This is a genomic window from Cytobacillus sp. Bva_UNVM-123, assembly GCF_046351715.2.
Lineage (GTDB): Bacteria > Bacillota > Bacilli > Bacillales > Cytobacillaceae > Cytobacillus.
Window position 1 is genome coordinate 4,144,320 of sequence record NZ_CM177772.1, and the last position, 57,671, is coordinate 4,201,990.

Annotated in this window: 59 protein-coding genes, 1 pseudogene and 2 other annotated features; of the genes and pseudogenes, 30 read left to right on the forward strand and 30 right to left on the reverse strand. The window is 36.9% G+C overall.

Features of this window, described 5'->3' with window-relative positions; genetic code table 11:
* Positions 1-82: 82 nt before the first annotated feature.
* Positions 83-640 (reverse strand): DUF5366 family protein, encoded by a 558-nt coding sequence (locus KDN24_RS21290; protein WP_409974229.1) that lies wholly within the window; start codon positions 638-640, stop codon positions 83-85.
* Positions 641-837: 197 nt separating this feature from the next.
* On the opposite strand from KDN24_RS21290, the gene KDN24_RS21295 reads away from it, so the two are divergent.
* From KDN24_RS21295 to mnhG, 9 genes are all read left to right on the forward strand, one after another.
* A complete protein-coding gene (locus KDN24_RS21295) occupies positions 838-1,419 on the forward strand; it encodes a hypothetical protein (protein ID WP_409974228.1) in 582 nt (193 codons plus the stop codon).
* Between the two features lie 307 nt (positions 1,420-1,726).
* Positions 1,727-2,743, forward strand: a complete 1,017-nt coding sequence (locus KDN24_RS21300; protein ID WP_409974227.1) for a DUF1646 family protein — start codon at positions 1,727-1,729, stop codon at positions 2,741-2,743.
* A 137-nt stretch (positions 2,744-2,880) separates the two neighbouring features.
* On the forward strand, positions 2,881-5,280 hold the full coding sequence (locus KDN24_RS21305; RefSeq protein ID WP_409974226.1) for a Na+/H+ antiporter subunit A: 2,400 nt from the start codon (positions 2,881-2,883) through the stop codon (positions 5,278-5,280).
* Positions 5,267-5,689 (forward strand): Na(+)/H(+) antiporter subunit B, encoded by a 423-nt coding sequence (locus KDN24_RS21310; RefSeq protein ID WP_409974225.1) that lies wholly within the window; start codon positions 5,267-5,269, stop codon positions 5,687-5,689. Before KDN24_RS21305 ends, KDN24_RS21310 begins: the two co-directional genes overlap by 14 nt.
* Positions 5,689-6,030, forward strand: a complete 342-nt coding sequence (locus tag KDN24_RS21315; protein WP_409974224.1) for a Na(+)/H(+) antiporter subunit C — start codon at positions 5,689-5,691, stop codon at positions 6,028-6,030. Before KDN24_RS21310 ends, KDN24_RS21315 begins: the two co-directional genes overlap by 1 nt.
* Positions 6,023-7,504: a Na+/H+ antiporter subunit D gene (locus KDN24_RS21320; RefSeq protein WP_409974223.1), complete on the forward strand. Its 1,482-nt coding sequence runs from the start codon at positions 6,023-6,025 to the stop codon at positions 7,502-7,504. Before KDN24_RS21315 ends, KDN24_RS21320 begins: the two co-directional genes overlap by 8 nt.
* 4 nt (positions 7,505-7,508) lie before the next feature.
* Positions 7,509-7,985: a Na+/H+ antiporter subunit E gene (locus KDN24_RS21325; RefSeq protein ID WP_409974222.1), complete on the forward strand. Its 477-nt coding sequence runs from the start codon at positions 7,509-7,511 to the stop codon at positions 7,983-7,985.
* An 8-nt stretch (positions 7,986-7,993) separates the two neighbouring features.
* Positions 7,994-8,269: a Na(+)/H(+) antiporter subunit F1 gene (locus KDN24_RS21330; RefSeq protein ID WP_409974348.1), complete on the forward strand. Its 276-nt coding sequence runs from the start codon at positions 7,994-7,996 to the stop codon at positions 8,267-8,269.
* On the forward strand, positions 8,253-8,606 hold the full coding sequence (mnhG, locus tag KDN24_RS21335) for a monovalent cation/H(+) antiporter subunit G (RefSeq protein WP_409974221.1): 354 nt from the start codon (positions 8,253-8,255) through the stop codon (positions 8,604-8,606). Before KDN24_RS21330 ends, mnhG begins: the two co-directional genes overlap by 17 nt.
* A gap of 75 nt (positions 8,607-8,681) precedes the next feature.
* On the opposite strand, the gene KDN24_RS21340 is transcribed toward mnhG, so the two are convergent.
* Positions 8,682-9,068 carry a hotdog fold thioesterase gene (locus KDN24_RS21340; RefSeq protein WP_409974220.1) on the reverse strand — a complete coding sequence of 129 codons (387 nt, stop codon included), beginning with the start codon at positions 9,066-9,068 and terminating at the stop codon, positions 8,682-8,684.
* 212 nt (positions 9,069-9,280) lie between these two features.
* On the opposite strand from KDN24_RS21340, the gene KDN24_RS21345 reads away from it, so the two are divergent.
* Entirely contained in the window at positions 9,281-9,679 is a 399-nt protein-coding gene (locus KDN24_RS21345) for a YuzC family spore coat inner layer protein (protein WP_409974219.1), read from the forward strand.
* Between the two features lie 7 nt (positions 9,680-9,686).
* On the opposite strand, the gene KDN24_RS21350 is transcribed toward KDN24_RS21345, so the two are convergent.
* From KDN24_RS21350 to KDN24_RS21370, 5 genes and pseudogenes are all read right to left on the reverse strand, one after another.
* Positions 9,687-10,142, reverse strand: coding sequence for a GNAT family N-acetyltransferase (locus KDN24_RS21350; RefSeq protein ID WP_409974218.1), 456 nt, complete (start codon positions 10,140-10,142; stop codon positions 9,687-9,689).
* 43 nt (positions 10,143-10,185) lie between these two features.
* Positions 10,186-10,605, reverse strand: a complete 420-nt coding sequence (locus KDN24_RS21355; RefSeq protein WP_409974217.1) for an NUDIX hydrolase — start codon at positions 10,603-10,605, stop codon at positions 10,186-10,188.
* Between the two features lie 159 nt (positions 10,606-10,764).
* Positions 10,765-12,234, reverse strand: a complete 1,470-nt coding sequence (lysS, locus tag KDN24_RS21360) for a lysine--tRNA ligase (protein ID WP_409974216.1) — start codon at positions 12,232-12,234, stop codon at positions 10,765-10,767.
* A 97-nt stretch (positions 12,235-12,331) separates the two neighbouring features.
* Positions 12,332-12,601: a binding site (T-box leader), on the reverse strand.
* Positions 12,602-12,749: 148 nt separating this feature from the next.
* A complete protein-coding gene (locus KDN24_RS21365) occupies positions 12,750-13,391 on the reverse strand; it encodes a pyridoxamine 5'-phosphate oxidase family protein (RefSeq protein WP_409974215.1) in 642 nt (213 codons plus the stop codon).
* A gap of 72 nt (positions 13,392-13,463) precedes the next feature.
* A pseudogene (locus KDN24_RS21370) lies at positions 13,464-13,565 on the reverse strand (NUDIX hydrolase); the annotation flags it as partial.
* A 209-nt stretch (positions 13,566-13,774) separates the two neighbouring features.
* Between KDN24_RS21370 and KDN24_RS21375 the strand changes: the two are divergent.
* The 6 genes from KDN24_RS21375 to KDN24_RS21400 all read left to right on the forward strand — a co-directional run bounded on the left by KDN24_RS21375 (position 13,775) and on the right by KDN24_RS21400 (position 20,970).
* Positions 13,775-14,215, forward strand: coding sequence for a GNAT family N-acetyltransferase (locus tag KDN24_RS21375; protein WP_409974214.1), 441 nt, complete (start codon positions 13,775-13,777; stop codon positions 14,213-14,215).
* A 231-nt stretch (positions 14,216-14,446) separates the two neighbouring features.
* The gene (locus tag KDN24_RS21380; protein ID WP_409974213.1) at positions 14,447-16,672 is read left to right on the forward strand and encodes a YcdB/YcdC domain-containing protein; all 2,226 of its coding nucleotides are present in this window, start codon (positions 14,447-14,449) and stop codon (positions 16,670-16,672) included.
* A gap of 287 nt (positions 16,673-16,959) precedes the next feature.
* Positions 16,960-17,181, forward strand: coding sequence for a hypothetical protein (locus KDN24_RS21385; protein WP_409974212.1), 222 nt, complete (start codon positions 16,960-16,962; stop codon positions 17,179-17,181).
* A gap of 480 nt (positions 17,182-17,661) precedes the next feature.
* Positions 17,662-19,155: an amidase family protein gene (locus tag KDN24_RS21390; RefSeq protein ID WP_409974347.1), complete on the forward strand. Its 1,494-nt coding sequence runs from the start codon at positions 17,662-17,664 to the stop codon at positions 19,153-19,155.
* Positions 19,152-19,949, forward strand: coding sequence for an NUDIX domain-containing protein (locus KDN24_RS21395; RefSeq protein WP_409974211.1), 798 nt, complete (start codon positions 19,152-19,154; stop codon positions 19,947-19,949). Before KDN24_RS21390 ends, KDN24_RS21395 begins: the two co-directional genes overlap by 4 nt.
* The gene (locus KDN24_RS21400; protein ID WP_409974210.1) at positions 19,936-20,970 is read left to right on the forward strand and encodes a DUF2332 domain-containing protein; all 1,035 of its coding nucleotides are present in this window, start codon (positions 19,936-19,938) and stop codon (positions 20,968-20,970) included. Before KDN24_RS21395 ends, KDN24_RS21400 begins: the two co-directional genes overlap by 14 nt.
* A 68-nt stretch (positions 20,971-21,038) precedes the next feature.
* Here the strand turns inward: KDN24_RS21400 and KDN24_RS21405 are convergent, their stop codons facing one another.
* Positions 21,039-21,272: a hypothetical protein gene (locus KDN24_RS21405; RefSeq protein WP_409974209.1), complete on the reverse strand. Its 234-nt coding sequence runs from the start codon at positions 21,270-21,272 to the stop codon at positions 21,039-21,041.
* A 179-nt stretch (positions 21,273-21,451) separates the two neighbouring features.
* Here KDN24_RS21405 and KDN24_RS21410 point away from each other — a divergent pair, with 179 nt between their 5' ends.
* Positions 21,452-22,282: an undecaprenyl-diphosphate phosphatase gene (locus KDN24_RS21410; RefSeq protein WP_409974208.1), complete on the forward strand. Its 831-nt coding sequence runs from the start codon at positions 21,452-21,454 to the stop codon at positions 22,280-22,282.
* A gap of 13 nt (positions 22,283-22,295) precedes the next feature.
* The gene (locus tag KDN24_RS21415) at positions 22,296-23,492 is read left to right on the forward strand and encodes an MFS transporter (RefSeq protein WP_491348154.1); all 1,197 of its coding nucleotides are present in this window, start codon (positions 22,296-22,298) and stop codon (positions 23,490-23,492) included.
* Positions 23,493-23,528: 36 nt separating this feature from the next.
* Here the strand turns inward: KDN24_RS21415 and clpP are convergent, their stop codons facing one another.
* The 4 genes from clpP to ald form a co-directional block, all read right to left on the reverse strand.
* Positions 23,529-24,113 carry an ATP-dependent Clp endopeptidase proteolytic subunit ClpP gene (gene clpP / locus KDN24_RS21420; RefSeq protein WP_409974346.1) on the reverse strand — a complete coding sequence of 195 codons (585 nt, stop codon included), beginning with the start codon at positions 24,111-24,113 and terminating at the stop codon, positions 23,529-23,531.
* A 34-nt stretch (positions 24,114-24,147) separates the two neighbouring features.
* Entirely contained in the window at positions 24,148-24,852 is a 705-nt protein-coding gene (locus KDN24_RS21425) for a sigma-70 family RNA polymerase sigma factor (RefSeq protein ID WP_409974206.1), read from the reverse strand.
* 72 nt (positions 24,853-24,924) lie between these two features.
* Positions 24,925-26,355 carry a proline--tRNA ligase gene (gene proS / locus KDN24_RS21430; RefSeq protein ID WP_409974205.1) on the reverse strand — a complete coding sequence of 477 codons (1,431 nt, stop codon included), beginning with the start codon at positions 26,353-26,355 and terminating at the stop codon, positions 24,925-24,927.
* A gap of 73 nt (positions 26,356-26,428) precedes the next feature.
* Positions 26,429-26,635, reverse strand: a binding site (T-box leader).
* A 167-nt stretch (positions 26,636-26,802) separates the two neighbouring features.
* On the reverse strand, positions 26,803-27,912 hold the full coding sequence (ald, locus tag KDN24_RS21435) for an alanine dehydrogenase (RefSeq protein WP_409974204.1): 1,110 nt from the start codon (positions 27,910-27,912) through the stop codon (positions 26,803-26,805).
* Between the two features lie 258 nt (positions 27,913-28,170).
* Here ald and KDN24_RS21440 point away from each other — a divergent pair, with 258 nt between their 5' ends.
* Positions 28,171-28,695 carry a MerR family transcriptional regulator gene (locus tag KDN24_RS21440; protein WP_491348155.1) on the forward strand — a complete coding sequence of 175 codons (525 nt, stop codon included), beginning with the start codon at positions 28,171-28,173 and terminating at the stop codon, positions 28,693-28,695.
* A gap of 653 nt (positions 28,696-29,348) precedes the next feature.
* On the opposite strand, the gene KDN24_RS21445 is transcribed toward KDN24_RS21440, so the two are convergent.
* Positions 29,349-30,509, reverse strand: coding sequence for a TIGR04053 family radical SAM/SPASM domain-containing protein (locus KDN24_RS21445; protein ID WP_409974202.1), 1,161 nt, complete (start codon positions 30,507-30,509; stop codon positions 29,349-29,351).
* 137 nt (positions 30,510-30,646) lie between these two features.
* Positions 30,647-32,377 (reverse strand): ABC transporter ATP-binding protein, encoded by a 1,731-nt coding sequence (locus KDN24_RS21450; RefSeq protein ID WP_409974201.1) that lies wholly within the window; start codon positions 32,375-32,377, stop codon positions 30,647-30,649.
* Between the two features lie 132 nt (positions 32,378-32,509).
* On the opposite strand from KDN24_RS21450, the gene KDN24_RS21455 reads away from it, so the two are divergent.
* From KDN24_RS21455 to KDN24_RS21465, 3 genes are read left to right on the forward strand one after another with little or no spacing between them, the layout of a single operon-like run.
* Complete coding sequence (locus KDN24_RS21455; protein WP_409974200.1) at positions 32,510-33,958, forward strand: ABC transporter permease; 1,449 nt, start codon at positions 32,510-32,512, stop codon at positions 33,956-33,958.
* A gap of 4 nt (positions 33,959-33,962) precedes the next feature.
* Positions 33,963-35,138: an ABC transporter permease gene (locus tag KDN24_RS21460; protein ID WP_409974199.1), complete on the forward strand. Its 1,176-nt coding sequence runs from the start codon at positions 33,963-33,965 to the stop codon at positions 35,136-35,138.
* A 23-nt stretch (positions 35,139-35,161) separates the two neighbouring features.
* On the forward strand, positions 35,162-36,973 hold the full coding sequence (locus KDN24_RS21465; protein ID WP_409974198.1) for an ABC transporter substrate-binding protein: 1,812 nt from the start codon (positions 35,162-35,164) through the stop codon (positions 36,971-36,973).
* Positions 36,974-37,060: 87 nt separating this feature from the next.
* On the opposite strand, the gene KDN24_RS21470 is transcribed toward KDN24_RS21465, so the two are convergent.
* Positions 37,061-38,560, reverse strand: coding sequence for a leucyl aminopeptidase (locus tag KDN24_RS21470; RefSeq protein WP_409974197.1), 1,500 nt, complete (start codon positions 38,558-38,560; stop codon positions 37,061-37,063).
* A gap of 257 nt (positions 38,561-38,817) precedes the next feature.
* Between KDN24_RS21470 and KDN24_RS21475 the strand changes: the two genes are divergently transcribed.
* Both KDN24_RS21475 and KDN24_RS21480 read left to right on the forward strand, forming a co-directional pair.
* Positions 38,818-39,297 carry a divergent PAP2 family protein gene (locus tag KDN24_RS21475; RefSeq protein WP_409974196.1) on the forward strand — a complete coding sequence of 160 codons (480 nt, stop codon included), beginning with the start codon at positions 38,818-38,820 and terminating at the stop codon, positions 39,295-39,297.
* Positions 39,298-39,331: 34 nt separating this feature from the next.
* Complete coding sequence (locus tag KDN24_RS21480; protein WP_409974195.1) at positions 39,332-40,120, forward strand: cobalamin-binding protein; 789 nt, start codon at positions 39,332-39,334, stop codon at positions 40,118-40,120.
* Between the two features lie 62 nt (positions 40,121-40,182).
* On the opposite strand, the gene spsC is transcribed toward KDN24_RS21480, so the two are convergent.
* The 4 genes from spsC to KDN24_RS21500 form a co-directional block, all read right to left on the reverse strand.
* Complete coding sequence (gene spsC / locus KDN24_RS21485; RefSeq protein ID WP_409974345.1) at positions 40,183-40,899, reverse strand: stationary phase survival protein SpsC; 717 nt, start codon at positions 40,897-40,899, stop codon at positions 40,183-40,185.
* A gap of 133 nt (positions 40,900-41,032) precedes the next feature.
* Positions 41,033-41,158, reverse strand: a complete 126-nt coding sequence (locus tag KDN24_RS21490; RefSeq protein WP_409974194.1) for a hypothetical protein — start codon at positions 41,156-41,158, stop codon at positions 41,033-41,035.
* 232 nt (positions 41,159-41,390) lie between these two features.
* Positions 41,391-41,714 carry a YuiB family protein gene (locus KDN24_RS21495; protein WP_409974193.1) on the reverse strand — a complete coding sequence of 108 codons (324 nt, stop codon included), beginning with the start codon at positions 41,712-41,714 and terminating at the stop codon, positions 41,391-41,393.
* A 117-nt stretch (positions 41,715-41,831) separates the two neighbouring features.
* A complete protein-coding gene (locus KDN24_RS21500) occupies positions 41,832-43,049 on the reverse strand; it encodes an NAD(P)/FAD-dependent oxidoreductase (RefSeq protein ID WP_409974192.1) in 1,218 nt (405 codons plus the stop codon).
* Positions 43,050-43,409: 360 nt separating this feature from the next.
* Here KDN24_RS21500 and KDN24_RS21505 point away from each other — a divergent pair, with 360 nt between their 5' ends.
* On the forward strand, positions 43,410-44,405 hold the full coding sequence (locus tag KDN24_RS21505; protein WP_409974191.1) for an NAD(P)/FAD-dependent oxidoreductase: 996 nt from the start codon (positions 43,410-43,412) through the stop codon (positions 44,403-44,405).
* Positions 44,406-44,505: 100 nt separating this feature from the next.
* On the opposite strand, the gene KDN24_RS21510 is transcribed toward KDN24_RS21505, so the two are convergent.
* Entirely contained in the window at positions 44,506-44,868 is a 363-nt protein-coding gene (locus tag KDN24_RS21510) for a HesB/IscA family protein (RefSeq protein ID WP_409974190.1), read from the reverse strand.
* 285 nt (positions 44,869-45,153) lie between these two features.
* Between KDN24_RS21510 and KDN24_RS21515 the strand changes: the two genes are divergently transcribed.
* Positions 45,154-45,852 carry a DUF2225 domain-containing protein gene (locus KDN24_RS21515; RefSeq protein ID WP_409974189.1) on the forward strand — a complete coding sequence of 233 codons (699 nt, stop codon included), beginning with the start codon at positions 45,154-45,156 and terminating at the stop codon, positions 45,850-45,852.
* 67 nt (positions 45,853-45,919) lie between these two features.
* Here KDN24_RS21515 and KDN24_RS21520 read toward each other — a convergent pair whose 3' ends face one another.
* Positions 45,920-46,159, reverse strand: coding sequence for a YuzB family protein (locus KDN24_RS21520; protein WP_409974188.1), 240 nt, complete (start codon positions 46,157-46,159; stop codon positions 45,920-45,922).
* A 419-nt stretch (positions 46,160-46,578) separates the two neighbouring features.
* Here KDN24_RS21520 and KDN24_RS21525 point away from each other — a divergent pair, with 419 nt between their 5' ends.
* Positions 46,579-47,646: an NAD(P)/FAD-dependent oxidoreductase gene (locus KDN24_RS21525; RefSeq protein ID WP_409974187.1), complete on the forward strand. Its 1,068-nt coding sequence runs from the start codon at positions 46,579-46,581 to the stop codon at positions 47,644-47,646.
* A gap of 76 nt (positions 47,647-47,722) precedes the next feature.
* On the opposite strand, the gene KDN24_RS21530 is transcribed toward KDN24_RS21525, so the two are convergent.
* On the reverse strand, positions 47,723-48,046 hold the full coding sequence (locus KDN24_RS21530; RefSeq protein ID WP_409974186.1) for a YuzD family protein: 324 nt from the start codon (positions 48,044-48,046) through the stop codon (positions 47,723-47,725).
* A 174-nt stretch (positions 48,047-48,220) separates the two neighbouring features.
* On the opposite strand from KDN24_RS21530, the gene KDN24_RS21535 reads away from it, so the two are divergent.
* Positions 48,221-48,454 carry a NifU family protein gene (locus tag KDN24_RS21535; RefSeq protein WP_525931254.1) on the forward strand — a complete coding sequence of 78 codons (234 nt, stop codon included), beginning with the start codon at positions 48,221-48,223 and terminating at the stop codon, positions 48,452-48,454.
* Between the two features lie 43 nt (positions 48,455-48,497).
* Here the strand turns inward: KDN24_RS21535 and thrB are convergent, their stop codons facing one another.
* The 4 genes from thrB to yutH form a co-directional block, all read right to left on the reverse strand.
* Complete coding sequence (gene thrB / locus KDN24_RS21540) at positions 48,498-49,427, reverse strand: homoserine kinase (RefSeq protein WP_409974185.1); 930 nt, start codon at positions 49,425-49,427, stop codon at positions 48,498-48,500.
* Entirely contained in the window at positions 49,424-50,485 is a 1,062-nt protein-coding gene (gene thrC, locus KDN24_RS21545) for a threonine synthase (RefSeq protein WP_409974184.1), read from the reverse strand. Before thrC ends, thrB begins: the two co-directional genes overlap by 4 nt.
* Positions 50,482-51,780: a homoserine dehydrogenase gene (locus KDN24_RS21550; protein ID WP_409974183.1), complete on the reverse strand. Its 1,299-nt coding sequence runs from the start codon at positions 51,778-51,780 to the stop codon at positions 50,482-50,484. The genes thrC and KDN24_RS21550 overlap by 4 nt, the downstream gene beginning before the upstream one ends.
* Before the next feature lie 89 nt (positions 51,781-51,869).
* Positions 51,870-52,877 (reverse strand): spore coat putative kinase YutH, encoded by a 1,008-nt coding sequence (gene yutH, locus KDN24_RS21555; protein ID WP_409974182.1) that lies wholly within the window; start codon positions 52,875-52,877, stop codon positions 51,870-51,872.
* 202 nt (positions 52,878-53,079) lie between these two features.
* Between yutH and KDN24_RS21560 the strand changes: the two genes are divergently transcribed.
* Positions 53,080-53,577: a phosphatidylglycerophosphatase A family protein gene (locus KDN24_RS21560; RefSeq protein ID WP_409974181.1), complete on the forward strand. Its 498-nt coding sequence runs from the start codon at positions 53,080-53,082 to the stop codon at positions 53,575-53,577.
* Between the two features lie 194 nt (positions 53,578-53,771).
* On the opposite strand, the gene KDN24_RS21565 is transcribed toward KDN24_RS21560, so the two are convergent.
* The 4 genes from KDN24_RS21565 to KDN24_RS21580 all read right to left on the reverse strand — a co-directional run bounded on the left by KDN24_RS21565 (position 53,772) and on the right by KDN24_RS21580 (position 57,059).
* The gene (locus KDN24_RS21565) at positions 53,772-54,536 is read right to left on the reverse strand and encodes a TIGR01457 family HAD-type hydrolase (protein WP_409974180.1); all 765 of its coding nucleotides are present in this window, start codon (positions 54,534-54,536) and stop codon (positions 53,772-53,774) included.
* A 47-nt stretch (positions 54,537-54,583) separates the two neighbouring features.
* Complete coding sequence (locus KDN24_RS21570) at positions 54,584-55,210, reverse strand: helix-turn-helix transcriptional regulator (protein ID WP_409974179.1); 627 nt, start codon at positions 55,208-55,210, stop codon at positions 54,584-54,586.
* Between the two features lie 89 nt (positions 55,211-55,299).
* Positions 55,300-55,737: a DUF86 domain-containing protein gene (locus tag KDN24_RS21575; protein ID WP_409974178.1), complete on the reverse strand. Its 438-nt coding sequence runs from the start codon at positions 55,735-55,737 to the stop codon at positions 55,300-55,302.
* A 14-nt stretch (positions 55,738-55,751) separates the two neighbouring features.
* Positions 55,752-57,059, reverse strand: coding sequence for an EAL domain-containing protein (locus tag KDN24_RS21580; protein WP_409974177.1), 1,308 nt, complete (start codon positions 57,057-57,059; stop codon positions 55,752-55,754).
* 194 nt (positions 57,060-57,253) lie between these two features.
* Here KDN24_RS21580 and KDN24_RS21585 point away from each other — a divergent pair, with 194 nt between their 5' ends.
* Positions 57,254-57,520, forward strand: coding sequence for a DUF3055 domain-containing protein (locus KDN24_RS21585; RefSeq protein ID WP_409974176.1), 267 nt, complete (start codon positions 57,254-57,256; stop codon positions 57,518-57,520).
* Positions 57,521-57,671: the final 151 nt, after the last annotated feature.

Genomic DNA, 57,671 nt, shown 5'->3' on the forward strand with positions numbered 1-57,671 from the left:
AAAATAAGTTTCTTTTTGACCGTTTTTTACACATAGCTCCTTCGCTATTCTTATATTCTTCAAAAATATCTGTCTGTTAGCATTATAAAGGCAAGCTTGCCATGAAACTGTTATAAACCTTCACTGCTAAAAATACAACACTCGAAATTAAAGAACACCAAATCATGACTTGAAAAAATATGAGTCCAATCAAACCGATTATCGAAAGCGACGAGCTTATCTTATAAACAAAATACATAAAATAAATGATCGTTGCAGCAGCAAAAGTAAAACCAATTCCAATAAAACTGTTCAAGCTAATTAATGACAGGCCGCTTCCAATAAAATAAATGACTGCACCATTTCGAATGAGCTTCAAGCTTTCTCCTTCAGAATCCTTCGAAAAGAATAAAAGTGATAACTCATTAATCGTATTAGCTATCAGCTTTAGAGCAGCAAAAACCATAAAAAATAACACAAGAAGTAGCACTAACAATGACAGCTTTATTCCACCCTCCGAGAAAAACTCTAACATTCCTCCATAGATTCCAGTACTTGTTAGTAATTCGAGGATCATTTTCTCGGTTCTAATCGCAAGGGAAAGACTAAATAATATGATCGAAAGCAGTGGAAAATAACTCGTAAAATATGTATTTTTCATTTTTACTCCATCCGTTTCACAACTTTATTCAACTTCTCCATTATTACGGAATTAGCAGAAATAGACAACACCGATCATTTAATCACTATTTTTTCCAAAAATGTGTTAAACTTGGATTTATACCCATTTATTCTATCATCACAATGAATAACATAAAATCTGTATTGTAGCGAAGAAAACATGGAAAGGGGAAAACTATGAGAAAACTAATCATGAGTTTTGTTTTCTGTATCATTCTCGCACTAACGACCCAAACCAAACTGATTCAAGCAAGTATGGAGACAGAAAACAGAACTGCATTCTTGACAGCATTAGATGAGCAGCTTGAATCGTCCGAACACTACTTTGACAAAGGGTCTGTATCTTTAGTTGATGGCTTTCATTTTACAGGAACAATTGTAAAGGTCATTACCCCAAAAACAGAGACTAAAGAGGAGGTTGTCAAGGAATATACTTCTCAAATAGCAGTCGGCTTTGTCGAATTCAATGAGATCCGTGATCAGATATTTACTTTTAAAACAACAGCTTTCTATTACTATGACTTAGACAACAAAGAGTTTTTAACTGCAAGCCACGTATTTTTAAATGAAGAAGTAAAAGAATTCTTCGATTTATACAAGTTTGATCTTAAAAAACAGTCAACTGTAGGCACGCAAATCGTCATCATGCTGCTTCTTTCACTAATTATTATCGTACCAGTCCTTATTATGATTTTTCATAATAAAGGGAGAAGCACGGTATCTACTACTTATCAATATAATCTTAAGGGTGAGGCATAACTCACCCTTTTTTTGGCTAATTGGAAAGTTTAAGCTTATTAACGTATTAAAGTAAAAAATAAAGTTCAAATAAAATTAGCGTTTATAATACCGCGTAAGAAAAGCTAGGGCATTTGCCGAAAGAACTTGGCGAATGCCCAGTTTTTCTAATTGCTTAAAAAAATTTTTTGAAAGTTTTTTCTTGATTTTTAACGCCTTCCTACCTATTTAATAATAGTCTTATGAAATAGGTTTAAGCTAAAATCAATTGAAGAAATATTCACTAATCATGGTATAATGAAAAAAAGTGTAAAGGATCTGGATAATAATGATTATTGGGCTGACGATAGTTTTACTTCTTGTGTTATTTTTACCATTCACAGTAAAGCAAGTAGAACATAACTTAGAACTATTTTTATTTATTATGGGTCTCGTAGCTGCAACGATTAGCCAAGTCCTAGATGGAGCATTATTTTTCAAAGCTCTTGAAGATCCGATACATATTACATTGGCAGTCCTTATTGCAGGATTATTATTTAGATGGGGACAAACCCCGATTGAAAAAGGCATACTGACTGTCAGCAAAGCCATGCCTTTCCGTTTGTTTTTAGCACTTATTGTTATCATTCTCGGAATCATTTCCAGTGTCATTACAGCGATTATTGCAGCAATCGTTCTCGTCGTTATTGTTAGTGTTATTCGCCTTGATCGAAAGTCTGAAGTTCGTCTTGTCGTACTTGCCTGTTTTTCAATAGGACTTGGGGCAGCGTTAACTCCTATTGGTGAACCACTCTCAACAATTGCAATCAGCAAATTAAATGAAAGCTTTTTTTATTTGCTTAAACTCATCGGTTCAGATGTTATTCCTGCTATCCTTATTTTCGGGGCACTTACAGTCATTTTAATTAAACCAAAAGAAGATCAGAAAGGCTTAACAGCTGGCCTTGAAAAAGAAAGCTATAAAGAAATCTTTGTACGAGCTGTGAAGATTTATTTATTTGTAATGGGATTAACATTGTTAGGAGCTGGCTTTGAACCGTTTATCGAAAGATATTTACTCGATCTTAGCCCATTAGTACTTTATTGGATAAATATGATTTCTGCTATTCTTGATAATGCTACACTTGCAGCCGCAGAAATTAGTCCTGCCATGGAGCCTCCTACAATTAAGGCGATTTTACTTGGTTTGCTGATTAGCGGTGGTATGCTAATTCCAGGAAATATACCAAACATCATTGCTGCCGGAAAATTGAATATTACAAGCAAGGAATGGGCGCGTTTTGGCGTTCCGATTGGTCTAATTACGATGGTAGCATATTTCATTGTCATTCTTGTTGTTGGCTAAGCCGTACAATCATTTGAATAAACAAAAGATAAGGTGACGGAAATCCTGCCATTGCATAAGAGGCCTGGATATTCGTCACTTTTTTATTGCAAAATACGTTCACTGAAAAATGTAATTCTTCTTAAGGGGGTCATGTTTTGTCCTTACTTCACCTCGCAGTTATTTCACCATTTTTACTTGCGATTTTCATTCCTATTTTGTATAAGCTTTTTCGACGTATTCATACAGGATGGTTCGTTCTTCCTTTGCCGATTTTATTATTTAGTTATTTCCTTTCCTTTTTACCCTTTATTTCTAAAAAAGAAATAATAATCGAGTCAGTTCCATGGATTCCAGTGCTTGGCATTGACTTTACTGTGAAGGTAGACGGACTTGGATTGTTATTCGCCCTGCTTATTTCAGGAATCGGAGCATTAGTCGTACTATATTCGATCTACTATTTAGCAAAAGAGAAGGAAAAACTTAATACATTCTATGTGTATTTATTACTCTTTATGGGTGCAATGCTTGGAGTTGTTCTTTCAGATAACTTAATCGTTTTATATACATTTTGGGAATTTACTAGTTTTTCTTCCTTCTTATTAATCGGGTATTGGTATCATAAGGAGAAGTCTAGATATGGTGCACAAAAATCAATGCTCATTACGGTGCTCGGCGGCTTATCTATGCTTGGAGGAATCATCCTCCTCTACATGATGACGGATACATTTCATATTTCGGAAATTATCGAGCAAGCTGCGATTATTTCAACTGAACCGTTGTTTATTCCTGCTTTACTCTGTTTCTTATTAGGAGCTTTTACAAAGTCTGCACAATTCCCTTTTCACATCTGGCTCCCAGACGCCATGGAAGCGCCAACACCAGTTAGTGCTTATTTACATTCAGCAACGATGGTGAAAGCAGGCATTTATTTAGTTGCGCGAATGAGTCCTGTTTTTGCTGAACAAGGTCTTTGGTTATGGTTAATTGCAGGATTTGGGCTCGTTACATTGTTTTGGGGTTCTTTTTCAGCTGTAAAACAGACAGACCTTAAAGCAATCCTTGCGTTTTCAACAGTCAGCCAACTCGGCTTAATTATGTCTCTGCTCGGGATAGGTGCTGCTGCACTTCATTTCGAAGGGATTGATAATCAATATTTTGGATTGGCAACGACTGCAGCGGTGTTCCATTTAATAAATCATGCAACATTTAAGGGAAGTCTTTTTATGGTTGCTGGAATTGTTGATCATGAAACAGGTACGAGAGATATTCGTAATCTTGGTGGGTTAATGAATTTCATGCCGATTACGTTTACAATTGCCATTATTGGAACATTTTCAATGGCAGGCCTCCCTCCATTCAATGGGTTTTTAAGTAAAGAAATGTTCTTCATGGGGATGAATCGAGTACTAGATCTACATATTTTCAGTCTAGATACATGGGGCATACTCTTCCCAGTTATCGCATGGCTCGCTAGTGTATTTACATTTATTTATAGCATGATTCTCGTTTTCAAAACGTTTACTGGTAAAATCCAGACTGAAAAGTTAATGAAGAAGCCACACGAAGCACCTATCGGCATGTTAATTTCACCCATCATTCTTGCTGCATTAGTCATTGTGTTCGGGCTCTTTCCTAATATTCTATCGGATAGTCTAATTGCTCCCGCAACGAGCTCTATCATGCCAAATAGTGATATAAATGTTCACATTTCTTTTTGGCATGGCTTATCACCAGAATTGTTCATGACAATCGGTGTAGTCGTCTTTGGAATTGTGCTTTTCTTAACATTTCCGAAGTGGCGCAAAATCTATCATTTCTTCCCTAATAAGCTAACCTTAAATCGTCTTTATGATAATAGCTTGGAAGGAATGCAGCGCATTGCAAATAAGCTTACAAAAATGTATATGAGCGGCTCCATCAGAACATATCTCATTTATATTTTTACATTCTTTATTATCATTCTAGCTTCGACAATTGGCGTGAAAAATGCCTTTAAGTTTAATACTTCCAATATTTCTTCAATTGGATTTTATGAAATTCTATTAGCATTGGCCATTGTTGTCGCATCGATCAGCATTCTGTTTGCGAAAACGAGATTAACATCGATTCTACTACTTGGCTCGATCGGCTATACAGTCGCCATATTTTTTGTATTATTCCGTGCACCAGATTTAGCATTAACACAGCTCGTCATTGAAACGATTTCAGTTGCTCTTTTCTTGCTTTGCTTCTATAAGCTCCCACAGCTTAAGAGAGATGTGGAAAAGATTCGTTTTAAACTTACAAATGCTGTTATTTCCATTGGCGTTGGTGCAATCGTCACGTTAATAGCCCTTTCAGCACATAGCAACAAACTATTCGATTCTATTGCCGGGTACTATGTGGAAAACACTTACGAGGAAGCAGCTGGCAAAAACATGGTTAACGTCATCCTCGTTGATTTTCGGGGATTTGATACGATGTTTGAAATTACTGTCCTAGCTATTGCTGGATTAGGGATTTTCGGAATGATCAAGTTAAGCTTAAAAGGAGGGAAGAAAAATGAAAACAAATAATATCATTTTGCAAACGACGACAAAAGTCGTGTTGTTTATCATTATTCTTTTCTCTATCCATATTTTCTTTGCGGGACATTACACACCAGGCGGGGGATTTGTTGGTGGATTGCTTACATCAGGGGCGATTGTGTTACTTTTATTAGCTTACGATATAAAAACGGTCAAGGAAATCCTGCCGATTAATTATATGTATATGACAGCAACTGGGCTATTGTTTGCTGGGGCAACTGGCGCAGCTGCTCTATTTTTCGATGTACCTTTTTTAACACATGCCTTTGGTGATATTCATTTACCGCTTTTAGGAGAAACGTCGCTCCATACTGCTACCATCTTTGATCTTGGTGTATTCCTAGTCGTTGTTGGGGTAACGATGACCATTATTCAAACAATTGGGGAGGATGAGTAATGGAAATAGTGATGGCTTTTGTCATTGGGATTCTATTTACTACGGCAACTTATTTAATGCTTTCCAAAAGCATTCTCAGAATTATTATCGGAACCGGGCTGCTAAGCCATGGTGCACACTTGCTGCTTTTAACGATGGGTGGCCTCAAGAGGGGGGCTCCACCATTATTAGGGGAAGAAGCTAGCGCTTATACCGATCCGATTCCACAAGCATTAATTTTAACAGCGATCGTCATTAGCTTCGGAGTCACAGCCTTCTTTTTAGTACTTGCTTATCGATCCTATCAAGAGCTTGGAACGGACAATTTGGAAAGATTGCGAGGGAATGAAGGCAATGATTAACTTTTTAATATTACCAATCTTAATTCCGTTTTTCACAGGAATCATTCTCATCTTTTTTGTGAAAAACGTTCCAGTACAACGTTGGATTTCTTGCATTTCTGCCTTTATAAATGTTGTTGTTTCATTATTACTCGTCCAGAAGGTGCATATAAATGGGATTCAGACATTAGATGTTTCAAGCTGGCAAGCACCTTTTGGCATTACCCTCGTCTCTGATATGCTTTCTGCGCTGCTCGTTTTAACGACAAGCTTGATCGCATTTGCTACCGTCCTTTATTCTTTCCGCTCAGTCGGAATTGAACGGGAAAAATACTATTATTACTCTGCATTGAATTTCCTGCTAGTTGGAGTCATCGGTGCATTTACGACAGGAGATATTTTTAACCTATTCGTCTTTTTTGAGGTTTTGCTCATGTCTTCATATGTTTTGCTTGTCATTGGGGGAACAAAAATCCAGTTGCGTGAAACGATTAAATATATTTTAGTAAACGTTATCTCTTCCGCATTATTTGTTATCGCTGTCGGGTATTTATATTCAGTAGTCGGAACTTTGAATATGGCACATATTTCGGTCCGCATTAGTGAAATTGGTCAATCTGGAATTATTACCGTTATCGCCGTCTTATTTCTAATTGTCTTCGGTATTAAAGGCGCGATATTCCCATTATACTTTTGGCTTCCAGGCTCATACTACGCCCCCCCAGCACCTGTTATGGCCTTATTTGGAGCGTTGCTGACGAAAGTTGGTGTGTATTCCATTATACGGACATATACGTTATTTTTCGTAACAGATACAGGCTACACACATAGTCTATTAAGCATTCTTGCGATCCTTACCGTCATCGTCGGCGTCATTGGTGCTATTGCCTTTAACGATTTGAAAAAAATTATTATTTACAATATTGTCGTTGCCGTCGGGGTTATTCTATTCGGCGCAGCTGTCATGACCCCTGAATCATTGACAGGCTCCGTTTTTTATCTCATTCACGATATGATGATTAAGGCAGCTCTTTTCTTCCTGATTGGGATTATGATTGCGATTACAGGTACGAGTGATTTGCGAAAAATGAGTGGATTAATAAAGCGCTACCCTGGATTAGGCTGGACCTTCTTTATTGCAGCACTGGCACTCGCTGGAATCCCGCCACTAAGCGGATTTATCGGTAAACTATTCATCGTTCAAGGAGGAATTGAGGGTAAGCATTATTGGGGATCAGGGATTATTTTACTCTCTAGTTTACTCGTCTTATTTTCGATTATGAAAATCTTTATTCATGGTTTTTGGGGAAAGCCGCAAGACTTTGCAAATGAGGATAAAGTGCCCGTTCGCAAACTCCTCATTGCACCAGTCCTTCTAGTTATTTGTTCAGCCCTATATGGTTTAGGCTCTGAGTTTGTTTTTCCATATATTTCACAGGCTGCTGAAACACTTGCAAACCCAAATATATATATTGAAGCCGTTTTAAAGGAGTGAGCATATGGCATTTCAAATATTATTAAACATATTTCTCGCGTTTGTTTGGATGTTTTTCAAAATGTCATATGATCCTTTAACCTTTATGGTTGGCTATTTTTTCGGACTTGTCATCTTGTTTTCCTTTCGACGTTTTTTTCAAACACGCTTTTACATTTGGAAGGTTTTCGCTGTACTTAATCTTGGCTTTATTTTTATCAAAGAGTTGATTTTATCAAATATATCCGTTTTAAAAGTCATTTTAAAACCGAAGCTCGAGATAAAACCTGGGATATTTGCACTGCCAACCGTGTTAGAAAAAGAATGGGAAGTTACAATTCTCGCAAACTTAATTACTTTAACACCTGGAACACTAGTCGTCGATGTTTCCGAGGATAATAAAATTCTCTATATTCATGCCATTGATATAGATGATGCTGAAGATGCCATTAACTCGATTAAAGGAACATTTGAGAAAGCGATCATGGAGGTGAGCCGGTAATGATCGAAATGGTTGTAAAGATTGCTATCGTCTGTATATCTGTTGCCATTCTCGGCTTATTATATCGAGTTATTAAAGGTCCGACGATTCCAGATCGAGTTGTCGCACTTGATGCGATTGGCATTAATCTCGTAGCTGTCGTCGCTTTAACATCTATTTTTCTAAAAACAAATGCCTTTTTAGAGATTATTTTGCTTATCGGTATTTTATCCTTTATCGGCACAGTAGCCTTTTCTAAATACTTGGAAAAGGGGGTCATCATTGACAATGACAGAGATAATTAAATTTTTAATTGCTGGATTTATTTTGATTGGGGCATTTCTAAGTCTTGCTGCTGCTTTTGGAGTTCTCCGGCTTCCAGATGTGTATACAAGAAACCATGCTGCTTCTAAGGCTGCTACTTTAGGGGTTATGTCGATTTTGCTTGGCACATTTCTTTATTTTTATATGGAAGAAGGACATTTTAACTCAAGAGTCATCCTTGGAATTGTCTTTGTTTTCATGACCTCACCTGTTGCTGGTCATTTAATTAGCCGTGCCGCCTACAATTCTGGTGTCAAACTAAGCAACTCAAGTGTACAGGATGATTTGAAAAAAGTCCGCTCTAACAAAAAAAAGTAATGACGCTCGTCATCGAGAATAAAAAAGGAGAGCTTCCCAAATTTTTGGGTGCCCTCCTTTTCGTTTTCAAACAAACTATTTCTTTAATTTTATAACAGCCATTGTACATCTTGAAACACAAATGAGCTGTTCCTGCTCATCAACTATTTTAATATCCCATACCATCGTTGTTCTTCCTTGATGAAGAACCGTGGCGATGGCTGTTACAACTCCATCTCGTTTTGCCTTCACATGATTAGCATTTATTTCCAGTCCTGCTACTGCTTCTGTTTCTTTATCGACCAACTCAAACGCCCCAATGCTTGCTACCGTTTCTGCAAGGGCAACAGAAGCACCTCCATGTAATAACCCAAATGGCTGTTTTGTTCGTTCGTCAATAGGCATCGTCGCGATGACTTTTCCTTTTTCTAATAATGTTATTTCTATTCCTAAAGCCCCGATAAGCGTATTCTTAATGTCCATAATAAAATCTCCCTTCATCATTTAACTATTTTTCTAGTACTACTTAAATGTGGAACATCCCCTATTAAAAGGAAAGGTATCCTTTTGCTGCAGGCTTTGAAAAAGCATATCTGTTACTCCATTTTATTATTTACATCCATAGAAAGCACATAATCCGTAAGGAAAAATACAATATATCAATGGATAAACATAATGAGGAAAGGGGACTAATTGTGAACTCAAACTTTTATCCTTATCACAATGGTAATATGAGCAGCCCTTCGTATTTTCATAATAAATACCATAATCACTACCACCCACAGCATGCATTTAGACAGTACCCAACTATAAATCCAGCGACGTTTATGAAGTCTGCAAAAGAAATGGAAACACTCATGCATGATGCAACCTTGCTCTTAACAAAAATGGCTTCATCCAGACAATTCTCTTTTGAATTTATGAGTGCAGCCCAAGCGTCTAAGCAAGATAAAATTCAAAACATGCTTAAATCAACTGGCATTAAAAGAATTCCAAAGGTTTCGTATACACCCGATGGATTGTACTTAAACTTTGAATCAGGTATTGAGCAGCAAAAATGCTGTCAGTTGGCAGTAAAGTTAAGATGGGTGTAACCAATTCTTACCTATGCCCATCTTTACGTGCTTGAATGTATCCATAATAGGCACAAGTACCATTTTTAGTTAAGTCCTTTACTTCAAAGCCGCACTTTTCATAGAAAGGGAAATTATTAGCTGAAGTGTGCGCAAACCAGTCACCATGAGGGAGTTTTTGTACACAAAGCTCTACAAGCTTTTTTCCAATACCTTTCCCACGATAATCAGATAAAATAACTAAATCCATTATATTAGCAGCCATAATTTTATCCGAGATGACCCTAACCATGCCAACCATTCTGTCATTATCCCAAACAGTAAAGGCCCAAGTAGAATTTTTGAATATTAATGTAAACTTTTCTTTCTGCCAGGATGGCGTACTCCTTACCCAGCCAGCATTTTCGAAAAGTGCTTCAACACAATCGGCAGGCACATCATCAGTCCCTTCTCTTATGACGAAGCCGTTGAAATATTGATACATATTAATCATCCCCCTCCCTACTAATGAACAAATTTTTTTCATTTCATATGCATGATTCAGCTTGTTTTATACTTTCCTTTAAGTAACTAGGTGCTTTCGGATGGCTTACTATTTCTTCAGTCGTTAACCATAATACTTGTTCTACTTCATCATGACTTTTCGGGAATGCTTCACCAGTTTCATGTTCACATAGAAAAACTATATCGATGACATTTTCGCCTTTATCCGTTACGAAAGATGTACTATGAACGTAAATTAGTCTGTCTTTTACTTTCACTCCCACTTCTTCAAATATCTCACGCTTGACTGTTCTCTCTAATATATTTGTTGAGTTGCCTTCTAATTCTACCTTTCCCCCAACAAGCGAAAGCATCCCTCCAGCATGTTCCTCTTTTTTACTTCTCATAATGATTAACCATTTATCATTTTTTCTTATTGCTCCTTCAACATTGACAATAAACAATTGCTGACCTCCCCTAACGTTCTCTCATGATTACTTCTCCAAAGTTCGCTCATTTCCTTTTTATTTGCTTCTCTTGTATAATCGTTCAACTTTTACCCATTAATTTACTTATAGAAAAGCGACTCTTCTTAATTGAAGAATCGCTAATTTAACGGAATGTTAATGGTTTTCATTTTTTTTAGTCAATGGAAATAGTACACAATCCTTAATCGTATCACTTTCCGTTAATACCATTAATAAGCGCTCAATCCCAAATCCAAAGCCAGAGATAGGGGGCATCCCATACTCCATAGCGGTTAAATAATCTTCATCCATTTCCATCGCTTCTAGATCTCCATTACTCTTTAAAAAAGCTTGAGCTTCTAGTCTTTTTCTTTGTTCAAGCGGATCTACTAACTCTGAATACGCATTGATTATTTCTGAACCGTTCACTACTAGCTGGAATCGATCTGTTAGAGCAGGGTTATGATCATTGGCCCTAGCTAATGGCGATAAATCAATCGGATGTTGAATTAAAAATGTCGGATGAATCATTTGCGGTCTGCTCACTTTTTTATAAAGGAGATCAATGAGATTGCCTCTCCCTAAAGATTCGATATCCATATGATTGATATCAATATTTCTCTTTTTCATTTCTTGAAGTAAATCTTTAACATCAGGATAAAGGTCGATGTCAATCCCAACATCTCTTAAGATTAAATCTCTGAATGACACAATAGTCCAATCTAATGAAAAATCAATGGATTGACCTTGAATGGTAATCACAGTTGTATTGAATGTTTGTTCAAGAACAAAGAGGAGCATCTTACGCATTAATTTCATTGTATCCTCATAATTCCAGTATGCAGCATATCCTTCAACCATCGTAAACTCTTGAAGATGCTGGGGACTGATTCCTTCATTTCTAAAACACTTTGCAAATTCAAATACTTTCGTAAAGCCGCCAATGATTAATCTTTTTAAATACGTTTCTGGAGCAATTCGTAAATTTAATTCAGTGTCTAAAGAATGATGGAAGGTCTTAAAAGGTTTAGCTAATGCCCCAGAGGAAGTATGCTGTAAGACTGGCGTTTCAACTTCTAAAAAATGTTGTTCTTCAAAAAATCTTCGAATAGCACGCACCATTTTTGTTCGAGTCAACAAACGACTTTGCGTTTCCTTTGTCATAATTAAATCTAAGTAGCGCTGCCTATATCGTGTTTCAATAGAAGTTAACCCATGCCACTTCTCTGGTAATGTTCGGAAAGCCTTCCCGAGAAATACATAATAATGAATTCTCAATGTTTTTTCATTCGATTTCGTCGTATACATAAGTCCTTCAACACCGATAAAATCACCAATGTCGATTACTTTTTGAAATTCATTAAATACAGCCTCCCCAACCTCTTCTTTTTTCAAAAGAAGCTGTAAACCGCCATCAATATTGGATATCGTTATAAAAGTCAATTTGCTAAAATTTCTAATCCCTACAATTCTTCCAGCAACCCGCACACCTGAAATACCATCATCAAGAAGGGACGCTTCATAAAGTTCATAATTGGTAGAAAATCGCTCAGGATAGACCGAGATTCCCTGAGATTTTAAGGCCTCTATCTTCTCTATTCTTAGATCCATTTGTTCATTACTCATTCTTTTCCCTCCAGCCATTTTGTTAGATTATTGAAACTTGAAACGATAAATTTATAGATTTATCCAACAAAAAAACTCCCACCTCCAAGATATTCATCTTGAGGACGAGAGTTATTAGCTTCGTGGTACCACCTCAGTTTATTGATATGTTGCCATATCAACCTCTTCGGGTACGGCAATTTATTATAATTGATTATACCCTATCTCTATAACGGGAGATCCCGTCGCAATATCACTAAGAATGTCACCTTAGATCCATGCGAAGCTCCAAGTCTTTTTTCATTAAGATCATTATTACTCCTTCCCACCAAACAGGAGCTCTCTAAAAATAATTAATCATAATTACTCTTCTCTTCATAGCTATGTGTTCTGTATTTAATAATAAAAATCATTCTATGAAATTAAAGGAAATAAGTCAATACCTTTCAATTATTTGTCAATTTATTCATTTGAAAAAAGCGCTACTTTTAAACTCTTGATATATCATTACGAATTTTTAACTTCTTTGCCTTCAATCAATAAAGCCGGCTCTTATAGCTCTCTTGTAATTCCTTTGCTACTTGCTCAGCCGTTACATTAGGAATTTTAGTGTGTGCGACTAGCATTTGAGGAGCTGAGGGTAGGTTCTCCTTTGCTAACCATGAATCTGGATTCCATAACTCTGATCGTATGAAAGCTTTTGCACAATGAACATAACACTCTTTTACCTCTACTCCTATCCCAAAAAGTGGAGCTCGGCCATTTACCCTATTCTTTTCAAGTAGTTCTTGATCACGACAAATATAAGCTTTCCCATTTATTCTCAAAGTCTCGCCTAATCCTGGAATGTAAAATAGGAGACCGATATAAGGATTGGAAATAATGTTATGGGCAGAGTCCATTCTTCGATTTCCCGGACGCTCTGGTATAAACAAATGTTGTTCATCGAGAACTGTCACAAACCCAGGGGAGTCTCCTCGCGGTGAAACGTCACATTTCCCTTCTTCATTAGCAGTTGCTATAGACAAAAAAGGGGATTTGGCAATAAAATCTCTGCAATGCTGATCGATAAACGAAATTACTTTATTCGTCGCTCTTTCGCTTGGTTTTCCTATAAATGAACAAAACTCTTCAAATTCTTCTTTTGTCGTAATAATCTCTTTAAACATAATACTCATCTTATCTCCTTTAAAGTTGATAATCTTTTCATTTTAAAACGAATGGAAGGGGATACCGAAATATTATAAGGATATTAAAATTTCTCCTGATTCATTAATGACCGCTACGGCAACTCCGACTAATATGAGAGGCTGATTGCCAACAATCTTGCGTAAATCTTCAATATAACCCATAACTTCCTCCAGAAATAATAATATTCATCTTAACAAACATATTTCGACACTGCCTTTTATTTTCCTCCCTTTTCCATTATAGAGTTATCTCCCTATTATTCTTTTATTAATGAATTCACCGAAAGCAGGAAATATTAAAAGAAGAAGAGAATTATATAGTGCATTTTAATAAATAGATTCATTTTATTATATGAGATTGGAGGAAAAACATGATTGATGTTAGAACCATAAAGCCTGAAATGACCTACAGTCTTAGACATAGTGTTTTACGTCCTCACCAAACGATTGATGATTGTAAATATGAGACAGATCATGAAGATGGTGCATTTCATATTGGCGCGTTTTATGAAGGAAAACTAATCAGCATTGCTTCTTTTTGCCTCGAAAGGAATCCTGATTTTCCTGATGATAAACAATATCGTTTACGAGGAATGGCAACTCTAGAAGATTATCGAAAGCTAGGAGCAGGTAGAGCAATCGTTGCCTATTTCGAAAGCTTGATAAAAGACAAAGAAGTTCATCTAATCTGGTGTAAAGCTCGAACGACCGTACAAGCGTATTACAATAAATTAGGTTTTATAGAACAGGGTGAAGTCTTTGATTATCCACCAATTGGCCCACATATTGTGATGTATAAAAAATTAACGTAAACTTTTTAGAGGTCAATCTCATTAAGAGATTGGCTTTTTTTAGTTCATCTTGAAGGATTGACTATGCTCAATCATATAGTATTTCTCCCTCTATTAAGGTTTGGCTCCAGGTAACCGTTTTTGATATTCCTTAACAACTTACATTATATGGGAAAAATTCATATATTTGTTATACATTTCTGGCAGATTAGGCTATAATTAAAAGGATTGCCAAATATTAGGAGGGATATTTTGAGAAACTTAAGGAATCTTGGAATCTTAACATTGTCTACTAGTCTATCAATCGGAATTTTTGCACCAGGTGTAGATGCAACATCAGTTGTAAATGAGAGTAATAAAAACGTACAAATTCAAATTGCTCAGTCAGAAAAACTTGTTTCAAAAAGTGAGCTTATAAAGAAATTCAAAGCATTTTTTCCACAATTTAAATTTTTAAATGATAGTGATTTTAATATAGAAAACGGTCACCGCTACCCTAATGATGATTCCATTCGCTATGATTTAAGCTTTCACAAAAATGAAAACGGAAAGCAAATTTATGGGAATGTTGGCTTTGTTGGAGAGCAATTAGAGATTGAACGCTTTTTCTATCAGCCGGCTAATGCAAAAGATGCTTTATTTCCAGCAAAAGTGACAAAAGATAAAGCAAAAGAAACGGCACAAGCATTTCTAAAAAAATTTCCTGAAAGCAGTGAGTATCAGCTAGTTAATGACGGATTTGATTACTTTTCTGGTAATCAAATACCTACAGAGCCCATCCGCTATTCATTTTCTTTCGTTCGAATAAAAAATAAAGTCCCTGTTTCAGACGACCAGATTCAAATAGGTGTACTCGGAAATGGCGAGATCATTTATTTTTCTCGTCATTCAAGCAGTAATGGTTCTCCATCATATGATGATGTAACGAAAGTTTTGCCCAAGAATGAGATGATGTCGAAAATGAAAGAGAATCTTACATTTGATTTATACTACAGTATAAATTATGATTTTCAAACAGATGACAGAGACGTAAAACTCGTGTATCAACCGACTAGTGATGTCATCGGTATACATGCTATTTCTGGAGAGTGGCAGACGATAAACGGCTTTTCCCCTGAATTCCCAAAAGAAAAAGTGATTGAACGTATTACTACTCAACCAATTCAGCCTAACAAAACGAATTTTTCTTTAGAAGAAGCAAAGGCTTTAGCAGAAAAATTACTGGCAATTGATTCAAAAGAGTATAAATTAAAAATTAATTCCATTGAAGAAAGAAAAAATCACAATGGCCAAGAGATCATTAGTATTCAATATATGTATGAATACCGTAATGGTGGAACTGGGACAAGCTTAGAGTTAGATAAACGTACTGGAGAAATCATTCAATATCATGATCTCAAGAGTGAACTCCTTAAAGAGAGCGCTGAAAGTAAAAAAACAAGTCAGCCAATATCAAGTAAAGATGCTCTCAATCAAGCAGTAAAATATTTAAAACAGTACTCTCCATCTTATCTTCACAATTATGCGCTGCCAACCCATGAAACATATTTAGATGAAGATAGAGAAGTCTATCATTTTAGCTTCCCAAGAGTTGTAAATGGAATTCTCGTCATTGGGGATTTGCTTTCTGTCAGTGTGTCCGCTGATGGTTCTTTAATCGGTTTAAATGTAAATCAGTCCGACATTCAAAATTGGCCATCAGCTGAAAAAGTGATTTCTAAGGAAAACGCAAAAGCCAAATTTTTTGAGCAGTTAACTCTAGAACTTAACTATGTAAAAGAACGATTCGACAAAAAAAATAATCACTATCAACTTGTGTATACACCAAAATTCAGCAAAAATCCATTTAGCTTTTTAAATGCAAAGACAGGCGAATGGAATAGTATTATAAATAATAATCAACAGGCTGTTTCGCATCCTTGGGCTGAGAAGGAACTTAATTATCTAATTCAAGCTGGGATCATAAATGTTAAGGATGCAAAGACATTTGATGCTAACAAAAAGGTTACAAAAGGCGAAGCCCTTGAAATGATAATAAAGTCTCTTACACGATTCTATCGTGAATACGACCCTAACCAAAAAAACAATAACCAATCATTTGATAATATCAAACCTGATCATCCATTATATCAAGTTATTGAACGTGCAGTGACGCTAGGAGTTCTTGATAAGAAAGGTGGAACTTTTAATCTGAACGAGAGTCTTACAAAAGAAGAGTTAGCGGTTTGGTATATTCGTATTTTAGGGCTGGAACAAGCGGCAAAAAATCAAGGAATTTATCAGCTTAAGTTTGCAGATGCAAAAGATGTAAAAGCTGAAAATGTCGGCTTTGTAGCATTAGCACACTCATTAGATTTATTAAAAACGAGCGATAATAAATTTAGCCCGAAAAAGGAAGTAACCTATGCGGATTTAGCCGTCTCTGCTATTCCATTGGCCCATGAAGTATATGAAAAAGGAATACAAATAAATTATTAATCTTCACATTTTGACTGTAGCCAACCAAAGAAAACTTGTTTGGCTGCAGTCTAATAAAATAAGTATGGTTCCTACCATACCTAAAAACATATTGAAATACAAACCTTGTTTATTCCCCTTCAAAACCATCCCTCCTTAAATGATTATATGATATAAACTATACAATATTTTACAAATATTCAAAACAGAAGTAATATTTATTAAACTACTTATACATAGTAATGGTAAAATATAGATGGAATGCATCAATATAGTCTATAAACAAATACAAATTCGAGGTAATGATCATGGCCAAACTTGCACTCATTACAGTTACACATGACCCTATCGGAAAGAATATGAAGCTCTTTCAAGCACTACAAAAAGAAATTGAAGATATTTATTCAGAGATTTTTATTACAGTTAGTGATGAAACATCAATGGAATTAATAAAGGAAATCGAAAAAAGCAAGTTTCATATGAAAGTTATCCCTAAAAAGGCGCAGCTAATGCACGTAGAGAATCTGTAAAATTTGGTCTCTCGGGCCGTTGTCAATACTTCCATTATTGTGATTTTGACCGTCTATTAACATGGGGGAAGAATCATTTAGATGAACTAAAACACGTAGCGGCTCATAGCCAAAAGCACGAATTTGTTCCTTAGAGCTTGGCAAACAAGTTGATATTACGGCTGGTTCCTGCTCCTTTTCACGGGAAAGTGCAGAATATATAAATACATATTCAAAAGAAAGAATGACAGATGCAGAATGGGCCATGATCGTCCATAGAATAGCAAAATTAAATGTAGATTATTGTGCTGTGGAAGGTTTAGAATATCACGAAGAAATTAATGGGGTTTCCAACAATCGTAGTAGCTCAGAAAATTGGCTAACACGATTACAGCTTAGCTTCATTATAAGTGAAACAGCAATTAATGTAGGAAAGTAGTTCTATTAAGCTATTAATTACGGTACAGCTTTTTAAAAGAGAATTTTTTCAAGGAGAATTTAATAATGATTATATTTAATGAATTTCTTAAAGATGAATTAACAATTAATGAAATCCAAGCTGCGATGGAAGACGGGGTCCTGACATCAAAAGAATTGATTATGTATTATTTACAACGAATTGCCATGGATGACCAAGATGGTGCTTCTATTAATTCGATATTAGAAATAAATCCTGACGCGATTTTCATAGCTGAAGCACTAGATTATGAAAGAAAAAGCATTGGTGCTAGAGGTCCTTTACACGGAATTCCTGTATTACTTAAAGATAATATTGAAACACATGATTCCATGCATACTAGTGCAGGGACAATTGCTTTAGAAACTCATATTGCTAGCCATGATGCATTCCTTGTTGAAAAGCTTCGAAAAGCTGGTGCAGTTATTTTAGGAAAAGCAAATATGACAGAGTTATCGAATGGAATGGCAAGTGAAATGTGGGCAGGTTACTGTGCTAGAGGTGGACAAGTATTGAATCCTTATGGAGACGCTAACCTCTTTGTTGGCGGTTCTAGCACTGGTTCGGCTGTTGCGGTTTCAGCAAATTTTACTGTTTGCTCGATTGGTACAGAGACCGATGGATCTATATTAAGCCCAGCCACCCAAAATTCAGTCGTAGGGATTAAACCAACTGTAGGATTAATTAGTCGTAGCGGCATTATTCCTTTTACTTATTCTCAAGATACTGCAGGACCATTTGCAAGGACTGTAACAGATGCTGCTATATTACTAGATGCTCTAACTGGTTTTGATGACGCTGACCCAGCAACTTACAAATGTAAATATATCCCTCAGCAAAAATATACTGAATTTTTAGAGCTGTCTGGTTTAAAAAATGCTAGAATTGGTGTTTTTACAAAGGCTTCAGAATCATTTCTTCAATCAGATGAATATGATGACGAGTTATATAAACAGGTCATTCGAACAATGAGAAATGAAGGTGCCATTCTCATTGAAGATATTGACATCCCTTCTTTTAATAGGGAATGGAGCTGGGGAGTGCATTTATTTGAATTAAAGCATAGTTTAGATAACTATCTTTCCAAATTGCCACCACAATTGCCTACTCATTCCGTTGCTGAATTAATCGAGTTTAACAAAGGGATTGGAGATCAAGCACTAAAATATGGTCAAGATAAGTTGGAGCAACGGGCTGAGTTGCCAAATACATTAAGAAATCCAAAGTACTTACATGCAAAATTGGAGGATCTATATTTTTCACGAGAACAGGGTATTGACTATACTTTAAACAAGTATCAACTTGATGCCATTCTTTTTCCTTCGTATGTAGGCTCAACCATTTGTGCAAAGGCTGGATATCCAAGTATTGCCGTACAGGCTGGATATAAGAAAAATGGGAGACCCTTTGGAATCACATTTGCTGGGACAGCTTTCTCTGAAGGCACATTAATAAAAATAGCGTATGCTTTTGAGCAAGCAACTAAACATAGACGCGCTCCACAGCTTAGAAATGAAGGAAAGGTGAATTTCAAATGATTTATCGAAGGAAAACGTACAAAATCAAGCCTGAAAAGCTAGATGATTTCAATACCTTTTTTCATACATATTTATATCCGAATCAAATGAAGTATGGTGCAAAATTAGTGGGGCGTTGGGTGAACGAAATGAAAGATGAGATCGTTGCCATTTGGGAATATAAAAGTATTGAGGAGTACGAACAAATAGAAAGCAAAATTAGAAAAAGTGAGCTTCACGAAAAAGCAAATGAAAAAAGGAAGGAATTAGGGGAACTCTTTATTGAGTGCAAGCAAGACTTCTTAACATCAACTGCCTTCCCTTCTACTTATCATCCCCCAAAGCATATCGTATCTGTTTGTGGCTATATTACAAATCATCATGGCGAGGTATTACTAGTAAGAAATTTGCATCGGGCCGATACAATGGAAATACCAGGGGGACAAGTAGAAGAAGGTGAAACTTTAGAAGAAGCTATCCATCGGGAAATATTAGAGGAAACAGGAGCTACCGTTCAGCTTGAAGGAATCACTGGTATTTATCAAAATATGACGAGTGGAGTCATTTGTGTTGTTTTCAGAGGGAAATATCTTTCTGGTGAACTAAGGCCTGAAGAAAGTGAAACATGTGAAGTCGCCTTTACTAAACTGACTAAAGACAATATAAACCAATTCATTTCGAGACAACCATTTAGAAATCGAACGCTCGATGCGATGGACGGAAATTATTTACCATATGAAGCATTTCATGTGCGGCCATATGAGCTTATTAGTAGATTTGAAATGAAAAAGGAGCATGAATTTGGACAAAATTAATTTAGCACAACGGTTTAAAAATTTTGCTTCCCACGAATGTGAAGGTTCAAGTGAATTATACAAGTTTTTATCTCTTCAAATCGCTGAAGATGAGGAGCTGCTCAAGCTATGTTTAAATGCAAAAGAAGGGCAACCTGTTCCAAATTTACTGTTCGGGGCTGTTCATTACTTATTACTTAAAGGCCATGAGCATCCTCTCCAAAAATATTATCAGAGCCTTACTAAACACCCACTTGAAGGAAAGGATTCTTTTAACACTTTCAAAGATTTTTGTCGTGCTAATAAAGATGAAATGAAGGTAATTCTAAAAAGCAAGCTCGTACAAACGAATGAAGTAAGGCGCTGTGCTTATCTTTATCCAAGTTTCTGCTATATGTATAATAAGATACAAAAGCCTTTATCCTTAATAGAAATTGGAACGAGTGCAGGTTTGCAGCTTTTATGGGATAAATATCAATACTCTTATGGAACGAATAAAATATTTGGAGACCAAAACTCAACTATTCATATAACAGCGGAAATAAAAGGGAATAGATTCCCTTCCCTTCTTCAACATAGCCCGCCTGTCGTTTCAAAAATAGGATTAGATTTACATGTTAATCATTTAAGTGATTCGGAAGATTTTCTCTGGTTAAAGTCCCTTATTTGGCCTGAACATGAAGAAAGATTAGAACTATTTGAAAAGGCAGCTCAGCATTTGAAAGAAAATCCAGTCAAACTTGTCGAAGGTGATGGGATAGCTTTACTTTCTCATATTGTGGAACAAGCTCCGAGCGATTCTGTCATATGTATATTTCATACCCATGTCGCCAATCAAATACCAGAAAATATGAAATTAAAACTCATAGAAAATATTAGAACGATTGGAAGCAAAAGAGACATCTTTCATTTGTACAATAATATGTGGGATAAAAAGCTTCATCTTGACTATTTTATTAATGGAATCGAGCATAATAAAATAATTGGGGAAACAGATGGACACGGAAGATGGTTTACTTGGGAATTAGAAAATACTAAATAAAAATAGCTGCCTCTTAATCGAAAAACGATATAGGAGGCAGCATTTATTTTTGAAGCAAGTGATTAAACTTAGTAGAAGCCATATCCATATGGTGAATACGGTCCGAAAGGTCCTGGGCCTGGAAAATATGGTGGTGGATAGGCATATGGAACGCCATAAAATGGACGAGACGCCAAAGCAGCTCCAATCCCCCCACCCAGTAAACCACCGAGTAAGCCACCAACAAATGGAGCGAAAAGAAAAAAACCCCTTTCATCCGGTCCAACTACTGGCACAGGTTGCATCCCGCGATAATAATACATGTGGGTAACCTCCTAATCATATTCTTATACTTCTTCATATGCAATTTGATAATGTTTTGAGTGGGCAACAAGCAAATTAGTTCGGGAAGAAAAGTAAGCTTTTTATGTTTATGGAACTTTTTTTAAGATTTTTACGTTATAGTAGTTAGGAAGGAATTACAATTTTGGAGGCTTAATTTATGGATTTTGCAGAATTAGTAACAATCTTTAAATATTTTATTTTAGGATTAATTCAAGGCTTTACAGAACCTATCCCCGTTTCCTCAAGCGGACATGTGATTATTGGACAAAAACTATTAGGCGTCGAACAGAGAGGATTAACCTTTGAAATTTTAACGAATACTGCCTCACTCATCGCTATTTGTTTTATCTTTCGCGAGGATATAAAACGATTAATCGTCAATACATGGCAATTTATGTTTGCGAAAAAAGAAGAAGGCAAATCTGATTTTATGTTCGTTTTGTATATTATCATTGGAACAATTCCAGCTGCTATATTAGGTGTTCTATTCAATGATGTAATTGCTGAATATTTCACATCTCCTTATACGATCGGGGCCACTTTACTCGTTACTGGTGTAGCTCTATGGCTAATTCGCAATCTTCGAGGTGTTAAAAGAGATGGTGATTTATCCTTTAAAGATGCATTGATTGTTGGATTAGCACAAGCGGTTGCTCTTATACCTGGGATTAGCCGTTCAGGTGCAACCGTCATTACTTCCATTGCAATGGGGATGAAGCAAGATACTGCTTTGCGATTTTCATTTATGCTTTATATTCCTATTAGTCTCGGAGGAATGATTTTAGGGATTTCAGACTTAATAAACAGTCCTGACATTGGCACTCTAGCAATGCCCTATATCGTTGCCTTTATTGCTACATTATTCATGACATACTTTGCAATGAGATGGTTTATGGGGATTATGGCGAAAGGGAATTTAAAATATTTTGCGTACTATTGTTTCGTTGTCGGTACCCTATTACTCTTCTTTGCGTCAAAATTAGGTTAGTAGAGGTGAAATTTTGTCTTTTCCGTTCTATTATTTATTAATAAGCCAATCTTCTACTAAATTGGCCTATTCTCTTTATACAATGACAATCATTACATTCCTTTATCAGGAAACAAATTCTGCGACCTTCGCGTCAGCCGTAACAATCATTAGCATGCTTTCACAATTAATGAGCGGATCAACCGTTCCGCTCATGATGGAAAAACATTCATTAAAAAGGATTCTATTATTATCTCAAGCTAGTCAATTAATCATATATGCATGTATCATCATTACGTTATATTTCATTCCGAGTCCAATAAACTATATTTTACTACTATTGCTTTTGGCGCTTATTTCTTTCTTTAATGGGTGGACAACTCCATCAAGGAGTGCGTTAATTCCGGAAATTGTGTCGAAAGATAAGTTGGTCAATGCTAACAGTATTTTATCAACAACTGACCAAACTTTATTATTGCTTGGCTGGTCTGCTGGTGGTGCACTTATTGTTTATTTTGGCCATTTTAACGTCATCTTGATAACGATTGCCTTGCTGCTCATTTCGATTATCTCTTTGTTTTTTTTAAAAACGAAAGCACAGACCATTAAACAGAAGGAACATAAAAGTAAATTTGATACTTTAAAAGAAGGCTGGAAGATCGTTTTCAAGCACCCGACATTAAGCACGATTACGAAAATGGACATAATCGAATTATTTGGAGGCAGTATTTGGATTGGTGCTGTAACTCTTGTCTTCGTTCAAGAAGCTTTAGGACAGGATGAAAAATGGTGGGGGTATATTAATTCTGCCTACTATGCGGGCACGATTATTGGTGGTATTTTAGTATGGAAGCTATCAAAATATATTCATAAATCACTAGTGACATCGATTATTATCGGTTCTATCGGAGTGGCAATCTTAACCATTATCTACTCTTTCGTTAGTGTTCCATTTATTGCTTTACTATTAGTTATCTTAATGGGCCCACTTTATCAGATTAGAGATATTGCCCAAAATACATTTATCCAAAACACCATTGATAAAGATGTTTTAGGCAAATATTTAGCTTCAAAGGCAACGATCAATCAAGCCGTATTTAGCTTATCAGTCTTTATTATCGGCTTGCTAGTTGACCTGATTAGTGCGAGATTTGTCTATCTCTTCTCGGGTTTATTATTACTATGTTCTGCCATCTACGGATATGTTAAATTAGTACAAAAAAAATCTTGACCAACTTTTACTTGGTCAAGATTTTTTTCTAGCCCATTATCGTTTTGGAATTAAAATTTCATCTACTATCCCATATTCCTTTGCTTCTACAGCACTCATAAAAAAGTCGCGGTCTGAATCTTCGGCTATTTTTTCCACTGGCTGACCTGTTCGCTCAGAGACAATCTCATTTATATGATCTCTAAGCTTTAATATCCTTCGAGCAGAAATTTCGATCTCTGTCGCTTGCCCACGTGCTCCTCCAAGTGGCTGATGAAGCATAATTTCACTATTCGGCAGTGCATACCGCTTTCCTTTCGTCCCAGCAAGCAGGAGCATAGCTCCAAAAGATGCCGCCATGCCAGTACATATTGTTCTTACATCAGGTTTAATAAATTGCATCGTATCAAAAATAGCAAAGCCTGCCGAAGTGGAGCCGCCTGGACTATTAATATATAACGAGATATCTTTATCTGGATCTTCTGCAGCTAACAACAATAATTGTGCCACGACATTATTTGCCAAATGATCGGTAATTTCTTCCCCAATCATAATAATCCGATCTTTTAAAAGACGAGAGTAAATATCATATGAACGTTCTCCACGCCCCGATTGTTCAATCACATAAGGGATTGTACTCATAAACATAAACGACCTCTCTTTCCATTTTAATTGGCTATGCTGCCATAGAAAGGATGGTTGCAGGAGTGCTTTGTAAACTTTTTGATTGGCGACTCATAAGCTTTGGAACGAAAGATTCATTAGAAATAGAATGAATAGCAGGCAGTGCCTTTATTAAGACTGACGGATCTTGTGCCAGTAATGATTCATAAAAAAGCACTGGAAGTATGTTATATTCTTCATCACTCCAAAAAGGTGCTACATCATAAGCGTGATTTTCTGTCAGCCGTTTTTTTGCTCGATGCAAACTGCTTTTCACCGCTGTTTCTGAAATCTCAAGCAGTTCAGCAATTTCATTTGCTTTATATTGAAATGCTTCTTTAAGCATGAAAATCACCGCTTGCTTCGGCGTAAAACGTTGGATAAGCTTTTCAACCGTTTCGATAATGGTCGGCTCTTTCACAGAATTGACTTCAGACTCTTCTTCATTCGCTTCTTGCTTTCGTTTGCGAAGTGTATCAATCCAATGATGATAAGCAATTTTATTCAGTAATGCGGCACTCAGTTTATGATGACTCCGATAATGCTTGATAGCCTTTAAAATGGCTTCTTGGGCGATATCTTCCCCGTCCCATTTATTTTTGGAGAGAAAACAGCAATATCGGAAAAGCCCTGGATAAAGCTCTATAAATAGATTGTCATTCATTTCTTCATACTGCTTGTTCTTTTCGCTTAGTTTGCCATTCATTTTTTTACTCACTCCTTTCACACCTTCCTACCTTTAAAACGGATGAAAAGTCCAGAAAGATACGGGTTAAATAAAAATGATCAATTAATATGCTTTTGCCCAATAAACAAGCTGATCAGCTTCTTTTTCACAAACTACACATGTATTGCCTAGCTTACTTTGCTCAAAAGGAATACATCTTGAAGTAGCACCTGTCTCCTCTTTTATTTTATCCTCACAGCTTTGATCTCCACACCACATTGCTTGAACAAATCCTGTTTTCGTTTGAAAAATTTCTTTAAATTCAGCAAAGCTCTTAGCAGTATATGTTTTTTGCTGACGATTTTGTTTAGCCTTTTCAAACAATTGTTGTTGAATATCTTCTAAAACATTAATAATTTGCGTTTCTAACTGTTCAATTGCTACGACAATCTTTTCACCTGAATCTCTTCTAACAAGCACGACTTGTTTATTTTCAATATCCTTAGGACCCACTTCTAACCGTAGTGGTATGCCCTTCATTTCATATTCATTAAATTTCCATCCAGGTTTTTTATCACTCGCATCAATATCCACTCTTACTACTTGAGATAAGGACTTCTTTAACTCGTAAGCATAATCGAGAACCCCTTCTTTATGCTGAGCGATCGGTACAATCATGACTTGAATTGGCGCAGCTTTTGGCGGAATAACGAGACCTCTCTGATCTCCATGCACCATGATCATTGCCCCGATAATTCGTGTCGTGAAGCCCCATGATGTTTGCTGAACATATTGAAGCTTTCCATCTTTATCTGTATATTGAATGCCAAAGGCTTTGGCAAAACCATCTCCTAAATGGTGAGAGGTTCCTGATTGCAATGCTTTTCCATCATGCATGATGCTTTCTATCGTATATGTATATTTCGCACCAGCGAATTTTTCTTTCTCCGTTTTCTGCCCTTTTATGACGGGAATGGCCAACACATTCTCACAAACATCTGCATATACTTCAAGCATCTTAATCGTTTCCTCAAGTGCTTCTTCATCTGTTGCATGGCAAGTATGGCCTTCCTGCCATAAAAATTCTAACGTCCGAAGAAATGGACGTGTCGTCTTCTCCCATCTTACAACATTTGCCCACTGATTGTAGAGCTTTGGCAAATCCCGATATGAATGGATAATATTCTTATAATGCTCACAGAAGAGTACCTCAGAAGTTGGGCGCACACATAAGCGCTCTGTTAATTCCTCTGTACCCCCATGTGTAACCCATGCAACTTCTGGTGCAAATCCCTCAATATGATCCTTTTCCTTTTGCAATAAGCTTTCAGGTATAAACAATGGCATATAAACATTTTCATGACCTGTTTCTTTAATACGAAAATCAAGCTCATTTTTAATATTTTCCCAAAGAGCAAAGCCGTAAGGACGGATAATCATTGATCCTCGAACACTAGAATAATCAATTAAATCAGCTTTTGTGACAACGTCTGTGTACCATTGTCCAAAGTCTTCCTCCATATCTGTAATATCTTTAACAAATTCTTTTCCCATGTTTAACACCTCTTCTTTAAGATTGGTTCATTCTCGTTTTTTACCTATAAAAAATAAAAAAGCCTCGCTCCAAAATAGGGACCAAGGCCTGGCGGTACCACCCTAATTCAAAGCAAAGCTTTACACTTATTTCATGATATCGGATGTATATCCGCTGTATTCTTCAATCGATACAGAACTCAGAGGCAGGTTCAAGCAACTGTTTATAGGAACTTTCAGCATTTGTTCCCTCTCTAGAATAAACTAAGTTTGCCTTACTATTCCTCTTCAAAGTTTAAGTTATTTTTTTGAAATTATATAAATTTTAGGATCGTTTGTCAATATTCTTATTTAAACGTATTCTTCATACTAAATTAGTCATTTTAGTACGCTATTAAACATCTACTTTCCTTTTATTTCAAAAATCCCCTTTTGCAACAATATGCAAAACGGGATCACTATCATTTATTACCAAGCTTGCTCAACTGGCACATAATTGTAGCCAAGATCTTTAGCAACTGCCTCATATGTTACATTTCCATTTACTACGTTTACACCTCGTAATAATGCAGCATTATCCTCAACTGCTTTTTTAACACCCTTATTTGCAATTTGTAATGCATATGGGATGGTAACATTTGTTAAAGCAATTGTCGATGTTCTAGGAACAGCCCCAGGCATATTCGCAACTGCATAATGAACAACGCCATGCTTTTCATAAGTTGGATTGTCGTGTGTTGTAATATGGTCAACTGTTTCAAAAATTCCACCTTGGTCAACTGCCACATCAACAACAACTGAGCCAGGAGACATTGTTTTAACCATTTCCTCTGTCACAAGCTTCGGTGCTTTTGCTCCTGGAATGAGAACCGCTCCGACAACAAGGTCACTTTCCTTTACAGATTGTGCAATATTAAATGGATTAGACATCAATGTTTGAATGCTGTCTCCAAAAATATCATCAAGCTGGCGAAGACGTTCTGGGCTTAAATCAATAATCGTTACTTTCGCACCTAATCCAATCGCCATTTTTGCAGCATTGATTCCAACAACGCCGCCACCAACGATTGTTACTTTCCCACGATTAACGCCAGGAACGCCTGCTAACAAGATTCCTTTGCCTCCATTTGTTTTTTGTAAAAACTGTGCACCAATTTGCGTTGCCATCCGTCCAGCCACTTCACTCATTGGAGTAAGCAATGGCAATGTGCGATTCAATTCAACTGTCTCATAAGCAACAGCTGTAACACCTTTTTCAACTAAAGCCTTTGTTAATTCTGGCTCAGCTGCTAAATGCAAGTAAGTAAATAAGACTAATCCTTCACGGAAATATGTATATTCTGATTCTAATGGTTCTTTTACTTTCATAACCATTTCTGCTGCCCATGCATCAGATGCAGACGAAACAATTTCTGCTCCTACTTCTTTATAATCTTCATTCGAAAATCCGCTACCAACACCTGCTCCTGTTTCAATTAAAACTTGATGACCAGCATTAACAAGGGTATACACACTAGCAGGAGTCATTGCCACCCGATTTTCATTATTCTTAATTTCCTTTGGAACACCAATAATCATTGAAACTACCCCCTACAAAATATTCCATTATTTTAAAACTATTTACTCTATAATAATAAATTATAGCGTTATGAACGTCAATCATAGCACTAAATATACACTATGCTATTTCCTATCTATTATTCCATTCATTTTCAATTTCAACTTCTTTTAGGAAAGTTGTAAGAAATCCACTTTCTTTGCCGAATGGCAACTTGTTTTGTCAGACAGGAAGGAATCAGAAATCAGAGAGAGAATTCTTCTTAAAAAGGAGGGAGCGTGTTGAATACAGCTACGGTTGCAAAGTTGTTGAAGGTTTCACCAAGCACGATTCAGCGTTGGGTGAAACAGCTTGATTTGGATATGGAACGGAATGAACTCGGGCATTACATTTTTACAGAGGAGGATATCACCCTTCTAAAAAATGTTCAGGAACAAATCAATAACGGTATCATTTTACAAGATGTGACTATCAAAAAGAAAAAAGTCCGCAAAGGCAAATTAAACACTCCAGTAAACACTGACGGAATGAACGATCTTCTAGCGAAAATCGAATTAATAGAGCATACCATTACCCAAAAAGCAGATGGGGTTGTATCCTACCAGCTTTTGCAGCATCGACGTGAAATTGAAGATTTGCAAAATGACGTATTAAAATTAACGGAACGGATTGAAAGCTTGCAATTAATTCAAAACGAAATGATACATTCCAAAACGGACGAAAATGTAATTATATTTGATAAAAAGAAGCCAAATCGAAAATTAAAAAAGAAAAATATTATTAGTTCCCTATTTGGATTTTAAAAGCAGCCTCTCATGAAGCTGCTTTTTTAGTTATTTACTTTCGTTTTTTTGCCGACAGCTTTTGATACCAAAATGAGTGGCGAGGCTTTACTTAATCTACATCCAGATTGCTTTTTCGGAGACGACGGTTGATTTGATTCCCGGTTGTTAACCTTCTCTAGTTTTTCGGGAATCAAAATGGGGAGTTGATTACCGATTGCTAGCTCTTTCTCCTTTTTCGGGAATCAAAATGGGGGATTGATTACCGGTTGCTAACCCTTTCTCCTTTTTCGGGAATCAATATGGGGAACTGATTCCTAATCGCTAGCTCTTTCCTCTTTTTCGGGAATCAATATGGGGAATTGATTCCCAGTTGCTAGCTCTTTCTCTTTTTTCGGGAATCAATATGGGAAACTGATTACCAATCGCTAGCTCTTTCTTCTTTTTCGGGAATCAATATGGGGAGTTGATTCCCGATTGCTAGCTCTTTCTTCTTTTTCGGGAATCAATATGGGGAGTTGATTCCCGATTGCTAGCTCTTTCTTCTTTTTCGGGAATCAAGATGGAAACTGATTCCCGGTTGCTAACCTTCTCCGATTTTCAAAGACATAGTATCTCTATTCTTCAATAAATAAGAAAAACCCCTCAAATTCGAGGGGCTACAACCTATCCATTTATAGATTAACCGTTAAATCCTTTTTACTACGTAAGGCAGTTGGAATGTACACACAGTATGGTTCACTTTCTAAATAGTCGCCTGTTACTGCATATGTTCTCGAACGGGAACCTCCACAGACGAAACGGTATTCACAAACCCCGCATTTTCCTTTATATAAATCTGGATTGCGCAGCTGTTTGAGGACTGGTGATTCACGATAGATTTCTTTTAAAGGTGTCTCTCTTACATTTCCAACTTTAATTGGTAACAGTCCACTTGGATATACATCGCCTGTATGTGAAACGAAGATAAAACCGTTTCCGTCATTTACTCCTTTTGGCGCACGTTTTAGTCCATCAATGACAGAGGCGTGGTCTTTTGTGATCGTGTCTTCATAGCGAATAATTTCTTTATCTAGCTTATGCTCTCTCACTTTTTCCTGAAGAACGACTCTTCGGTAGTGCTGAGCAGCCGTTGTTTTAATATCGAATGGCGCTGTTTTTCCTAGCTCATATAGCCATCTGAATACTTTCTCATGTTCTACAGGTGTTAAACATGCATCTTGTTGGCCTCTTCCTGTTGGAACAAGTAAAAAAATGTACCACATGATTGCTTTTAAATCTTTAACGAGTTCAGCCATTTGTTCAAGATGATCATAATTATACTTTGATATAACGGTGTTAATTTGCAGAGGCATTTCTAGTTCATTTAAATATTTAATTTTTTCTATTGTTAGGTCAAAAGAACCTGGTGTTCCTCTAAAATGATCATGAATTTCAGGTGTTGGACCATCGAGACTAAATCCCCATCTAGATAAGCCAACTTCCTTTGCTTTCTTCATTCTTTCCTTCGTTACGTTATCTGTTGCACTTGGCGTCATCGATACACGCATGCCTTTCTTCACTGCGTAATCAGCAAGCTCATAAAGGTCTGCTCTCATCATACAATCGCCACCCGTAAATACAAGCATCGGGTTATTCATTTCATATATTTGATCGATTAATTTAAAGCCTTCTTCATTGCTTAATTCATTCGGATCCGGCTTAAGCTGGGCATCTGCTCTACAATGAATACATTTAAGCTGACAAGCTCTCGTTACTTCCCAAATAACGATAAATGGATTTTCATTATAATCAATTGCTGCTCCCATTCCATGAGGATGTCCTTTACCGCGCATGTTCATCACCAATTTTCTATAATTTTTCTCATTCTAAATCCATTATAAATTTGATACATACACATGCTCGGTAAAATTGTTACAAACTATCTACAAAAATAGAAAAAAATGCTGTTTACCTATAATAGGCTTTATTTTTACATGGCTACCCAATGCCCCTTTGTTATTTCTACAAGTGTCGATTGTTGTAAATTATACTTATCTGCAAATGAATCTTCTTCAAAGACAACATTGTTCTTCTTTAGCTTATATTGCGGATCAGGTATAGGAATGGCTGATAGCAATGTCTTCGTGTATTCATGATGAGGATTCTCGTAAAGCTCTTCACTTTCAGCTATCTCGACCATTTTCCCTCCATACATGACGACAACTCGATCACATAAATGTTTTACCATTGACAAATCATGAGCAATAAATAAATAAGTTAAGCCAAGCCGTTGTTGAAGCTCTTCTAATAATTTTACAATTTGTGCTTGTATGGATACATCAAGAGCAGAAAGGGCTTCATCACAAACAATAAATCTAGGTTCAACAGCTAATGCACGTGCAATCCCAATCCGCTGTCTCTGCCCACCGGAAAATTCATGCGGATAACGTGCTGAATGAGTATGGTCAAGTCCAACTAGTTCAAGTAATTCTTCCACCCTTTGTTTTCGTTTCTCCCTACTCAAACTAAGTCCGTGAATATCTAAAGCTTCTCCAATAATATCTAGCACTTTTATTCGTGGATTCAATGAAGCGTATGGATCTTGAAAAACAATTTGCATATGACGTCGCATCCGCTTTAGCTCTTTTGGCGACAATTGATTCATGGAAATCCCTTCGAATAGAACTTCGCCTGCAGTTGGTTCATGCAGCCTCAAGATTGTTCTCCCTATCGTAGATTTACCAGACCCTGATTCTCCGACAAGCCCTAACGTTTCTCCTTGTTGAATATGAAAACTAATATTATCAACAGCTTTTAGAACATCGCCATTTCCGAGATGAAAATATTTCTTTAAGGATTTTACCTCAAGCAAGGGAATACTATTTGATTCTGAAGGTGAATGAAATGAATTCAACTTCTTTTCTTTTTTCTTGTCCAGTCGTGGAAGAGCATTTAATAGATTAAGCGTATAGGGATGTTGAGCTTTATGAAAAATTTCTTCCGTCGATCCTGTCTCTACAATCTCTCCATTTTTCATCACAGCAACTCGATCACATAACTTAGCAACAACACCGAGATCATGAGTAATTAATATAATGGATGTGCCAAATCGCTCCTGCATATGCCTCATCAAATTCAATATTTGCTCTTGAATCGTTACATCCAATGCCGTTGTTGGCTCATCGGCAATGAGTAATGCGGGCTGACAAGCTAAAGCAATGGCAATCATGACACGCTGTCTCATTCCTCCTGAAAGTTCATGGGGATATTGATGATAGCGTGTCTCAAAATTACGAATCCCAACTAATTTTAATAATTCAAGTGCTTCGTTCCGCGCTAGCTTTTTAGATAAGTGCTGATGTTTCATTAAACTCTCGGTTATTTGCTTTCCAACCCGCATTGTTGGATTTAACGAGGTCATCGGATCTTGAAAAATCATTCCGATATCACGGCCACGAATTTTCTCCATTTCCTTTTCTGTTTTTAAAGAAAGGTTTTCACCGAGAAAAAATATTTCACCATCTTTCAGATAAGATGGTGGCGAAGGAAGCAGCTGTAAAATCGTTCGTGCCGTCACACTTTTTCCACTGCCAGATTCCCCAACGATCCCAAATGTTTCCCCTTTTCTTACTTCAAAGCTGATCCCTTTAACAGCCTCAATATGTTGTCCTCCATTTAAAAAAGAAACCCGTAAATTTTTCACCATTAAAATAGGCTCCAAGCTCTTCACCTACCCGTTCGTATTTTTCATTGAATTAACAAAAAATAAAAATATTGACAATCATTATATATTTGATAAAGTATACTATACACATCGGAATAATATAATTTTAGAATAAAGGAGTCTTAATGATTGCTCTTAGTAAAAACGAACAAGCAAAACAAGCGTTTTGAATTGGCTCTTGAACTTTATGAATCATACCGAATTATTCAGCTTCAGCCAGCTTATAAATGGTTACTTATCTTCGTTGGCTTCCCTTTACACTTTGTTGTGTTTTTTATTTATTTTTACAACAAGAAAAAGGATGGGTTTTCTTTCAAGCTTAAAGAAGCTAGGCAAGCTTTACTAGCTTCTGGCTATAAAAAGGAATTAATAAATGAATATAAGGAACAATTCATTAGAAAACAGATTTTTTTCAAGGAAAAGATTGTTGAAAAAAAATTGAACCTTCAAGCGGAGAAATGGGCAGAAGAAAAACTGAATCAAACACTTTTTGAGAAGCTTGAGCAACAAGGGACGACAAGAGTAACATATACTGAAACATTTCAGTCTTTACTTTCAAATCAAGCTTTCTTTTTTATTACTTTAATTCCTAGTTTACCTATGTATTTACTAATATTTTTATTCCAAAATCCTTATCTCAAATATATATTTGAGAGGCTCATCATGAGTGTATTCGTCATTATTGGTGTTGTGCTTATCGTGTTTTCAATTTTATATGTATCGCCCTTTGATCCAGCTGCACACATTCTTGGAGAGACAGCAACGAAAGAACAGATTGCTGCTTTTAATCAATTGTATGGACTTGATCAACCATATTTCGTTCAATTATGGAATGCCATTAAAGGGATTGCGACCTTTAACCTCGGGAGTTCCTTTTTTGGAAATGAAGATGTTGTTTCCAGCATTCTCAGAAAGCTTCCAATAACCTTGATTATTACTGTTATTTCGCTTATTTTCGCCATTGTGATCGCAATACCAATTGGAATTATTTCGGCAATCAAACGAAATTCATTATTTGATTACACATTTATGTTCATAGCTTTAATCGGTCTATCGATTCCAAATTTTTGGCAAGGGCTCATCTTTATTCTAAATTTCTCAATAAAATTACAATGGTTACCTGCTACTTTTAATCCACAAAACTGGTTGTCTATTATTATGCCAATTATTGTCCTTGGAACAGGGCTGACAGCATCTATCGCTAGAATGATGCGTTCATCTATGCTGGAAATTATTCATGAAGATTATATTATCACCGCAAAAGCGAAAGGCTTAAGTAGTAGTCATGTGCTTTGGAGGCATGCTGTTGGGAACGCAATGATTCCTGTAATCACTGTCATTGGGCTCTTGTTTGGCGCAATGGTGGGAGGTACTGCAGTTACAGAAAGGGTATTTAATATTAGTGGTATTGGCAGTTTTATCGTAGAGAAACAGCTTATACCCGATATTCCAAGTATTTTAGGTGGAGTTGTCTATATTGCGATTACAATCTCAATTATTAATTTATTCATTGACATTTCCTATACCTTTTTTGACCCACGAATAAGAACAAAAATTAAAAATCAATCCATTAGGTGAGGCTATGCCAAATATTAAAAAGAAAAAAACACCCGAATTTATCCTTTCTGTTTATATGCTTCTTACGCAAATAGGCATGATCGGAATTTCAGCGCTAAATTTGTTTAAGCCTTACGTAACAGATCTTTTTCCCGTTACAATGACAGCACTTATTGGCGTATTTTTCTTTCAGCTTTTTATCTTTATTTTTATTGCGAAATATGTAAAAGAGCAAGTTCCAAAGTGGTTAATTTATTTATCCATTCCGCTTTTGCTCACTGCACTAACAGGAAATCTCTTTGCCTTCATCATTAGCTTAAACTTACTGTCAAGAAATCAACGATATCACTATTCCGTATTGCGGACTTGGACTATTATTTGGTTAAAAATCACGAACAATCCAACTGCCATGCTCGGTTTATTTTTTATTATTTTTGTTTTTTCTATTTCTATCATTAGCTATGGAACATTCGACTATAGTATGGCTGTAGAAAATAATTACAGTGCCATCCTTCAGACTCCTAGCCTAGCCTATCCGTTTGGAACAGATGATTTCGGAAGAGATTTATTCTCTCGCATTATTTTCGGAGCACGTATATCACTTATTGTCGGATTTCTTTCTACTGCTTTTCCATTGATTGTCGGTGGAATTCTTGGCGCTTTATCAGGCTATTACGGTCAGAGAACTGATCATGTCATTATGCGCTTGCTTGATGTCATATACGCAATACCAGGAATTTTATTAGCCATCGTCATTATTACTGCCTTTGGTTCAAGCACCGTCACACTTATTCTAGCACTCAGCCTTGGCGCAGTTCCTACTTATGCACGAACGATGCGAGCAAATGTGATGATGGTTGCCAATTATGAGTATGTTGAATCTGCACGAGCATTAGGTGCAACGAATTTTTCAATTATTTTCAAGCATATCGTTCCTAATGCACTTGCACCCATGATCGTTAAAGCTACATTAACGATCGGTGGTGCAGTTATTGCTACAAGCAGCTTAAGCTATCTTGGACTTGGTGTTGAGCCACATATTCCAGAGTGGGGCAATATTCTTAAGATCGGCAGCACTTACCTTGAATCCCATTCATATTTGGCCATATATCCAGGTGTAGCCATCATATTACTTGTTTTATCTTTTAACTTTTTTGGAGATGGTCTTCGCGATGCACTAGACCCGAAATTTGATTCATAAACAAAATGAGGAGGTTTGTTGTAATGTACAAAAAATTTTTTCCATTCCTATTTATTTTCTTATTGGTCATATCTGGATGTGTAAACAAAAAGTCAGATGTTGTAAATAAGGATAATTCAAAAAAAGAAGATGTGGCTAGCAATCAAAAGGTCGAGATTGAAATTCTTGGAATGAGCAGCAGAGAAGTTGATATAAACATCGTGCGAGACCAGCTCGTTAAAAATGGCTTTGATGTTAAGCTAAATTTGCAGCCTGACTATGGAAGCTTTAAAGCTCAGGAAGAGGCTGGAAACTATGATATCTCATTATCCAGCTGGACGACCGTTACCGGGAATCCTGATTATGCAGTACGATCTTTATTCAAATCTGGAGGAGACTATAGTATTCTGAATGACAAAGAAATTGATGACCTCATTGACAAGGCAAGCACCCAGACGCCAGAGGAATATGTCGAGACATACAAGCAACTAGAACAACGTCTTGTATTTGATAAAGCCTATATTGCACCACTTTATATTTCTTATAAAACGCAAGCGTTTAATAAAGACGTACTCGCTTTAGATTCTATTAGACTTCCAAAGTCTCGCGCGCTGCCTTGGGAAGCCATTGACTTTGTCGATAAAACAAAACGTGAAACAGACCCACTTATCTTGACACAAACCGCTTCCGTCTTAACATCTCTTGATCCGATAAAAGGGAATGATGGTTCGATTAATCAGCTAAACACAAATATGTATGTACGTTTAGTAAACCTTACAGATGATGATAAAATTGCTTCAGAAGGATCATTAACATATAATTTTAGCATTGCAGAAGGAAATACAGATTATTATTTTATCTTAAGAGATGATCTAAATTTTGCAAAAATCGTTGATAGAAAGGCAGTCGATACTGGGGAAAGAGTTGGCGCAGATGATGTGATTTTTTCATTACACCGTGCAAAGGACCCGAATTCAGTTCCCGATCATCGCACATACAGCCTACACGAGCATATTGACCATGCTGAATTAGTGACAGACATTAGCATTTTAGAAAATAGTAAAGTATCTGGCAGTGATGAAACTGTACGTGATGCTCTCGAAAAAAATTTAGAAGTAAAAATAGCTGAGCTTGTCTCTGACAAAAATGCAGCAAATAGTCGTGAAGGGAAATATCAAGTCGTAAAATTAACATCAACAGAACCATTTCCTCAAGTGTTAAACTATTTAGCTCATCAATCAGCTGGAATTGTTTCAAAAAAACAAGTAGAAAGTATAAACACATATGATGTCGCAACATTTGATGTAAATAAAGACATTCCATATGGTGACCAAAATACAGTAACTGAGGGCGCTCAATACAATAATACTCTCTTTGCAAGCGGACCATATATCTTATCACACAAAAATGATTATGAAGCTGTTTTTTATAAAAACCCTGGCTATCAAAAAAATACAAAAAACGAACCAAAAATCGCGACTGTCATTGTTCGCTTTATAAAAGATGAAGATAGCTCACTTTCTGCATTACGTAACAATGAAATTCATTTATTATATAGTGTTCCTGAAACAAAATATGACATTGTAACAAACGATAGTAAGCTACGCCTTCAAAGTATTGAAAGCAACGGAGTAAGCTATCTGCTTTTCAATACGAAAAACCGTGAAGTCGCTAATAGTGAAGACTTACGGAAAGCGATCCTCTATTCCATTAATCAGGATGAAATTTTAAGCTATTATCAAGGTAAGAAGATTAAAGCTGTTTCCACTGTAAGTCCTATCGTAAAAACAGGAAACGAACTAAATGCAGATCCTGAAAAAGTAAAAGAGCATTTAAATAAGTATTTCGCTGAATAGACTAAAAAACTCCGGAAAAATGTCCGGAGTTTTTCGTTTAGCTAGGGCATTCACCGAAAGGACTTGGCGAATGCCAAGATTTTCTAATTAGTTTTCAAATCTCTCAACAAATAATGCGAGGGTGCGAACCATTGCCCCTGTGGCACCAGATGGTCCTAGCTCATATTCCTTATTCGTTGTCGCAGTACCTGCAATATCTAAATGAACCCATGGGGTATCTTCAGCAAATTCACCAACAAAAGCACCACCCATAATCGCATGTCCTTCACGACCTGGTGAATTATTTAAATCAGCTATTTTGCTGTTTCGAACGCGCTGTTTATCTTTTTCAAATAAAGGCAAGCGCCAAATTGGTTCCCCTGCTTCATAGGATGCTTCTAGAACTTGCTCCCATAATGCTTCATTATTCGTTAATGCACCTGTTGTGTTTTTCCCAAGTGCAATGATGACACCGCCTGTCAATGTTGCTACATCAACAAGATAATTTGCTCCGTGATGCTTCGCATATGTTACAGCATCAGCAAGAACAAGACGACCTTCGGCATCCGTGTTCAATACTTCAATGGTCTTGCCACTCATCGAAGTAATAACATCATCTGGCTTGAATGCATGGCCACTAACCATATTGTCTGTGGAAGGAATAACAGCAACAACGTTTTGCTCTGGCTTAAGCTCACCGATAATTTCCATGGCTCCTAGTACAGCGGCAGCTCCACCCATATCTGCTTTCATGCCGACAATGCCATCCTTTGGTTTAATGGAATAACCACCTGTATCAAAAGTAATCCCTTTACCAACTAAACCGATAACATCTGTCCATTCATCTTTTCCTTGATATTTAAGAACGATCATTTTTGGTGGCTCCGTCGATCCTTGGTTTACTGCAAGAAGTGCGCCCATCCCAAGTTTTAACATATCTTCTTTTTCTAATATTTCTACTTCAAACTCATATTTAGCTGCAAGCTCTATTGCATAGTTTGCCATATCAGTAGCTGTCAACATATTTCCAGGCAGATTAACGAGTGTACGTGCAGAGTTTGTACCCTTTCCATATGCATAACCAACTGTAAGGGAAGCCTTTACTTCTTCTGCATCAGTGGAGTTACAATAGATAGAAATACGCTTAATCTTTTTCTCAGGTTCATTTGACTTTTGTTTATATCCTTCAAATTGGTATGTTGATAATGCGAACGCTTCACTCACAGCATGCGCCACATCTAGCGCGTCTACATCTTCACAAATAAAAGAATCTAAATAAACAGCTACTTCTTCAAGCTTAGCCGTGTGAATAGCCTTAAACGTATTTCCTAATGCTTCACGTACTATTTCAAAGGAATATTCCTTTTCTTTCCCTAATCCAACAATATATAATCTTTTTGCACCAATTTTTCCAAATGTATGTACTTTCGCAACTGCTTTTTTCTTTGCTGAAAGATCACCACTTTTTACAAGCTCAGTTAGCTGACCGTTAAATTGCTCATCTAACTCAGCAAGAACGCCTGTGAATTTTTCCGGTTTTTCATAAAGCCCGATAATTAAACATTCATGTTCTGTTGCATAATTCAATTCATTCATAACTGAAAACATTTCGTCACCCCCATAAAAGATGGTTTAATTATAACGAAAAATGAAAAATATTTCGAGCGTCTAAGCTTTTAAAAAATAAATAGAATAAGGCAAAAAACATTGCACTCTTATTGATTTATTATTATCATCTTAACAAACGGGATGTAAAGTGAAACTTCAATAATAGATATCATATTGCCTAAATTCGGCAAGGCAAATTTTAATAAGAAATTTTTCGTACTTCTGTGCGTTGAACATATTAAAAAGGTGGTTTGTACATGGAATTACTAATGAATTTTCCCCTTTGGTCTGCAATCGCAGCCATCCTTTTTGCCCAATTTGTGAAAGTTCCAATTCAATTTATCGCAACGAAGAAATTAAATTGGTCATTGCTGACAAGTACCGGAGGAATGCCAAGCTCGCATTCAGCTGCAGTGACAGCCCTTTCGACTGGCGTGGCATTAGAGACAGGATTGGATTCTCCCATTTTTGCTGTATCTGCTGTTTTTGCCATCGTGACGATGTTTGACGCTACAGGAGTACGTAGGCAAGCAGGGGAACAAGCAATTGTTCTTAATCAGCTCGTTTCTGATTTTAATCGAATTATCGAGGAAGCAAAGGTTTGGCAAAAAAAAGAAGGTCATGAAAAGCGAAAAGAATTAAAGGAATTGCTCGGCCATAAACCGATCGAAGTATTTTTCGGCGGTTTAACTGGAATTTTGTTAACACTTACTCTTCACTATTTTATTTCATTATAGATGTTGGTGTATCCGTTCAAAAGGGGAGAAATCAATGAGAGTCCTATCATTATGCCCAAGCAATACAGAAATTGTTGAGTTTTTAGGAATGACTGAGCTGCTCGTCGGAGTTGATGATTACTCAGATTGGCCTGAAAAAATAAAAGAGCTTCCTCGGCTCGGGCCTGACTTGTCAATTAATATGGATAGAGTTGAAGAATTAGCACCTGATATCGTACTTGCCTCTTTAAGTGTTCCGGGAATGGAAAAAAACGTCGAAGAATTACAGAGACGTGGCATTCCCCATATCGTCTTAAATCCACAGAGCTTATTAGACATCGAACATGATTTAGTCATTACCGCAAAAGCAATGGGAGAACTGGAAGCCGGTCAAAAGGCAGCTAACATATTTCGCTCAAAAATCGAAGCCCTTCGACAAATTGCCGCAAAAATAGAAGAAAAGCCAACTCTCTATTGGGAGTGGTGGCCAAAGCCCGTATTTACGCCAGGCAAAATAAATTGGCTAACAGAAATTAGCAGACTAGCTGGGGCTGAAAATCTATTTAATGATGTTGAGCTTGCAAGTGTGCAAACAGATTGGGATGATGTTTATCGACGCAATCCCGATTATATTTGTCTCGCTTGGGTCGGGGTAAGAAAAGAAAAGGTTCAACCAGAAACTGTATATAAACGCCCTAATTGGCTACAGCTAAACGCTGTTAAAAACAAGCAAATTCTCGTACTAGAAGAAGAGCTTTATTGTAGACCTTCCCCTCGTTTATTAGAAGGTGCCATTAAACTAGCCAAAATCATACATCCCGAAGCATACAAGTCTGTTAAATAGATTTTTGGTCATCTAAAAAGCAGGAAGTCCATTTTCAAGACTTCCTGCTTTTTTCAATTTACTTATTTCTTTTCCGATTTAATAAATTGCTGACGGAAAACTTGCATAGATTCATTTTCATTTAGAGCATACAAATCTTCTTCTGTAAGCTTGCCATTGCCCATTTCAATCACATAGACATCAACTGTCTTTTTACCCCATTGATTATAAACGTCTGCCACTGTTTCATAATAAAGATCGACTTTATTCCCTTTAATGGCCCCACCTTTATCAGCGACAACTCCATAACCATAATCAGGGATAAAAAGAATCGTACCAATTGGGAAAACATTTAAATCTGCTGCAACAGTAGAATATAAATCTCGTTTCACTTTCACACCTGAATAAGTAATCCCAAAACTCGGGTGTCCAGGATTTTTTCCGGTCGATTCATAGAAAGCCGTATAGCCAGTGGCAACAACTGTTTTTACCGGATATTGTGACCAGTCAAATGACTCCTCTAATGTTGGCGGTTCTCCTGTCACCGCTTCACTTGAGGAAATTTCCAAATCTAAATTAGTTACACGTTTTAAAAATTTCAGAGCGACATCAACTGTTTTATAGTTATGAAAAAATTTATCTTCAGTCGAGTCATCCTTTTTCCATAAGTCCTCTTTGTTAAAATAATCTACAATTGATTTTGCTTCAACACCAGAAATAGACTGAAAGGTTGTTGACAATGCGGCAATAAATAAAGTTGACATTATTATTCGCTTTGTCCATTTTTTTATTCTTGACATTTTTTCCATTTCACTCCTCCCAAGAATATTCATTTCCTGATTTTCAAAGAAATATTCATGAAAGGAGTGATATTATTAGAAAATTGCAGTAAAATTACCAAAACTATCAATAATTAGCGTTTATTTTCTAGATTTAACGAAGGTTTATGGATAAATTTGGTGAAACTTTCAATATATCAGGCAACTTTCCCGATTTATCGGCTGCTTTCCCGATCATATCGGCCGCTTTCACGATTATATCGGCCGCTTTCCCGATCATATCGGCCTCTTTCCAAATATATCGGCCGCTTCCCCGTTTATATCGGCCTCTTTCCAAATATATCGGCCGCTTTCCCGTTTATATCGGCCGCTTTCCTGATTTATCGGCCGCTTTCCCGATCATATCGGCCTCTTTCCAAATATATCGGCCACTTTCAAATATAGTAGCACCCCATTTTTCGCCTCATCCACTTACACAAAAAAACTCCCTGCTAAAAAGCAGGGAGCCGATTTTAAAACATTTGATATCCTTTTTTACGAAGAATTTTGATCGTGATTCCAGCAACAATTGCGCCAGCCAACCCACTGCTTAAAATGAGTATATCAGCGGTGGCCAATTGGGATAATTCCGAACCGAGACTGGAAAAAGCTTCTTTACTATTCGTAAAATATTCAATGAATCTCACTTTATCAATAATTAAAATAGCAATAATTGGATAAATAATAGCCATAATCCAAGACATTCTTAATAGCATATTTAAAATAAATCCTATTCCAAAAAATAACACGAAGAAAAGCAGCATGGAAATAGGCAAAACGAAAATAGTCATTGGCATCCGTTCTCATCTCCCCTTAACACATCAATATTTAGTGTACTGAATGGATATTGGGGAGTCAACTAAAAAAAGAAATGCGGAAGCATTTTACGCACTTCCGCATAATAGAAATACATTTTATAGAAGATTAAACTTTCCTTTTTTCATCACAAGTGAAGGTCCGCCTATCATAAATAACGCACGATTATCGACCATTTTTTTCATAAATGACGCTTTAGAACCGACCATTTTCTTACCGAATGCTACGCCAATGGCATCATCTTCACCAAGTGAACAAACAGTTCCTTTAATGTCCGGTGTAAACGTTTCCAGTTCAGTTTGATTACGAATTAACGAAACAAGGTTTTTCGCACATGTTTCCCCTTGCTGCATCGCAATCTGTGCTGTAGGTGGGAATGGACGATTAATTTCTTCGTTAATAATTAATGAACAGTCTCCAATAATAAAGATATTATCATGACCAGGAGCTCTTAAATTAGGCTGAACTTTCACACGCCCACGCATGGATTCGAATCCAGATTTCTCTATAATTGAATTTCCACGCACGCCAGCAGCCCAAACGACCGTTCCAGCTTTAATTTCCTCTAGCTCTTCTTCACCCTTGCCAACGATAATTCCGTCAGGTGTACATTCTTTAATCGCAGTTCCAATACGGAATTCAACACCTTTTTTCTCAAGCTGTGCTACCGCATATTCAACTAGATCCGCATCAAATCCAGGTAAAACCATTGGAGCAGCTTCTACACAAATCACTTTTACTTTTTGGAAGTCAACATCATATTCACGGCAAAGCTCTGGAATTCGATTACCTAGTTCACCAAGGAATTCAATTCCCGTAAAGCCAGCTCCACCTACAACGATTGTAAGACGCTCGTCTTTTCTCTCTGCTTCTGTATTATAAGTTGCAAATTGATACTCGATATGTTCACGGATTTGTCGTGCTGCATTTACGTTTACAATTGAGAAAGCGTATTCTTTCAGCCCCTTAATGCCAAATGTTTCTGATTCTCCACCAAGGGCAACAACTAAATAATCGAATTCAACTTCCCCATTTTCTAAAATGACTTTTTTCTCTTCAGTTTTAATTTCAACGGCAGTATCTTGAATAAACTCAACCTTGTTACGGTCGATCACAGTTTTTATATCATAGCGAACTCGATTATGATGCAAAGTACCAGCAGAAGCTTCATGCAACCAAGTAGTTTCATAATGATATTCATTCTTATTAATAAGCACAATGTCGGCTTCATTCATCCCAACAGCTTTTTGTAAACGTGTCGCTGTCATTAATCCACCATAACCTGCTCCTAAAATAACAATTTTTGGCTTTCCCATGTGTATCATTTCCACCTTTTTTTGAGTTTTTCTTATGCGGCAAACCGTATTCTTAAATAGGCCAAGCTCTTTTTATTTTTATATAATAAAATAAAGAAAAGAGTTTGTGATGAAATTCACTAAAGAAGTCAAAAAAATTTAAGAAATTTGTCACAAAAATTTAACATATGTCTACAATACATATTATTCTTTTCTTCTTGATTTTTCAAGCTAAAAAACAGGGAAAACTTGTTTTGAAAATTTAAACTTTATGATTACTATTCTCCACATAATCTTTTTTAGGAAAGAGTGAGCTTTATTTTATTTTATGTTATGATATAGAGTGGAATTGCACTATTTTTTTTTATGGGGGGATATGGCGTGAACGAAGATCAAAAGGTTTATGATATAACCATTATCGGTGGAGGACCGGTTGGATTATTTACCGCTTTCTATGGGGGTATGAGACAGGCTTCTGTCAAAATTATTGAAAGCTTACCACAGCTCGGTGGTCAATTATCTGCTTTATATCCGGAAAAATACATATACGATGTTGCTGGTTTTCCAAAGGTTCGTGCTCAAGAGTTAGTTAATAACTTAAAAGAGCAAATGGCTAAGTTTGATCCTGCGACTGCACTTGAGCAATCCGTTGAAAAAGTTGAAAAACAAGCGGATGGCATTTTTAAATTAACGACAAACAAGGAAATTCACTATACAAAAACAGTTATTATAACTGCAGGAAACGGTGCCTTTCAACCTCGTCGTCTAGAGCTTGAAAGCGCTATCCAATACGAGGGCAAAAACCTCCATTACTTTATTGATGACTTAAACAAATTTGCTGGTCAAAAAGTCGTTGTATTTGGTGGTGGAGACTCAGCAGTTGATTGGGCATTAATGCTTGAGCCAATTGCTGAAAAAGTTACCATTGTTCACCGCCGTGATAAATTCCGCGCACATGAGCATAGTGTTGAAAATTTACTTAATTCAAAAGCAGATATTAAAACACCTTATGTACCTGTTGAATTAATCGGTGGAGAGAACGGCATCACCCAAGTTGTTCTTGAAGGCGCAACAGACAAAGAAAAAGCAATTATTGATGTTGATGCTGTTATTTGCAACTATGGATTCGTTTCATCTTTAGGCCCAATTAAAGATTGGGGTTTTAATATTGAAAAGAACTCCATTGTCGTGAACTCAAAAATGGAAACAAATATCCCTGGAATTTATGCTGCAGGAGACATTTGTACATATGATGGTAAAGTAAAATTAATTGCATGTGGCTTTGGTGAAGCACCAACAGCTGTTAATAATGCGAAGTCTTACATTGATCCGAAAGCAAAAGTTCAACCATTGCACAGTACTTCAATGTTTAGCTAATAAAGAAGAGGATAGCCGGAATGATCGGCTATCCTCTGTATATTTTCATAAGCTCATTCTTTTTTCGTATCCAATGAAATTGAGATTCAATGGTAATTGATTAACACTCTTCAGGTGTTCCTGCTGCTGTTGCTGTACGGAAAGAAGAGCCGCATCCACATGATGCAATTGCATTCGGATTATCAATTGTGAAGCCGCCGCCCATCATCGATTGTTTATAATCAATCTTCGTCCCTTGGAGAATCGGTGCATCTTCTTTACTAACGAGAATTCGAATTCCATGTTGTTCAATCTCATTATCATTCTCTTCCTTTTCATAAGCAAAACCCATTCCATATGATAAACCACTACAGCCGCCGCCTTTTACAGAAACACGCAATAAAGCATTTTCTTCTTCATTTGCTTTCATCATTTCCTTTACTTGCAATGCTGCAGCTTCAGTTAATATTACTACTTCATTCATCTTATTTCCCTCCTTATAAGCTGACTTATACCATCATCCTCACTAACAGTATATACAGAAAAGACTGTCTCCTCAACTAATCGAATTTGGGCGAAGACATATATTTCCGAATAAAACATGATAAAAAAGTCCTGTTATAAATTCGTCAATTTTTTAACATTGATTAACTACATAGAAAAAGAGATGAAGTTTTTAGTGCTTTTATCCTTTTGTAGAGTATACTTATAGTATGTTTGATATAGATAAATGGAACTATAAATCTTTTCACCTAGGAGGCGTTCTTTAATGACACAAATTGAACCTACTTTTGATAGAAAATATGAATGCAATATATGCAAACAGCCTTTTACGACCAAAAAGCTTCGTTCAAAGTTCATTAAGGTGACAAGTTATGATACAGACTATTGTCCAACTTATTCCTCCGAAGAAGCAAATCCAATATTATATCATGTGAATGTCTGCCCACATTGTGGCTATTCTTCATCTAACGACTTTTCACCTTATTTTCCACCTGGTTCTATCGAAGATATTCATTCAAAAGTATGTGAGCAGTGGGTTCCCCATGAATTTGGTCAAAAGCGTTCCATTGCAGATGCAATCAAAACACTTAAACTAGCCGCTTATTGTGGTTCCTTAAAGAAAGAAAAACATATTGCAATCGCTGGAATTTATGTTAGACTTGCTTGGTTATACCGAGGCCTAGAAAATGAAGAGCAAGAACAAAGATTTATGAAGCTGGCAACAAAATCTTATTTAGATTCATATATGGCAGATGATTTTCGGGGTACACAAGTTTCGGAAGTAAAAATTCTTTATTTAATTGGCGAATTTTCAAGACGAACTGAGCAAACGGAACAAGCCGTAAAGTTTTTCTCTAAAGTGATTGAGAAGCAGAGCCGTTCAACAGAATCAGGAATTATCGATATGGCGAGGGAACGTTGGTACGAAATTCGTGAAGCTCAGAAGGCAGCGCAAGAAATATAACATTCTAGATTGTGAATGAGAAATTATATAGCCCTCTAAGGAAGAGTAAATTCCTTAGAGGGTTTATTTAAAACATTGGATTATCTTCTAAATATTGATATATATTTTCTACTAGCTCGTCTGGTGTTTCAGCCGCTACTACCTCCCCATTCACAAGTGCAAATAGGGATTGTGCACATTTTCCACAATAACCAAGACAACCATATTCAATGACATCTAAATCATAATCTTTTTCCAATATTTCGAATGCCTTTTGAGAGCCGCTCGCCAAATTGCTTGAACAAAACTCGATAATTGGCTTAATCACTTCTTTTCACCACACTAATCAAAAATCTTATCCATAGTTATGCTACCGCTTTTCCACAAAATCTGCAACATTCAACTCCTATCTCCTTTAAGATTATGTCGAATTATTTTCTATATTCAGATAGCATATTTTTATCATTTGTCAAGTTCTTTTCTAGTAAGTGTTGAGATTTCGTCACAATTTAGTTATACTTTCTATGGGATTAACGTTGTAAATATTAGTATATTGGTAACATTACTTTCAAAACAGGCATAATGCACCTTCTATTAGAAATTACTAATGGTTTCTGAGCTAAACACGCTCAAATGCTAAGTCCTGTTGCTTTCTCGCCTGACTAGGGCCATACCCGTGTCAGGCCTATACGAGTTGCTAAGACCCTATCTTACAACACGTTATTTTGTGATAAAGGGGAAAAAGGCATGAAAAATCTTGTCATACTCGGCGGAGGCTATGGTGGTATGAGAGTCCTTGCTAGACTTTTGCCAAATCAGCTCCCAGATGATGTATCTATTACTTTAATCGATCGTGTACCTTATCATTGCTTAAAAACAGAGTATTACGCTCTAGCAGCGGGAACCATTTCTGACCAACATGTAAGGGTTTCCTATCCTGAGCACCCAAATCTAACAATTAAATATGGAGAGATTATTGGAATCGAACTCGACGAAAAAAAAGTGCACATCCAAAATGAAAACCCTGTCATTTATGACGATCTGATCATCGGCTTAGGGTGTGAAGATAAATTTCACAATGTTCCGGGCGCAGATGTGTATACGTATAGCATTCAGACGATTGAAAAAGCAAGAGCAACCTATCAAGCTTTAAACAACTTAGCACCAGGTTCAGTCGTTGGGATCGTGGGGGCTGGTTTAAGTGGCGTAGAAATTGCTTCTGAACTTCATGAAAGTCGACCTGATTTACTGATTAAACTGTTTGATCGAGGAAGTCATATATTATCAGCTTTTCCAAAAAGATTAGGCTTATATGTCGAGAACTGGTTTGAAACGCATGGAGTTGAAATTGTAAGTCACTCAAATATTACAGCTGTTGAAAAAGGGCTTCTTTTTAACAATGAAGAACCGATTCCATGTGATGCGATAGTTTGGACTGCTGGAATTCAACCAAATAAAATTGTTCGGGATTTGGATGTAGAAAAAGATTCACAAGGCAGAGTAATCCTAACGAAACATCATAATTTACCAACAGATGAACATGTTTACGTAGTAGGTGATTGTGCAAGCTTGCCACATGCACCCAGTGCACAACTGGCAGAAGGTCAAGCTGAGCAAATTGTCGACATTCTATTGAAACGTTGGAAAGGGGAAGAACTTCCTGACAGTTTGCCACAAATTAAATTAAAAGGGGTTCTTGGATCTTTAGGAAAAAAACATGGATTTGGTGTTGTCGCTGACCGAGCCATTACAGGTCGGGTCGCACGCTTATTGAAATCCGGCATTTTATGGATGTATAAATACCATCGGGGATAATCACTGCTTGTCTGTCGATTACTTCAAAAAAGGTCTGTCTTAAAAACATTTTTTAAGATAGACCTTTTTCTTTTTATTATTCTGCTTTATACCCGTACTTTTCCATTTCTGCATAAATCGTCTTTAATTTCGGATTTCCTTCTCCGACGATTTCATTTCCAATGACAACAACTGGATAGAACATATCCTCTTCAATGACTCTAGTAGCGAAGGTTTTTTTGTCATTATCTTCTGGCGGATTGTGAATGTCAACATAAGTAATGTTAAAAGGCTGGGCTGGATACTTTCTACTAATAGCGGCTTGTAGCCATTCATACGTTTCCTTTGAGGAAGGAAGATTTACACAGCTTGGACAAAGCTGAGCCGTTCCATATACAGTCACTTCGATAACTTGATTCATTGATTTTCCCCTTTCACAAAGCGATAATTAGCAAATCCGCCTCAGCGTATTCGTTAACCTTATTTTACAATATAAAAAGATTCTTAACCTTATGATTTGCTCATTTACATTTCTTTAAATAGATTTTTGCAGTCATTATGATTATAATAAGGATTAAGAAAGGAGTAGATAACAATGGCAGAACAAATATTTGAGCAAGTTCAAGAAGTACTAGATAAATTGCGCCCATTCCTTCTACGAGACGGAGGCGACTGTGAATTAGTAGATGTTGAGGACGGGATTGTTAAATTACGTCTACTAGGTGCATGTGGCTCATGCCCAAGCTCTACAATTACGTTAAAAGCTGGGATCGAAAGAGCTTTATTAGAAGAAGTACCTGGCGTTGTAGAAGTGGAGCAAGTTTTTTAATATTTAATAAGAATGAAAGCGATGCGCTCTGGCATCGCTTTTTTCATGAAAGCATTCGCTTTTCATTTTGTTTAGAAGTATAGACAATGCTTCCAGCTTGATCGATTTTTAAACAGCGATAATCCATTTCAGGTAGTACATTGCGTAACCCTTCAATGATTGCTTGTCCTTTACCGGCTTCTGCTAAGCAAAGAACTGTTGGGCCTGCACCACTTAAGGCGACTCCGAATGCTCCGAACTTAGGGGCCTCTTCCTCAATAATTGCCATATGTGGGACGAGTACATTTCGATATGGATGATGATAAAGATCAGCCTTCATCATTTTTCCTGCGAGCTTATAGTTCTTATTTAATAATGCGGCTACAAGAACATTGCCAATAGACCCAGCTTGTACAGCTTTTTTATACGGAAATTCTTTCGGGAGCACACCTCTGGAATCCTTCGTTAATAGTTCCTTTTTCGGGATGACGACAACTGCGTCTAAGTCAAGATTTTGGATGGCTTCCGCATAGACATGATCATCTAATTGAGAGCCAATAACTAATCCTCCGAGAAGACTTGCCCCTACGTTATCAGGGTGCCCTTCAATTGTTGTCGCCAGTTCTAATTTCTCTATGTTTGTCAATGAAAGATCACAAAGTGCATTCGCTAATTCAATCCCTGCAACAATCGCTGCTGCACTTGATCCAAGCCCTCTCGCAAGAGGAATATCACTTTGCATACGAATGATGCAGCATGGGAGGGTTTGATTATATTTTGCTGCGGTTTCTTGTGCAATTTTAATAATAAAATTTGTTTCATCCTTCGGAAAAACAGTTAGTTCCTCTGATAAAGGGATAATTCCCCACCGCTCTTTCCGCTCCACTTCCAATGTTAAATAAACATTTAAAGAGAGCCCAATTGAATCAAAGCCGGGCCCTAAGTTTGCAGAGCTTCCAGGAACTTTAATGATGAGCATCTCTCCTTCGCTCATACATGGACAACTCCCTTAATATGGTTCGCAACTGCTTCCTCATCATTTGGCAAAACGATTGGCTTTACTGGGCTACAATCAATGGCAATATTCGGATCTTTCAAGCCATTTCCAGTTAATATCGCAACAACTCTTGTTTTATCTCGTATTTCCCCATTGCGAAGCTGCTTGTAAATACCAGCTAATGAAGCACAAGAAGCAGGCTCTGCAAATATTCCTTCAGTAGATGCTAATTTCCGATACATACATAAAATTTCCTCATCACTTACTTCATCGATCTTGCCGCCTGATTCTTCAATTGCGTTCGTAGCTAAATGCCAGCTAGCAGGATTGCCGATTCTTATAGCAGTTGCAACTGTTTCTGGGTTATCAAAAACCTTTCCATGAACAATCGCTGCGGCTCCCTCAGCTTCCACTCCGTGCATTTTAGGAAGTCCAGTTTTCTTCACTTCGTTGTATTCTTTAAATCCCTTCCAATAGGCGCTAATATTCCCGGCATTTCCAACTGGGAGCGCAAGAATGTCAGGTGCTCCGCCTAACTGGTCACAAATTTCAAAGGCTCCTGTTTTCTGACCTTCAAGACGATAAGGATTAACAGAGTTTACGAGTGTAATAGGTTCTGTCTCACTAATTTTGCGCACCATTGCTAAAGCTTCATCAAAATTTCCCTCAATCGAGATAATTTCTGCTCCATACATAACTGCTTGGGCAAGCTTTCCCATCGCAATTTTTCCTTCGGGAATCACAACGATACAACGAAGACCCGCTCTAGCTGCATATGCGGCAGCGGCAGCAGATGTATTCCCTGTTGAAGCACAGATTACCGTATCACTGCCTTCCTCCTTCGCCTTCGCAACCGCCATAACCATACCCCGATCTTTAAATGAGCCTGTCGGGTTTGCCCCTTCTGTTTTGACATAAAGGTCTATTCCCCATTCATCTGAAAGCTTATCAAGTCTAATTAAAGGTGTATTTCCTTCATTAAGTGTGAGTAATGGAGTATTCTCGTTAACTGGTAAAAACTCTTTGTATGCTCTTAATAATCCTTCCCACCTCATACATTTACGCTCCCCTCAACCCGGTATGAACTTTTAATCATTTTTACTGCCTGTAAATCTCTAAGTTTAATTAAAATGTCCTCGTAATCTTGTAAAGATGCTTGGTGTGTGACTAAAACAATTTCCGCTAAGCCTTTATTTTTCAATGGCATTTGCAGAATTTTTTCTAAGCTTACATTATGCTCAGAGAAAATCGAGGTCATATTCGCAAATACACCTATTTCATCACGAACATGCAATCTAAGGAAGTATTTTGCGTACTTTTCAGATGGTCTTTTCAGTTGTTTAGGATATTGAGGTGTTACAGCACTTTTTCCATTAACACCGAGACGCATATTCTTCATGACAGCAACTAAGTCTGATACTACCGCTGTCGCTGTTGGCAAGCTTCCCGCTCCAGGTCCATAAAACATCGTCTCACCTACTGCTTCACCGTAAACGTAAACAGCGTTGAACTCATCCTGAACAGATGCAAGTGGATGTGATTCTGCCAATAGCGTAGGCTGTACACTTACTTCAACTCTCTCACCTTCACGATGAGCAATCCCGATAAGCTTCATCGTATAGCCTAACTGCTTTCCATACTTCAAATCCTCTTCCGTTATTTCAGTTATTCCTTTTACCTTCACATCGTCTAAATCGATTTTCATCGAAAATCCAAGTGTCGCAAGGATCGTCATTTTCCTTGCAGCGTCAAGCCCTTCCACATCAGCAGTTGGATCTGCTTCAGCATAACCAAGCTCCTGTGCTTCTTTTAAAACATCTTCATAGGCACTTCCATACTTGCTCATCTTCGTCAAAATGAAATTCGTCGTTCCATTCACAATACCCATCATTTTCGTAATTCGATCAGAGGCTAATCCATCGACAAGACTTCTTAAAATAGGGATTCCTCCCCCTACACTTGCCTCATAAAATAAATCACAGCCGTTATCTGAAGCAATCGTTAACAGTTCTGAGCCGTGTAAGGCCATTAAATCTTTATTTGCCGTAACGATATTTTTCCGATTCATCAGCGCTTTTTTAATATATGCTTTTGTGTTATCCATTCCGCCTATCACTTCGATGATGACATCAATTTCAGGGTCATTAATGATGTCATCAGCATCCGTTGTTAACAATTCTGGTGCAACTTGAACCACACGTTCTTTATTTAAATTTTTTACTAATATTTTTTTAATCTTTACTGGACAGCCTACTTGATGCATAAGCTTATCTTGATGATTATTAATAATTTGGACAACTCCGGAACCGACTGTTCCTAAGCCCATTAATCCGATGGAGATTGATTCCACTTCTATACCCCTCTCACGTTGTTCTCTCTACGAGTACACTTGTATTTATATAGTAGACATTATAGTGCTGATTACTTAATATTACAAGTTTATTTTTTCAACCAATCGAGAGTCGGAATGTTCAACTTATGGACAGGTACTTCCGCAAAATCAAAAAATCTGCCTAAAAACCGTTCATAATCATCTGATTGATGCAGAAATTTTTGCAATCGTTCTTCTAGAAATCTTTTTTCTTGTTCTGAATTTGAACGGTAATAAGCTTCAATTGTATTAATATAGTGGAGTGGAAATAAAACCCTTGAAAAATAAAGTCTCCAAGAGAAAGAAGATAATGGTGTGATGCTTTGGTAATCTGAAAGAAATTTTTTCAGCTCTGGCTCGTATGTTTTAATATTATGGAAGTACTTTTCCCTCGTCCATTCTGCGATGTCTCTTGAGCAATGATCAAACACCCAGTCGAATGGGTTTTTTACTAAAAATAAATTTCCCCATGCTGTAGACGTAAATCTTTCATGACAAACTGTGCCGCTATCTATCATGGAAGGCTCATCATCAAGCTCGGTATCAACAATATATTGAATAGCATTTTCCGCTATCCCTCGGTAATAAGGAAAAGATTCTAAAAACATCCGTTCAAACTCATAATCCGGCTGTTTGAAGAGCATTTCATTCCAAACCTTTTCCATTTGATCTAATCTCGACTCCCATAGCTGCTTCCACTGGCCAATTCTACTCGTTTTATTAACGGAAAAATTTACTGTTCTACCACGATAATGGAATTTAGCCAGTTTTCTACCTAAGCTTGTTAATTTGCGATTCTGCACTTGGTTATTATGCAATACGCAATATTTCCCATTTTTCCATTCGCAAATAGCCTTGCCCGCTTTTGTTTTTAAAAAAGTACTGCAAAACTTTTCACCGTTTCTCACAAGATGTTCGGCAAGCATTTCCAATTCTGTGACTGCCTCTTCTTCCATTCCATCTGTTTGGATGAGGAGGAATAATTGGCCTTGCTTGCGACACGCCTGATACTTTCCAATCTTTAGCTCCTCATCTATTTGTATTCCATATTGATGTTCCAAAAGATTTCGTACCATTTTCTTGCCCCTTTTCTTATAAGTCCTTAGGAAATATATATGAGTGAGGCATGCAAAACTTGTGTTAGTTCTTCATGATGGCTTTTTAAGTAGGAAACTTTTACCGAACAAAGTTATATGATAAGATATGATGAATACAGACAAGCAACATTTGTAAATAACCCTTTATAATAATGAAAAATACAGGAAATAGGTGGAGCAGATGAATGAAGGAAAACAAAGTTTACTTGAACAAACAGCTCGAAAATGGTTAAAAGTTCGTGGTGTTGAAGTTCAAGATATTGCAGAATTAGTATTCTTTCTCCAAGAAAAATATCATCAAAATTTAAAAATGGATGATTGCCTGGCGAATGTTGAACGGGTCCTTTCAAAAAGAGAAGTACAAAACGCTGTCATTACTGGCATTCAGCTTGATATTTTGGCAGAGGAAAAGAAATTATTAGAACCGTTGCAAAATATTATTGAAACAGATGAAGGACTATATGGGGTTGACGAAGTGTTAGCCTTGTCGATTGTCAATGTTTATGGTTCAATCGGTTTTACAAACTTTGGCTATATTGATAAGTTAAAGCCTGGTATTTTAAAGGATTTAAATGATAAATCTTCTGGTAAATGTCATACGTTTCTAGATGATATCGTTGGAGCGATTGCCGCTGCTGCTTCCAGCCGTCTAGCCCATCGAGCAGAAGGAGCACTGTGAGGAAAAGATATTAATGATAATAAAATGGGGCAGCCTGAAGAAATAATATTCAGACTGCCCCCTCTTAATGAATCAAAACATAGCTTACTTTTAATGTAGGTCTCTTTTCACATATATTGTTGTTTTTGCCTTCAAATTTTGCCCGTTGATTTCCGCTGCGGGTACTTGCTTTACGAAAACAGCCTAATATAATGTTAAAATTCCCATTCATCAAGTGTATCAACGACATAGGTAGGCTTATTCGCATAGCCTTTTAATAGCTCCTTCGTTGTCACACCCGTATGAACAAGTAGAGTATCCATTCCGGCATTCATTCCTGCGAGAATATCAGTATCATAATTATCTCCGACCATAATCGTTTCAGCTTTATTCGTACCTAGTACTTGTAATGCTTGTTCAACGATAATCGATTCTGGCTTTCCGATAAAAATCGGCTTCGTATTTGTTGAAACGGTAATGACCGACGTTAGCGATCCATTACCCGGAAGTAGGCCTCGCTCTGTAGGGATTGCTATATCTCCGTTCGTAGAAATAAAGATCGCTCCATTTCTGACAGCTAAGCAGGCCGTGGCAAGCTTCTCATAGCTTATTTCGCGGTCGATCCCGACGACAACATAGTCAGCATGCTCTGCAGAAAACGTGAACCCCTTTTCGGCTAATGCTGATGTAATGCCTTCCTCACCAATCACAAATACAGAAGCGGCTTGCTTCTGTTCAAACATGTAATTCGCTGTTGCCATACTTGTTGTGAATATTTGATCTTCTTCTGCAGGAATTGAAAACTGCCGTAGCTTTTCTGCTACTTGTGCAGGTGTTCGCGAAGAATTATTCGTCACAAAAAGATAAGGCAAACTTAATTCATTCAGCCTTTTCACAAAACGAGCCGCTTCTTTAATCACTTCTGTTCCACGATACATTGTTCCATCAAGGTCAATTAAGTAGCCTTTATATTTTTTCAAGCAAACCACTCCATTATTTTCACACAGTTTAATGAACTGTAAGTGCCTTAGTATGGACTAATAACATAATGACAACAGCTGCTACCTGAAGCCATGCATGATTGAATCTTTACCGTGTCTGTTTGAAGCAGTTCTTTTAGAAACTCCTTCTCTGACGCACAAATTTGTCCGAATTCCTTCGCAGTTTCAACATAAGGACAATTGTATTCCCTGAAATGGACGACACCGTTTTCGACCGTAATTTCGGGCATAAATCCTTCAGCCTCTTGAATACTTTTCAGCACTTCCAACTTTTCATTAAACGATTTTCCCGCTGTCTCAAATTCATATTTCTCAACAAGTCGCTTTTTTCGTTTTAGAAACAAGTCATTAATTAATGATTCCTGACCAACCGCCTTCAATTCCTGTAAAATTTCGATGCTTAATTGCTTATACTTTTTAGGAAAAAGCTCTTCTCCTTCTTTAGAAAGCTGATAAAGCTTTGATGGACGGCCTTTTGTTTGTCGGTTCGTAACCGAAGTAATAAGATTATCGAGCTCAAGCGAATGAATATGACGTCTTACTGCCATATCAGTTATGTTTAATTCAGCCGCAATTTCTGTAATCGATAGACCTTCCGACGTCTTTAATAAGCTGATGATTTGAGCTTTTGTTGATTTTGGATGCACAAGCACGAAACTCACCATCCCTTCTTCAGATCTGCAAGGTTCATAATAAAAACGCTGCTTTAAACTCATTTTTCAAATACGTTCACATGAGTGCTTTAATTGCGAAATGCTGTAACAGGGCCTAGCTCGTTCATTAAATAAGCTCTAACCTTCTCAGGGAACTGTTTCATCGTCGATAGATGTTCATCAAAGGCTGCATGAACTTCGGAATGATTGATTTCAGTATACATTTGTACGAGCATTTTTCGATATATAATAAGGGCCTTACAGCTCTTGCTTAAGGCAAGATCAATTACCTTTTCATCTTCAAGAATGTCAACGATATCTTCATAACTACCTGGATCTCGCATAATAAATCCATCAATCATCGCATTGCCAACATCAAGAATCGCTTCAATAATGATATGGCATGTCCGCTCTAATGCAGCTTTTCCGACCGCAGAATCCCAATCCGTTATTTCTTCAAATAGGGAAAATTTACGCTCCAAATATTGGAGAATCGTTTCAATTTTTTCTCTATCAACGAAATACATATCCCTCACCTTTCTTACTCGACTAATTTCAACCCTTTTTGCAATGCTTTAGGACGAGCATAATAATATCCTTGTGCTAAGTCCACTCTGTTTCTCGAAAGGACTGATGCTTCGTCTTTATTCTCAATTCCTTCTGCAACAACTAAAGACCCTGCCTCTCTCGCTACTAAAAGCAAGCCCTTTAACATTGATTCTTTTACAGAATTTTTATCAATATCTTGAATGACTGAGCGATCGATTTTAATAATATCAGGCATTATTTCACTGATCGAATGTAAGCTTGCATAGCCTGCACCAGTATCATCGACCGCAATTCGAAAGCCCATTGTTCTTAGTACCTTTATATTGTATAGGAAGTTTTCCATTCCTTCAATTGAATCACGTTCAGTCACTTCTAGGGTTATTTGTCTTGGAGGGATATTTTTATAATCGGCAAGCAGCTTTTTTACATCTCTAAGAAAACGTTCATGCCCTAACGTAATCGGAGTGAAGTTAATAAAAATATCTTGTGTACAGCCCGTATTTATAATTTGTTGAAGCGTTTTTTCTAATACGATCAGCTCTAGTTCATATAATTTCCCCGTTTGTCTTGCAACCGAAAATAAGTGCAACGGACTTTCAAAAACGGTCCCCTTTGGTCCTCTCGTAAGCATTTCCCATGCTCTAACCTCATTCGTAGCTACATCAATGATCGGCTGGGCAAGCATGCAAATATCTTTCTGGGCAACAATTTTGCTAACGGCATATAGCATTTCATTAAATTCGGACTGTACTCGCTTTTCCGCCATGGCTAATGCTTGCTGCTGTGCTTTTAATATCGCTTCTTGAATCGAATATTGTCTCTTCTCAATAAACATGTAGCCTGTATCAAAAATGGGTCGCACATGTGGCATTTCAGCGTGAAGACTTTTCTCCGCTTCCCTGGCAATTTTCTTCATTTTTTTATCTATATCTGTCACACTATGACGGCGATGATCAACCTTTTTTAAAAATGTCAACCCATCACTTGAATGATCATGAAGTGCGATGATATCATCTTCTCCAACTTCCTGTTTAATAACCGATCGGAAGGTTTTCTTTAAAGAAGCAATATATTGGGCGTATCCTCTAGTTCCCAGCTGTTCAAGTAGTTCATGTAAATTCTTTATATTAAATACCGTAACAGCCACTTCATTTCCACTTGCAAATGCAGTTTTTACGCCTTTCGCAATCGGATCGCGAAGGACAAATTGCGGTGGATAAAAACGCAGCTTTTCAGTTGGCAAGAACATCTTTAACCAATTGCGAAAGCTAGAAAACGACTTCTTGCTTCGATGGGGCATATGATTCCTTCCTCTCAGGTGCATATGAAATATATCAATTATTTTATCATAAATATGATGAAATTTACCTCGACTAGAAATATTTATCATATAATTTCTATCCGAAAAGTGAAAGATCATATGAGATCTGTCATTGACTTTGGTAAACTAGAATATGTATATCTGTTAATTTTAATAAAAGGGGTATGAAATTAGTGACTGAACGTTTTTTCTTATATGATGATGTTGTCGATACAAAAACACGCTTTGTGAGCTTTGTTGGAAAGAATCAGCGCTTCGACTTAGCAATTATTCAATCTGATCGATATTATGGAAAACAAATCGTTCTTGATATTCAAGGAAGCCGTTTTGCGATAATTGGTACAGATGATTTGAAGGAGGAGGGCTATTTAGAATATGCCTTTCAATTAGAAGAAGACGATGCGGAAGAACTACGTGAGTTTCTTTATGAATTAGTATAAGGTAAAATCCATTCAATTGGACATGCACGACGGGTCATGCCAATCAATGTAATTTGGATTTTCCCGCTATTTATCGATTATTATTCACACATTTGCAAATAATAAAGGAGGGCCTTATTTGAATTAGGTCTTCCTTTCCCTTTTTTCTCAT

What these genes read in the sequence shown, in the direction of transcription:
- KDN24_RS21290 (WP_409974229.1), bottom strand. Translation starts at nt 640, where the DNA reads ATGAAAAATACATATTTTACGAGTTATTTTCCACTGCTTTCGATCATA.
- KDN24_RS21295 (WP_409974228.1), top strand. Translation starts at nt 838, where the DNA reads ATGAGAAAACTAATCATGAGTTTTGTTTTCTGTATCATTCTCGCACTA.
- KDN24_RS21300 (WP_409974227.1), top strand. Translation starts at nt 1,727, where the DNA reads ATGATTATTGGGCTGACGATAGTTTTACTTCTTGTGTTATTTTTACCA.
- KDN24_RS21310 (WP_409974225.1), top strand. Translation starts at nt 5,267, where the DNA reads ATGAAAACAAATAATATCATTTTGCAAACGACGACAAAAGTCGTGTTG.
- KDN24_RS21315 (WP_409974224.1), top strand. Translation starts at nt 5,689, where the DNA reads ATGGAAATAGTGATGGCTTTTGTCATTGGGATTCTATTTACTACGGCA.
- KDN24_RS21320 (WP_409974223.1), top strand. Translation starts at nt 6,023, where the DNA reads ATGATTAACTTTTTAATATTACCAATCTTAATTCCGTTTTTCACAGGA.
- KDN24_RS21325 (WP_409974222.1), top strand. Translation starts at nt 7,509, where the DNA reads ATGGCATTTCAAATATTATTAAACATATTTCTCGCGTTTGTTTGGATG.
- KDN24_RS21330 (WP_409974348.1), top strand. Translation starts at nt 7,994, where the DNA reads ATGGTTGTAAAGATTGCTATCGTCTGTATATCTGTTGCCATTCTCGGC.
- mnhG (WP_409974221.1), top strand. Translation starts at nt 8,253, where the DNA reads ATGACAGAGATAATTAAATTTTTAATTGCTGGATTTATTTTGATTGGG.
- KDN24_RS21340 (WP_409974220.1), bottom strand. Translation starts at nt 9,068, where the DNA reads ATGGACATTAAGAATACGCTTATCGGGGCTTTAGGAATAGAAATAACA.
- KDN24_RS21350 (WP_409974218.1), bottom strand. Translation starts at nt 10,142, where the DNA reads ATGTATCAATATTTCAACGGCTTCGTCATAAGAGAAGGGACTGATGAT.
- lysS (WP_409974216.1), bottom strand. Translation starts at nt 12,234, where the DNA reads ATGAGTAATGAACAAATGGATCTAAGAATAGAGAAGATAGAGGCCTTA.
- KDN24_RS21365 (WP_409974215.1), bottom strand. Translation starts at nt 13,391, where the DNA reads ATGAGTATTATGTTTAAAGAGATTATTACGACAAAAGAAGAATTTGAA.
- KDN24_RS21375 (WP_409974214.1), top strand. Translation starts at nt 13,775, where the DNA reads ATGATTGATGTTAGAACCATAAAGCCTGAAATGACCTACAGTCTTAGA.
- KDN24_RS21385 (WP_409974212.1), top strand. Translation starts at nt 16,960, where the DNA reads ATGGCCAAACTTGCACTCATTACAGTTACACATGACCCTATCGGAAAG.
- KDN24_RS21395 (WP_409974211.1), top strand. Translation starts at nt 19,152, where the DNA reads ATGATTTATCGAAGGAAAACGTACAAAATCAAGCCTGAAAAGCTAGAT.
- KDN24_RS21405 (WP_409974209.1), bottom strand. Translation starts at nt 21,272, where the DNA reads ATGTATTATTATCGCGGGATGCAACCTGTGCCAGTAGTTGGACCGGAT.
- KDN24_RS21410 (WP_409974208.1), top strand. Translation starts at nt 21,452, where the DNA reads ATGGATTTTGCAGAATTAGTAACAATCTTTAAATATTTTATTTTAGGA.
- clpP (WP_409974346.1), bottom strand. Translation starts at nt 24,113, where the DNA reads ATGAGTACAATCCCTTATGTGATTGAACAATCGGGGCGTGGAGAACGT.
- proS (WP_409974205.1), bottom strand. Translation starts at nt 26,355, where the DNA reads ATGGGAAAAGAATTTGTTAAAGATATTACAGATATGGAGGAAGACTTT.
- ald (WP_409974204.1), bottom strand. Translation starts at nt 27,912, where the DNA reads ATGATTATTGGTGTTCCAAAGGAAATTAAGAATAATGAAAATCGGGTG.
- KDN24_RS21445 (WP_409974202.1), bottom strand. Translation starts at nt 30,509, where the DNA reads ATGCGCGGTAAAGGACATCCTCATGGAATGGGAGCAGCAATTGATTAT.
- KDN24_RS21460 (WP_409974199.1), top strand. Translation starts at nt 33,963, where the DNA reads ATGCCAAATATTAAAAAGAAAAAAACACCCGAATTTATCCTTTCTGTT.
- KDN24_RS21465 (WP_409974198.1), top strand. Translation starts at nt 35,162, where the DNA reads ATGTACAAAAAATTTTTTCCATTCCTATTTATTTTCTTATTGGTCATA.
- KDN24_RS21470 (WP_409974197.1), bottom strand. Translation starts at nt 38,560, where the DNA reads ATGTTTTCAGTTATGAATGAATTGAATTATGCAACAGAACATGAATGT.
- KDN24_RS21475 (WP_409974196.1), top strand. Translation starts at nt 38,818, where the DNA reads ATGGAATTACTAATGAATTTTCCCCTTTGGTCTGCAATCGCAGCCATC.
- KDN24_RS21480 (WP_409974195.1), top strand. Translation starts at nt 39,332, where the DNA reads ATGAGAGTCCTATCATTATGCCCAAGCAATACAGAAATTGTTGAGTTT.
- spsC (WP_409974345.1), bottom strand. Translation starts at nt 40,899, where the DNA reads ATGTCAAGAATAAAAAAATGGACAAAGCGAATAATAATGTCAACTTTA.
- KDN24_RS21490 (WP_409974194.1), bottom strand. Translation starts at nt 41,158, where the DNA reads ATGATCGGGAAAGCGGCCGATATAATCGTGAAAGCGGCCGATATGATC.
- KDN24_RS21495 (WP_409974193.1), bottom strand. Translation starts at nt 41,714, where the DNA reads ATGCCAATGACTATTTTCGTTTTGCCTATTTCCATGCTGCTTTTCTTC.
- KDN24_RS21500 (WP_409974192.1), bottom strand. Translation starts at nt 43,049, where the DNA reads ATGGGAAAGCCAAAAATTGTTATTTTAGGAGCAGGTTATGGTGGATTA.
- KDN24_RS21510 (WP_409974190.1), bottom strand. Translation starts at nt 44,868, where the DNA reads ATGAATGAAGTAGTAATATTAACTGAAGCTGCAGCATTGCAAGTAAAG.
- KDN24_RS21515 (WP_409974189.1), top strand. Translation starts at nt 45,154, where the DNA reads ATGACACAAATTGAACCTACTTTTGATAGAAAATATGAATGCAATATA.
- KDN24_RS21525 (WP_409974187.1), top strand. Translation starts at nt 46,579, where the DNA reads ATGAAAAATCTTGTCATACTCGGCGGAGGCTATGGTGGTATGAGAGTC.
- KDN24_RS21530 (WP_409974186.1), bottom strand. Translation starts at nt 48,046, where the DNA reads ATGAATCAAGTTATCGAAGTGACTGTATATGGAACGGCTCAGCTTTGT.
- KDN24_RS21535 (WP_525931254.1), top strand. Translation starts at nt 48,221, where the DNA reads ATGGCAGAACAAATATTTGAGCAAGTTCAAGAAGTACTAGATAAATTG.
- thrB (WP_409974185.1), bottom strand. Translation starts at nt 49,427, where the DNA reads ATGAGCGAAGGAGAGATGCTCATCATTAAAGTTCCTGGAAGCTCTGCA.
- thrC (WP_409974184.1), bottom strand. Translation starts at nt 50,485, where the DNA reads ATGAGGTGGGAAGGATTATTAAGAGCATACAAAGAGTTTTTACCAGTT.
- yutH (WP_409974182.1), bottom strand. Translation starts at nt 52,877, where the DNA reads ATGGTACGAAATCTTTTGGAACATCAATATGGAATACAAATAGATGAG.
- KDN24_RS21560 (WP_409974181.1), top strand. Translation starts at nt 53,080, where the DNA reads ATGAATGAAGGAAAACAAAGTTTACTTGAACAAACAGCTCGAAAATGG.
- KDN24_RS21575 (WP_409974178.1), bottom strand. Translation starts at nt 55,737, where the DNA reads ATGTATTTCGTTGATAGAGAAAAAATTGAAACGATTCTCCAATATTTG.
- KDN24_RS21580 (WP_409974177.1), bottom strand. Translation starts at nt 57,059, where the DNA reads ATGCCCCATCGAAGCAAGAAGTCGTTTTCTAGCTTTCGCAATTGGTTA.